General features: G+C 63.2%; 54 protein-coding genes, 3 tRNA genes and 1 riboswitch (1 of these 58 only partly in view). Of the genes, 21 read left to right on the top strand and 36 right to left on the bottom strand.

Annotated features, from left to right (window positions below):
• Both M3484_RS16795 and M3484_RS16790 read right to left on the bottom strand, forming a co-directional pair.
• Positions 1-855 carry the 5' portion of a quinone-dependent dihydroorotate dehydrogenase gene (locus tag M3484_RS16795; protein WP_249498371.1) on the bottom strand. Its footprint begins 207 nt before the window's first position, so 855 of the gene's 1062 nt are visible here — the first part of the coding sequence; it begins with the start codon at positions 853-855; the stop codon falls past the left edge of the window.
• A gap of 10 nt (positions 856-865) precedes the next feature.
• Positions 866-1204, bottom strand: coding sequence for a DUF952 domain-containing protein (locus tag M3484_RS16790; protein WP_092899072.1), 339 nt, complete (start codon positions 1202-1204; stop codon positions 866-868).
• Positions 1205-1372: 168 nt separating this feature from the next.
• On the opposite strand from M3484_RS16790, the gene M3484_RS16785 reads away from it, so the two are divergent.
• From M3484_RS16785 to M3484_RS16760, 6 genes are all read left to right on the top strand, one after another.
• Positions 1373-1446 (top strand) — tRNA-Gly (locus M3484_RS16785).
• 518 nt (positions 1447-1964) lie between these two features.
• On the top strand, positions 1965-2186 hold the full coding sequence (locus M3484_RS16780; RefSeq protein ID WP_249498370.1) for a hypothetical protein: 222 nt from the start codon (positions 1965-1967) through the stop codon (positions 2184-2186).
• Positions 2183-2749: a metallophosphoesterase gene (locus tag M3484_RS16775; RefSeq protein ID WP_249498369.1), complete on the top strand. Its 567-nt coding sequence runs from the start codon at positions 2183-2185 to the stop codon at positions 2747-2749. The genes M3484_RS16780 and M3484_RS16775 overlap by 4 nt, the downstream gene beginning before the upstream one ends.
• A 156-nt stretch (positions 2750-2905) precedes the next feature.
• Complete coding sequence (locus M3484_RS16770; RefSeq protein WP_249498366.1) at positions 2906-3532, top strand: hypothetical protein; 627 nt, start codon at positions 2906-2908, stop codon at positions 3530-3532.
• On the top strand, positions 3529-4209 hold the full coding sequence (locus M3484_RS16765; RefSeq protein WP_249498364.1) for a hypothetical protein: 681 nt from the start codon (positions 3529-3531) through the stop codon (positions 4207-4209). The genes M3484_RS16770 and M3484_RS16765 overlap by 4 nt, the downstream gene beginning before the upstream one ends.
• 335 nt (positions 4210-4544) lie before the next feature.
• Positions 4545-4621: transfer RNA gene (locus M3484_RS16760), tRNA-Arg, on the top strand.
• A 245-nt stretch (positions 4622-4866) separates the two neighbouring features.
• Here the strand turns inward: M3484_RS16760 and M3484_RS16755 are convergent.
• From M3484_RS16755 to fabA, 7 genes are all read right to left on the bottom strand, one after another.
• The gene (locus M3484_RS16755) at positions 4867-5394 is read right to left on the bottom strand and encodes an AAA family ATPase (RefSeq protein WP_249498363.1); all 528 of its coding nucleotides are present in this window, start codon (positions 5392-5394) and stop codon (positions 4867-4869) included.
• Entirely contained in the window at positions 5384-5713 is a 330-nt protein-coding gene (locus M3484_RS16750) for a hypothetical protein (protein WP_249498361.1), read from the bottom strand. The genes M3484_RS16755 and M3484_RS16750 overlap by 11 nt, the downstream gene beginning before the upstream one ends.
• Before the next feature lie 180 nt (positions 5714-5893).
• Positions 5894-6280, bottom strand: a complete 387-nt coding sequence (locus tag M3484_RS16745) for a hypothetical protein (RefSeq protein ID WP_249498359.1) — start codon at positions 6278-6280, stop codon at positions 5894-5896.
• Between the two features lie 6 nt (positions 6281-6286).
• Positions 6287-6604 (bottom strand): hypothetical protein, encoded by a 318-nt coding sequence (locus M3484_RS16740; RefSeq protein ID WP_249498357.1) that lies wholly within the window; start codon positions 6602-6604, stop codon positions 6287-6289.
• A 407-nt stretch (positions 6605-7011) separates the two neighbouring features.
• Positions 7012-7800: an enoyl-ACP reductase FabI gene (locus M3484_RS16735; RefSeq protein ID WP_092899000.1), complete on the bottom strand. Its 789-nt coding sequence runs from the start codon at positions 7798-7800 to the stop codon at positions 7012-7014.
• Positions 7801-7823: 23 nt separating this feature from the next.
• Positions 7824-9053: a beta-ketoacyl-ACP synthase I gene (fabB, locus tag M3484_RS16730; RefSeq protein WP_092898998.1), complete on the bottom strand. Its 1230-nt coding sequence runs from the start codon at positions 9051-9053 to the stop codon at positions 7824-7826.
• 24 nt (positions 9054-9077) lie between these two features.
• Positions 9078-9587: a bifunctional 3-hydroxydecanoyl-ACP dehydratase/trans-2-decenoyl-ACP isomerase gene (gene fabA, locus M3484_RS16725; RefSeq protein WP_092898996.1), complete on the bottom strand. Its 510-nt coding sequence runs from the start codon at positions 9585-9587 to the stop codon at positions 9078-9080.
• A gap of 280 nt (positions 9588-9867) precedes the next feature.
• Between fabA and irrA the strand changes: the two genes are divergently transcribed.
• Positions 9868-10323 (top strand): iron response transcriptional regulator IrrA, encoded by a 456-nt coding sequence (irrA, locus tag M3484_RS16720; protein WP_092901920.1) that lies wholly within the window; start codon positions 9868-9870, stop codon positions 10321-10323.
• A 42-nt stretch (positions 10324-10365) separates the two neighbouring features.
• Here irrA and M3484_RS16715 read toward each other — a convergent pair whose 3' ends face one another.
• Together M3484_RS16715 and M3484_RS16710 are read right to left on the bottom strand one after the other, a co-directional pair.
• The gene (locus M3484_RS16715; protein ID WP_249498355.1) at positions 10366-11139 is read right to left on the bottom strand and encodes a hydroxypyruvate isomerase family protein; all 774 of its coding nucleotides are present in this window, start codon (positions 11137-11139) and stop codon (positions 10366-10368) included.
• 9 nt (positions 11140-11148) lie between these two features.
• On the bottom strand, positions 11149-11751 hold the full coding sequence (locus M3484_RS16710) for a DUF1285 domain-containing protein (protein ID WP_249498347.1): 603 nt from the start codon (positions 11749-11751) through the stop codon (positions 11149-11151).
• A gap of 324 nt (positions 11752-12075) precedes the next feature.
• Between M3484_RS16710 and M3484_RS16705 the strand changes: the two genes are divergently transcribed.
• Genes M3484_RS16705 through M3484_RS16690 form a run of 4 tightly spaced genes read left to right on the top strand, consistent with a single transcriptional unit; the run spans position 12076 to position 18936 of the window.
• Positions 12076-13092 (top strand): AAA family ATPase, encoded by a 1017-nt coding sequence (locus tag M3484_RS16705; RefSeq protein ID WP_249498330.1) that lies wholly within the window; start codon positions 12076-12078, stop codon positions 13090-13092.
• The gene (locus M3484_RS16700) at positions 13089-13970 is read left to right on the top strand and encodes a DUF58 domain-containing protein (protein WP_249498328.1); all 882 of its coding nucleotides are present in this window, start codon (positions 13089-13091) and stop codon (positions 13968-13970) included. The genes M3484_RS16705 and M3484_RS16700 overlap by 4 nt, the downstream gene beginning before the upstream one ends.
• Entirely contained in the window at positions 13970-16813 is a 2844-nt protein-coding gene (locus M3484_RS16695; protein ID WP_249498326.1) for a DUF4159 domain-containing protein, read from the top strand. The genes M3484_RS16700 and M3484_RS16695 overlap by 1 nt, the downstream gene beginning before the upstream one ends.
• Positions 16810-18936: a hypothetical protein gene (locus M3484_RS16690; protein WP_249498324.1), complete on the top strand. Its 2127-nt coding sequence runs from the start codon at positions 16810-16812 to the stop codon at positions 18934-18936. Before M3484_RS16695 ends, M3484_RS16690 begins: the two co-directional genes overlap by 4 nt.
• 114 nt (positions 18937-19050) lie before the next feature.
• Here the strand turns inward: M3484_RS16690 and M3484_RS16685 are convergent, their stop codons facing one another.
• The 10 genes from M3484_RS16685 to M3484_RS16640 form a co-directional block, all read right to left on the bottom strand.
• A complete protein-coding gene (locus M3484_RS16685) occupies positions 19051-20289 on the bottom strand; it encodes an aromatic ring-hydroxylating oxygenase subunit alpha (RefSeq protein ID WP_249498322.1) in 1239 nt (412 codons plus the stop codon).
• A gap of 104 nt (positions 20290-20393) precedes the next feature.
• Positions 20394-20605, bottom strand: a riboswitch (cobalamin riboswitch).
• Positions 20606-21385: 780 nt separating this feature from the next.
• A complete protein-coding gene (locus tag M3484_RS16680) occupies positions 21386-21799 on the bottom strand; it encodes a CopD family protein (protein WP_092898980.1) in 414 nt (137 codons plus the stop codon).
• A 56-nt stretch (positions 21800-21855) separates the two neighbouring features.
• Positions 21856-22782 (bottom strand): 2-hydroxyacid dehydrogenase, encoded by a 927-nt coding sequence (locus tag M3484_RS16675; RefSeq protein ID WP_249498320.1) that lies wholly within the window; start codon positions 22780-22782, stop codon positions 21856-21858.
• A gap of 142 nt (positions 22783-22924) precedes the next feature.
• Complete coding sequence (rodA, locus tag M3484_RS16670; RefSeq protein WP_092898976.1) at positions 22925-24064, bottom strand: rod shape-determining protein RodA; 1140 nt, start codon at positions 24062-24064, stop codon at positions 22925-22927.
• Between the two features lie 4 nt (positions 24065-24068).
• A complete protein-coding gene (gene mrdA, locus M3484_RS16665) occupies positions 24069-26015 on the bottom strand; it encodes a penicillin-binding protein 2 (protein ID WP_249498318.1) in 1947 nt (648 codons plus the stop codon).
• A 12-nt stretch (positions 26016-26027) separates the two neighbouring features.
• A complete protein-coding gene (locus M3484_RS16660; RefSeq protein ID WP_249498315.1) occupies positions 26028-26555 on the bottom strand; it encodes a hypothetical protein in 528 nt (175 codons plus the stop codon).
• A gap of 8 nt (positions 26556-26563) precedes the next feature.
• Entirely contained in the window at positions 26564-27562 is a 999-nt protein-coding gene (mreC, locus tag M3484_RS16655; RefSeq protein ID WP_249498313.1) for a rod shape-determining protein MreC, read from the bottom strand.
• Positions 27563-27645: 83 nt separating this feature from the next.
• On the bottom strand, positions 27646-28683 hold the full coding sequence (locus M3484_RS16650) for a rod shape-determining protein (RefSeq protein WP_092898968.1): 1038 nt from the start codon (positions 28681-28683) through the stop codon (positions 27646-27648).
• Positions 28684-29115: 432 nt separating this feature from the next.
• The gene (locus M3484_RS16645) at positions 29116-30705 is read right to left on the bottom strand and encodes a 2-isopropylmalate synthase (protein ID WP_092898966.1); all 1590 of its coding nucleotides are present in this window, start codon (positions 30703-30705) and stop codon (positions 29116-29118) included.
• Positions 30706-31139: 434 nt separating this feature from the next.
• Positions 31140-32579, bottom strand: a complete 1440-nt coding sequence (locus M3484_RS16640) for a hypothetical protein (RefSeq protein WP_249498310.1) — start codon at positions 32577-32579, stop codon at positions 31140-31142.
• Positions 32580-32730: 151 nt separating this feature from the next.
• On the opposite strand from M3484_RS16640, the gene M3484_RS16635 reads away from it, so the two are divergent.
• The gene (locus M3484_RS16635; RefSeq protein WP_092901907.1) at positions 32731-34395 is read left to right on the top strand and encodes an NAD+ synthase; all 1665 of its coding nucleotides are present in this window, start codon (positions 32731-32733) and stop codon (positions 34393-34395) included.
• Positions 34392-34715: a YnfA family protein gene (locus M3484_RS16630; protein ID WP_249498308.1), complete on the top strand. Its 324-nt coding sequence runs from the start codon at positions 34392-34394 to the stop codon at positions 34713-34715. The genes M3484_RS16635 and M3484_RS16630 overlap by 4 nt, the downstream gene beginning before the upstream one ends.
• 167 nt (positions 34716-34882) lie before the next feature.
• On the opposite strand, the gene M3484_RS16625 is transcribed toward M3484_RS16630, so the two are convergent.
• The 7 genes from M3484_RS16625 to ade all read right to left on the bottom strand — a co-directional run bounded on the left by M3484_RS16625 (position 34883) and on the right by ade (position 42468).
• Positions 34883-36271 carry a glutamine synthetase family protein gene (locus tag M3484_RS16625; protein WP_092898960.1) on the bottom strand — a complete coding sequence of 463 codons (1389 nt, stop codon included), beginning with the start codon at positions 36269-36271 and terminating at the stop codon, positions 34883-34885.
• Between the two features lies 1 nt (position 36272).
• A complete protein-coding gene (locus M3484_RS16620; protein WP_249498306.1) occupies positions 36273-37685 on the bottom strand; it encodes an aspartate aminotransferase family protein in 1413 nt (470 codons plus the stop codon).
• Positions 37686-37755: 70 nt separating this feature from the next.
• On the bottom strand, positions 37756-38919 hold the full coding sequence (locus M3484_RS16615) for an alpha-hydroxy acid oxidase (protein WP_249498304.1): 1164 nt from the start codon (positions 38917-38919) through the stop codon (positions 37756-37758).
• A gap of 11 nt (positions 38920-38930) precedes the next feature.
• Positions 38931-39617, bottom strand: coding sequence for a CbiX/SirB N-terminal domain-containing protein (locus tag M3484_RS16610; protein WP_249498298.1), 687 nt, complete (start codon positions 39615-39617; stop codon positions 38931-38933).
• A 72-nt stretch (positions 39618-39689) separates the two neighbouring features.
• Positions 39690-40328 carry a GDSL-type esterase/lipase family protein gene (locus M3484_RS16605; RefSeq protein WP_249498291.1) on the bottom strand — a complete coding sequence of 213 codons (639 nt, stop codon included), beginning with the start codon at positions 40326-40328 and terminating at the stop codon, positions 39690-39692.
• Positions 40325-40759, bottom strand: coding sequence for an arsenate reductase (glutaredoxin) (gene arsC, locus M3484_RS16600; protein ID WP_249498284.1), 435 nt, complete (start codon positions 40757-40759; stop codon positions 40325-40327). The genes M3484_RS16605 and arsC overlap by 4 nt, the downstream gene beginning before the upstream one ends.
• The gene (gene ade / locus M3484_RS16595; RefSeq protein ID WP_249498282.1) at positions 40756-42468 is read right to left on the bottom strand and encodes an adenine deaminase; all 1713 of its coding nucleotides are present in this window, start codon (positions 42466-42468) and stop codon (positions 40756-40758) included. The genes arsC and ade overlap by 4 nt, the downstream gene beginning before the upstream one ends.
• Positions 42469-42592: 124 nt before the next feature.
• On the opposite strand from ade, the gene M3484_RS16590 reads away from it, so the two are divergent.
• Positions 42593-43525, top strand: coding sequence for a DMT family transporter (locus tag M3484_RS16590; RefSeq protein WP_249498280.1), 933 nt, complete (start codon positions 42593-42595; stop codon positions 43523-43525).
• Positions 43526-43857: 332 nt separating this feature from the next.
• On the opposite strand, the gene trpA is transcribed toward M3484_RS16590, so the two are convergent.
• Positions 43858-44649 carry a tryptophan synthase subunit alpha gene (gene trpA, locus M3484_RS16585; protein ID WP_092901902.1) on the bottom strand — a complete coding sequence of 264 codons (792 nt, stop codon included), beginning with the start codon at positions 44647-44649 and terminating at the stop codon, positions 43858-43860.
• A gap of 213 nt (positions 44650-44862) precedes the next feature.
• Between trpA and ychF the strand changes: the two genes are divergently transcribed.
• Positions 44863-45960: a redox-regulated ATPase YchF gene (ychF, locus tag M3484_RS16580; protein WP_249498278.1), complete on the top strand. Its 1098-nt coding sequence runs from the start codon at positions 44863-44865 to the stop codon at positions 45958-45960.
• A 21-nt stretch (positions 45961-45981) separates the two neighbouring features.
• Here ychF and M3484_RS16575 read toward each other — a convergent pair whose 3' ends face one another.
• Positions 45982-46845 (bottom strand): oxygenase MpaB family protein, encoded by an 864-nt coding sequence (locus M3484_RS16575; protein ID WP_249498470.1) that lies wholly within the window; start codon positions 46843-46845, stop codon positions 45982-45984.
• Between the two features lie 105 nt (positions 46846-46950).
• Between M3484_RS16575 and dut the strand changes: the two genes are divergently transcribed.
• Positions 46951-47439 carry a dUTP diphosphatase gene (gene dut, locus M3484_RS16570; protein ID WP_249498275.1) on the top strand — a complete coding sequence of 163 codons (489 nt, stop codon included), beginning with the start codon at positions 46951-46953 and terminating at the stop codon, positions 47437-47439.
• A 43-nt stretch (positions 47440-47482) separates the two neighbouring features.
• Positions 47483-48514 (top strand): HesA/MoeB/ThiF family protein, encoded by a 1032-nt coding sequence (locus tag M3484_RS16565; RefSeq protein WP_249498273.1) that lies wholly within the window; start codon positions 47483-47485, stop codon positions 48512-48514.
• A gap of 6 nt (positions 48515-48520) precedes the next feature.
• Here M3484_RS16565 and M3484_RS16560 read toward each other — a convergent pair whose 3' ends face one another.
• Positions 48521-49114 carry a 5-formyltetrahydrofolate cyclo-ligase gene (locus tag M3484_RS16560; protein WP_249498271.1) on the bottom strand — a complete coding sequence of 198 codons (594 nt, stop codon included), beginning with the start codon at positions 49112-49114 and terminating at the stop codon, positions 48521-48523.
• A 180-nt stretch (positions 49115-49294) separates the two neighbouring features.
• Here M3484_RS16560 and M3484_RS16555 point away from each other — a divergent pair, with 180 nt between their 5' ends.
• From M3484_RS16555 to M3484_RS16540, 4 genes are all read left to right on the top strand, one after another.
• On the top strand, positions 49295-50101 hold the full coding sequence (locus tag M3484_RS16555; RefSeq protein WP_249498269.1) for a transporter substrate-binding domain-containing protein: 807 nt from the start codon (positions 49295-49297) through the stop codon (positions 50099-50101).
• Between the two features lie 20 nt (positions 50102-50121).
• Complete coding sequence (locus M3484_RS16550; RefSeq protein WP_249498267.1) at positions 50122-50946, top strand: amino acid ABC transporter permease; 825 nt, start codon at positions 50122-50124, stop codon at positions 50944-50946.
• A gap of 107 nt (positions 50947-51053) precedes the next feature.
• Positions 51054-53063: a M3 family metallopeptidase gene (locus M3484_RS16545; protein ID WP_249498265.1), complete on the top strand. Its 2010-nt coding sequence runs from the start codon at positions 51054-51056 to the stop codon at positions 53061-53063.
• A gap of 92 nt (positions 53064-53155) precedes the next feature.
• Positions 53156-53232 (top strand) — tRNA-Arg (locus M3484_RS16540).
• Between the two features lie 36 nt (positions 53233-53268).
• Here the strand turns inward: M3484_RS16540 and M3484_RS16535 are convergent.
• From M3484_RS16535 to M3484_RS16515, 5 genes are read right to left on the bottom strand one after another with little or no spacing between them, the layout of a single operon-like run.
• Positions 53269-54324 carry a tyrosine-type recombinase/integrase gene (locus M3484_RS16535; protein WP_249498263.1) on the bottom strand — a complete coding sequence of 352 codons (1056 nt, stop codon included), beginning with the start codon at positions 54322-54324 and terminating at the stop codon, positions 53269-53271.
• Entirely contained in the window at positions 54321-54566 is a 246-nt protein-coding gene (locus M3484_RS16530) for a helix-turn-helix domain-containing protein (RefSeq protein ID WP_249498261.1), read from the bottom strand. The genes M3484_RS16535 and M3484_RS16530 overlap by 4 nt, the downstream gene beginning before the upstream one ends.
• A 46-nt stretch (positions 54567-54612) precedes the next feature.
• Entirely contained in the window at positions 54613-55017 is a 405-nt protein-coding gene (locus tag M3484_RS16525; RefSeq protein WP_249498254.1) for a BrxR family helix-turn-helix transcriptional regulator, read from the bottom strand.
• On the bottom strand, positions 55010-56023 hold the full coding sequence (locus tag M3484_RS16520; protein ID WP_249498246.1) for a phage Gp37/Gp68 family protein: 1014 nt from the start codon (positions 56021-56023) through the stop codon (positions 55010-55012). The genes M3484_RS16525 and M3484_RS16520 overlap by 8 nt, the downstream gene beginning before the upstream one ends.
• Complete coding sequence (locus M3484_RS16515; protein WP_249498244.1) at positions 56016-56450, bottom strand: DUF4326 domain-containing protein; 435 nt, start codon at positions 56448-56450, stop codon at positions 56016-56018. The genes M3484_RS16520 and M3484_RS16515 overlap by 8 nt, the downstream gene beginning before the upstream one ends.
• Between the last annotated feature and the right edge of the window lie 136 nt (positions 56451-56586).

Here is a 56586-nt window from a genome sequence, read left to right as displayed (position 1 = left end):
CAGCGGGATCCGGCCATCGGTCAGCTGCGACAGTTGCGCCAGAACCCGGGTGGAGCGCTCAAACAAAGGCGCGCCCGATAATCCGCCGGTCTCGGTCTTATGAGAGCTTGTCAGACCGTCGCGCGTCAGCGTGGTATTGGTCGCGATAATTCCCGAAAGACCCGACCTCACCGCCACTTCGGCAATCGCGGCGAGGTCTTCGCCGGTCAGATCGGGGGCGATTTTCAGAAAGACCGGGATCGGGCGGGGCAGGGCGGCGCGGGTCTCCATCACGCCCGCGAGCAGGGCACGCAGCGCTGCCGGCCCCTGCAGATCGCGCAACTTTTCGGTGTTGGGCGACGAGACATTGACGGTGGCGAAATCGACGAAAGGCCCACAAGTCGCCAGGACTTTCGCGAAATCCTGCGCGCGATCGGCGGAATCCTTATTGGCGCCAAGGTTCAGCCCCACCGGCACCGGCCCGGGGCGGCGCGCCTTCAGCCGGGCGGCAATCGCCTCCATCCCCTCATTGTTGAACCCGAAACGGTTGATCGCGGCACGGTCTTCGGTCAGGCGAAAGAGGCGCGGCTGCGGGTTGCCCATCTGCGGGCGCGGCGTCGCGGCGCCGACTTCGACAAAGCCGAACCCCGCCCGCGAGAGCGCCTGGATTGCCACTGCGTTCTTGTCATAGCCTGCCGCGAGGCCAATCGGATTGGGCAGCATAAGCCCCGCCAGATCGGTCGAGAGCCGCGCCGAGGTCACCAGCCCGGGCAATGGGGCCAGCCCGGCACGCAGCGCCGAAAGCGACAGCCCATGGGCGCGTTCGGGATCGAACCGGTGCAAAAGGCAAAGACCGGCGCGTTCGATCAGGCTCATGGTGTTTTCCTCAGATCAGGCCTTCGGGGAAGATATGGCCGGTCGCACCCAGGGGCAGCGATTTGTCCCAGACCACATCTGCCAGCCGCAAATTGCGGTAGAGATGTGGGAAGAGCGCGCCGCCCCGCGATTCCTCCCATTTCAGATCGGGGGCAAGGCGCTCGGCATTGCAGGCCACCAGCACAAGGTCGCTTTCCTCGCTGAAATGCTTTGCCGCTGTTTCCGCCGCCTGCGAGGGCGTCGAGAAATGGATATAGCCATCGGCGAGATCAACCGGTGCACCGGCGGTTTCGCCGGCGGCACGGAAAGCATCCCATTCGGGGCGGCGGAATATCTTGAGGATGAGCATGGCGCGCTTCCTGCACCCGAAGGGCGGCTGCGTCAAATGAAAACCGGCAAAAAAACCGGGGTTCAGGGTCGGGGACGTGCAGAAACCACCTTGCCCCGCTTGCACAAGCGCGCGAAGCCCGCTATCTGAAGAAAACTGTCGCCGCCCCGTAAGGGTGAGACAGCAGATGCGGGCGTTGTGTAATGGTAAGACCCCTGCCTTCCAAGCAGGAGACGCGGGTTCGATTCCCGCCGCCCGCTCCAGTTTCCATTGATCCAACAACACAAGATACGCACATGCATCAATGGCTTGTGCGGTATTTTGGCGGCAATTCCTGCCATCAGGATCGGCCAGACGTGATCTTTCGGTACCTTATTTTGTGCCGCATTGCAGCTTTGATATTGGACTTTTGCACTTTGTCAAATGCGGCCTCAGCATTATTTGCCGCGGCAAAACCTACGATATCAAGCGCCGGGTGTCACTGCTGACAACTTCTGTCTTGAAATGGGGGTATCTCTCAAAAGGCTGGTTGTTCTGGAGTTGGGGGCGGTCAAGGCGCTCGCCCACTGGGGCGCCCTCAGCGATAAAGATCTCGAAGAGCTCTTGTCCTGGACGGGTGTGCCGGCCGGCAACATCCGCATGAGGTTCCGCGACGAAGTCATGGTCTCAAGGGCGATACGCAATCTGATCGTGCGCGGATGCAGACAATGCCTCGCCGAGGATCGCCAATGCCTTACCGGACTTTAAGGCGGAGATCTCATCCATCCTGCAGCGCGCCAAGGTGAAAAACCTGAAGGTTCCGACCCATCACCTGCGGCTGAGCGCTTCACCTCAGCAGGTCCTTGAGATCCGGGATCTCGCGGGAGCCATGGGACTGACGCTGTCTGATCTGGGGCGTGCAGCCATACTTGTGTTCCGGGTGGCAGAGAAAGTCCTCTCCGCCGGGAAGCTCAAAAAGTTCAGAGCGGATGTCCTCGCGCAGCGCTTTGAAAGGGTTGGATGATGGCTGTCTGGTATACGGCCGACTTGCACTTCGGTCATGACAACATCCTGTCCCATTCCGCTCGCCCATTCCGGGATGTGCAGCACATGGATGCCAGCCTGCTGGAGACCCTTTGGAGCAAGGTCTTGCCCGAGGATCAGCTCTGGATCATCGGCGATTTCGCCTTTGGGCCCAAGGCAAAGGATGAGGCCTGGCTGTGGCAGATCTTCGCTCAACTGCCGGGAGCGGAGAAGCATCTCATCATAGGCAATCATGATGGCCCGCTGACAAGGGATCTGCCCTGGGCCAGTGTCTCGCATATCGCTGAAGTTTATGATCCAGCATCTGATCTGCCGGTGACCCTCTGCCATTATCCGATGATGACATGGGAGGGCGCGCGCAAAGGCGCGGTGCATCTCTTCGGTCACGTGCATGGCAACTGGAAGGGCAGTGCCAACAGCATCAATGCGGGGGTCGATGTTTGGAATTACCAGCCGATCACACTTCGTGATGCGCTTGGCCGCATGAAAACACTCCCACCGCATAAGCACTGGCAGGATATTGAGCCCCGGACCAGGCGCTGAAGCCGAAGGGCCGGGAGGAACACCTGAGAGAGGAGCCGACATGAGCAAAGCGCCGGAAAGCATGAAACATCCCGAGACGAGCGTCACACTCTACCGGGCGGTCAGGCCCATAGCTGTCTTCTATGGCGAGACTTCAGAAGCCGCAGATCTGCCCGCTTGGTTTACGATCTCTGGCTCATTGAACGGCTGGATCATGGCACAGATGCATATGGTTTGGCCGGCCATTCGGCTTACGCCGTATCAACCTTTGCTCGGTTGCTAGGGGGCTGCCTTCTGCGTTTGAGCGATCAGGACCCTACGCCGCCAGATCATCAGAAGATGCTGGCAGCGGGATTTGATGTGATCCGACAAGGAGATGACGCTATTTCTGCAGCCTTGGACGGCATTGCCAAAAGGGCGGATACAGAAGGCGGCGAGCCAAAGAAAACCTTTGGGGCGATGCATGCCCGGCTTGGCGATGACCTTGCCCAAGAACCCGCCTTCGCGCATTTTCACCATCTTTACCGGGAATGCCTGCTGAGAAACTGGCCCTTTGCAGCGGGCGACATGGTGGCCGGCATCCCGTTAGAACGTCGTCGCCTGCACTCCCTGCGCTCGACCTGGCTGGAACTGGGGATCGGCCAGTCGATCGCAGAGCATTTCCTGACAGAGGCAGGCGTCTTCGCACCCGACGACAAACGTCCCTACAGCCGCAAACTCTTTGAGGCTGAACGCTACTGCCGCTTCTGGCGGATGTGGCGGCCTTGGTCGGGCCACAAGCAATGCAGCAGGAACTTGGAATGACCCGGGCCGAGTTCGACGCTTTGGTCACCGCAGGCCTGCTGAAGCCGGCAACGACAGGCCGGAAGCTCAATGAGCCATGGCGCTTGAGTGACGGGCGTGAATTCCTCGAAGAGCTCCAAGCCTTGGTGACAGGCTCACTCGCCAACGAGTCGGGTTGGGAATCTATCTCACTTTCCTTCAAGCGCACCTGGGCGCCACTGCAGGACATCATTGAAGCGATCCGACAGAAGAAGTTGACACTTGCAACGAGCTGCACAAGCCAAGGTTATCATGCGCTCCGCCTGAATAAGGACGAGGTCAACGCGTGGTTTGCGGCCCACCATGATCCGCAAAAAGATCTACCGGGCGTGATGTCTGCCGCTGCCTTTGGCCGTTCCGTCGGGATCCGAGACAAAACAGGCGTGCAGGCCTTGATGGCAGACGGGCACACGCCGGGCATTCTATGCCAAAATCAGCGCACCAAACGGATGGAATGGCGGGTCGATGCGCAGCAGATGGCGGCGTTCCACCAAAAGTTTGCGACCGTGACGACGCTGCGGCCGGGAAACACACTCAGCCAGTATGACGTGCTGAAGATGCTGCACCGCTCCGGCGCTTTGCCGTTTACCGCAGATGGCAAAAACTACGGAAATCTGTGGTTGCGGGCTGACATTGAGATACCGGCCGGAATCGACTGAATTTTAATTCAGATCAAGGTCTTATCAGATTGTAGAAATTTCTTGACTTTTGAGAGGCGCCACGTTCATTCGCCCAATTGGTCCAATTTGCAGTTCAATTGGTCCATTCACATTTACATTGAAAAATGGCGACCCCGGGAGGAATCGAACCCTTATCTGAACTTGATACAACTAAAAATTTACTATCATACTGTTTTAAATAATTTATTTAATGATATTTGAGATGCAAGTTCATGTGATCTGGCGAGCACATCGAAGAAGATAACAAAATCAGCTGCGTCCGGACTCGGTCAAACCGTTGCGAACCGCCTCAGGAACAAGTATCAAGTCTTGTCGGCCCCGTAGCTCAACTGGATAGAGCACGGACCTTCTAAGTCTGGGGTTGGGGGTTCAATTCCTCCCGGGGTCGCCATTTTATTTATAAATATCAATATCTTACGTCAGGGCTGTTGCATTATCCGCACCAAGCGAAGAGCAGCGCTGTGGTTCAGGTTGAGCTTCAAAAGTGTAACGTTCCGCGATCGAATTGCCTTCGCCTGCTGATCCGAGACCCAAAGATCCGCCCACATACTTACCCACAGCCATATCCACATTTTCGTTCGGCGCACCACAGGCGTCTGCTCCCAGCACCTTCTCTACAATGACCTAACTTGAAGGCTACTCTGCGCTCCTAGTTCGTTTGCGGGAGTCGGGAGGAGCACTGAAGTTCCCGATAAGCTCCTCTGGCCTAACGCCGTCGATGGCCGAATTAAAGAACCTAGACGGTGATACGCCGAGGGCATGGGCCAATGCGATCACTTCGATCACATCGAGCCTTCTCTGCCCGCGCTCTATGTAGCCAGGCGCGCCATCAGCAATCGCAATGGCCGAATAGAGCATAACCGCCGTCTTGCCGCTGCCTGTCGGGGCGGTCAGCGTGTAAACCATCTCTCTCCGAATGACGCCGTCGATTATGTACTCGGGCGCCACAAAATCGGCGACAAAGTCTGCAGCAGACTGGATCCGCCATTTCGGCACCTCTGGTAGTCCACCTGAATACTCCGCGTATGCACTGTCTGGCAGCGACGGCGGAAAGCGGTCTTCGTGATACGAATGCTGCCGCCCGTTTTCCCGGCGCTGGTTTTCTTGCCGGTATTCACCCACGGCGTCACGCCATGCATCTGTGTTGAACTGCTCACCGGCCACGAGTATCCCTCCCGCTCACATAAACGAGGAATGCCGCCTGATCCTTTGGGGGCATCGCGTTGTAGCAGGCGAGGGCATAGGCCTTGATCTCAAACAGCGAAGCCATCGCCGCCCAGTTGCGGGCCTCGTCCATGGCGTTCATCAGTGGCGGCACCGGGCGACCGGCGCGCATCTTCGCCAGAGCGTCGGACATGATCAGATCAGCATCGCCCGGATCGCACCGGCCGATTGCCTCACGCGGATCCGCGGCGAGCAGCACCCGCCGCCGGTCTTCGTCTGTCGTGTCAGGCATCTGTGGCGTTGATTTATCGAGGGGCATCAGCCACCCCGCGCGTGGTGCAGGCGATGGTGACGGCGGCACAGCCATGTGACGACGCCTGGCTTGGTATAGTCTGGATGGTGGGCCTCAGCCTTTTCGGCGCCGCACTCTTCACACGGACCCTTTGAAATGTGCCCAAGTCGAATTGCCGCCTGGACATAAAGGTGAGCCAAATAACACTCAGGATGCTACTTGCGCCACGCTTGCTGTCTGGTGATACTCATGTGCCATCACCTCACTCGCCAATTGTCGTAGCTGGGTGGCGGGCGGGCATGGTTTCAGACGAAATAGACCCATGATGAGCCACCAAGTCCGCATAACAGTTTGATACATTCGCATCCTTGGCTTCCAGCGCGACTTCACATGCCCATGGCTTGCGATGCCATCCTCCGGTTTTATCCGCGCAAGCGTCGCCTCATCCACCGATCTCGGGTTGAAGCTCGCGCGGGTGCCGACCGCCGGCTCCTTGACATAGTCGTCCTCCATTGCCTGGGGCAGGGCGTAGCTGTAGGCCACGTTCCGCAAAGACTGCGATTTCGCGCCGACCGTTTTCGCTGTGGCGGCCACCTCAAGTCACAGGATCGGCTTCAGCTCGGAAATAGCCTTGTAGCCGGCCGAGCTGCGATAGCGGTGGGCCTCGTCCATCAAGAGGACCAGATCATCCAGTTCGGACAGAGAGGCGAAGTAGCTTTCGCCGACATATTCCTGCAGGCGCTTGATCCGGGGCTGCGGTTGAGCTGATCTTCGAGGCATTGAAAATGGTGATGACCGCGCCTCCCGGCCAAAGAAACCGGTGCCGCGCACCGCGCGGCCTTCCTCGTAGTTCTCGGCGTTGACGATCGCCGCGGGGTTCCGGTGCGGATCAATCTCTGGGATCAGAACGCTGGGCATGCCTCCACCTGCGACCGCATATTGCGTAAAAGTGCGGAGGCGTGCGACGCCGGGGCCACGCCCCAGGCAGGATATCTCGCTGGCGCTGGCGAAAATAGGCCCGCTGGCGCTGGTAGATCAGGATTTGGGCCGGGCTTGGTGCCGCCGGACAGCTGGCCTTCGCGATGGCACGCGCGCTTGCGATGCGGCCGGGTGTTTTGCTGATCGACCCTCGGGGCTTGACCCTGCGGCGGCATTGGCGCTGGATCTGCTGGCGGGGTCGGATGATCGGCCAGCCTGGTTGCGGCGGCGCCACGGCAACGCTCGATGACCTGGGCCACCGATGGGCGACGGGCTGGTTCAGCCCGCCTGACATGCTTTGATGAGCCGGAACGAGGGGGCAGTTTACCCCCGCATTCCGGTGCCGTTCAGAGGTTTTCGGATTGCGGGAAACCGAGGATATGGAAGCCGCCATCGACATGGATCGTCTCGCCCGTCGTGGCGCGGCCGTAATCCGAGCACAGCCATACCGCGGTGCCGCCGATGGTTTCCAGCGTGGCATTCGCCCGTAAGGGCGCGTTTTCTTCGGTGTGGCGGAAGGTCGCCCGTGCGCCGCCGATCGCCGATCCGGCCAGCGTTTTCATCGGCCCGGGTGAGATCGCATTCACCCGCACGCCCTGCGGTCCGAGGTCATTTGCCAGATAGCGCGTCGCTGATTCGAGCGCGGCCTTGGCCACCCCCATCACATTGTAATTCGGCGCGATTCTGGTCGAGCCCTGGAAGGTCAGGGTGACAAGACTGCCACCGTCCGGCATCAGTTCGGCAGCGCGGCGGGCCACGTCGATAAAGCTGAAACACGAGATATTCATCGAATTGAGAAAATTCGCGCGGCTTGTATTGGTAAAGCGCCCGGTCAGCTCAGTCTTGTCGGAATAGGCGATGGCATGGACCACGAAATCCAGGCTGCCCCAGCGGTCTTTCAGCGTCGCGAAACAGGTGTCCAGCGAGGCCTCGTTGGTCACATCGACATCAACAAGGATATCCGACCCGACCGAAGCGGCAAGCGGCTGCAACCTCTTGCCAAATGCCTCGCCCTGATAGGAGAAAGCCAGCTCTGCCCCTTCGGCCGCCAGCGCCGAGGCAATGCCCCAGGCAATGGAACGGTCATTCGCAACCCCCATGACGAGGCCGCGTTTACCCTGCATCAGTCCGGCCATTGCCCGGTTCCCCCGCTTTATTCTTACCCGAGATATTTACTCATAACCAAAGTGGCATTGGTGCCGCCGAACCCGAAACTGTTCGACAATACACCGTCAATTTCGACATTCTCGCGAAGGCTGGTCACGATCTCGCCCGGCAGCAGCTCCGGGTCGGGGGTTTCGACATTGGCCGAAGCCGCGATGAACCCCTTGTTCATCATGATCAGCGAATAGATTGCCTCATGCACCCCGGTCGCGCCGAGCGAGTGGCCGGTCAGAGATTTGGTCGAGGCCACCGGCGGGGTTTTCCCCTCGCCAAAGACCCGGCGGATCGCCTTGATCTCGGTGATGTCACCGACGCCGGTCGAGGTGCCGTGGCTGTTGAGATAGTCGATCCGGCGGCCCTGGGGCAGTGTGGACAGCGCCAGTTTCATCGACCGCTCGCCGCCTTCACCCGAGGGCGCGACCATGTCATAGCCGTCCGAGGTGGCGCCGTAGCCGGTGACTTCGCCATAGATCTTTGCGCCACGCGCCAGCGCATGGTTCAGCTCTTCCAGCACAACAAGACCGCCGCCGCCTGCGATCACGAATCCATCGCGGTTCGCGTCATAGGTGCGCGAGGCGCGTTCCGGCGTGTCATTGTATTTCGACGACATCGCGCCCATCGCGTCGAAGAGGCAGGAAAGCGTCCAGTCGAGTTCCTCGCCGCCGCCGGCGAAGACGATATCCTGCTTGCCCATCTGGATCAGTTCGGCGCCATTGCCGATGCAATGTGCCGAGGTCGAGCAGGCCGAGGTGATCGAATAGTTCACGCCCTTGATTTTAAAGGGCGTCGCAAGGCAGGCCGAGGTCGTCGAGGACATGCCCTTGGTCACGCCGAACGGGCCGATCCGCTTGGGCGAGCCGGTTTCCGCGACGATGTTATGCGCCTTGAAGAACGATTTGGTCGAAGGGCCGCCCGATCCGACGATGATGCCGGTGCGTTCATTCGAGATATCGCTTTCCTCAAGGCCCGAATCTTTGATCGCCTGTTGCATGGCGATGAAATTATAGGCCGCACCATCACCCATGAAGCGCAGGTCGCGCTTGTCGATATGGTCCTCGAAGGTGATGTTCGGCTGGCCATGCACGCGCGAGCGGAAGCCGCGCTCGGCATAGTCAGAGGCGAAAACGATGCCGGATTTCCCGGCGCGCAGGCTGGCTTCGACCTCGGCCACATCATTGCCGATGGGAGAGACGATGCCGAGACCGGTGATGACGACGCGACGCATAGGGGTACAGTCCTTGCCTTGAGGTCAGGAGGCCGAGAGGGCCACCTTCATATCTTTCACGAGGTAGATGGTCTCGCCATCTGCTTCCACGCGCCCGTCTGCCACACCCATGGTCAGGCGGCGGGTCTGCACGGCCTTGGTGAAATCGACGAAATAGCGCAGCATCTTACGCTCGGGGCGCACCATGCCGGTGAGTTTGACCTCGCCCACGCCAAGCGCATAGCCGCGGCCTTCCCAGCCCCGCCAGCCGAGGTTAAAGCCAGTCAGCTGCCAGAGCCCGTCAAGGCCAAGACAGCCCGGCATGATCGGATTGCCGGGGAAATGGCAGGCGAAGAACCACAGGTCCGGCGTGATGTCGAATTCGGCAACGACATGGCCCTTGCCATGTTCGCCACCATCTTCCGAGATCTCGGTGATGCGGTCCATCATCAGCATCGGCGGCTCGGGCAGCTGGGCGTTGCCGGGGCCAAACAGCTCACCCCTTGCGCAGGCGAGCAGGTCATCCCGGTCGAATTTGTTCGGATAACGCCCCATAATCTCCCCGTTCTGTCTTTAGTTTCACAACTTTCCTCTAACAGAGGCGACAAACATAGGGCAAGGGTGCAGCGCTTGCGAGGGGCCGCAGGGCATTTTGGCGGTTTTCAATTGAATCCCCGGGCCGCAACACCTTATAATCCTTCCAGCAACGCCCGTATGACAGCCGGCGGTGTCGCGTCCGGCCGGTGCTGCCTCCCTGCATTTTACAGGAGCGAACGGCCCGGAGACGGAACGCGATGCCGTGATGCTGCGGCAAAAGGGCAGGAGCAGGATGGATATGGCACAGGCGAGCGAAGCTCACGATGTAAGGGCTCAGGCAGAGATCAGGGCTCAGGAAAGGGCCTCTGACTGGCTGCAACGCGGGGGCCTGCGCCCGACGCGGCAACGCCTTGCCCTGGCCAGCCTGCTGGTCGGCGATGGCGAGGACCGCCATGTCACGGCCGAAAGCCTCTTCGAGATGGCTGGCTGCGCGCAGGAGAAAGTCAGTCTTGCGACCGTCTACAACACCCTGCGTGCGTTTTGCGATGCCGGCCTCGTGAATGAGATCGTGGTCGATGGCGCCCGCAGCTATTTCGACACGCGGATCGACGATCACCCGCATTTCTACTGGGAAGACAGCGCAATCCTGACCGATGCGCCGAAGGAAGAGCTCGAGCTTGCCCGTATCCCCGAACCGCCCGCCGGCACCGAAATCAGCCGTGTCGACGTGGTGATCCGCCTGCGTCGCAAGTAACGGCATCTGCGCGCCCCGGGCGGCTGCGGAAGTGGGCGCCGGTCAGCCGCCGATCAGCGCGCCACGCGACTTCAGCGCATTCAGCCAGAACAAGCCCTGGGCCGTGCCGCGTGCCGGCCGGTATTCCGCGCTGATCCAGACATTTTCCAGCTCTGCCACCGCATCGCAGAGATCAGGCAGCGAAAAGCCGCCGCCGCCCGGCTCATTGCGGGCGGGAAAGCCCGCGATCTGCACATGGCGGATCCGGTCGCGATGATTGGCCCAGACGCTGGCCGCATCGCCATGCAGCTTTGCCGCATGCCAGATGTCGAATTGCAGCCCGATTTTCGGATTGGCGATATCATCGATGATCCGCGCCGCCTGGTCGAAATCATTGAGAAAGTAGCCTGGCATGTCGTCGGGGTTCAGGGGCTCCATCACGAGCGTCAGATCCGGCGCCTGTTCGGCGGCCCAGGAGAGATTGGCGGTAAACACCGCCTCGGCCTGCGGCCCGCGCGCGACACCGGCCATAACATGCACCGCAGGCACATTCAGCCGCGTTGCGTAATCGGCAGCATGGAGGAACCCGTCGCGAAAGGTCTGCTCATCGCCGGGCCTTGCGGCAAAGCCGCGATCTCCCGAGGCCCAGTCGCCAGGGGGGGTGTTGATCAGCACGAGTGGGATGTCGCCAAGCGCGCGCTCCCATTCAGCGACGGGGTGATCATAGGGGAACAGCACCTCGACCCCGTCAAAGCCGGTGCGCCGCGCCCAGTCGGGACGGTCCAGCATGGGAACCTCGGTGAAGAGATAAGTCAGATTGGCGGCAAATCGGGACATGTAGCGGTATCAGGCCAGTTCTGAGGATCTGATGACGGGAAAGAACTCCCCCGAAGACCAGAGGCCAAACCAGCTATCCCCGTCATAAGTCTCATGGCAACCGAAATCCACCATCCGGAGAAAGCTTTTCCGGTCAATCCGCGCCCAGAGCGCCGCCTCACCCTCACCCCGGATCAGGATATAGGGAGAGGGTTCGCCGGAAACGGAATCGCGTCTGACCTCCAGCGGATGGGTGCAGGAGGCCCGGGCCAGGTCCCCGGTCTTCGTGGTAAAGCACAGCACCTGGTCGCGCCCGGCGCCTTCCGCCTCGATATCAACGGCGAAAAGCGGCGCATCTTCGACGGTGATCCCGACCTTCTCGACCGGCGTGACAAGGTAATATCTGCCGTCCTCGCGCTTCAGTATCGACGAGAACAATCGCACCAGAGCCTCGCGCCCGATGGGGGTGCCCAGATAGAACCATGTGCCATCCCGCGCGATCCGCATGTCGAGATCGCCGCAAAAGGGCGGGTTCCACAGATGAACCGGCGGCAATCCGCCCTTCTTTGTGGCCGCTGTGGCCGCAGCCGCCAGGCCATCGGCCGAGGGCTGGTTGTTATTCTGATCCTGCATGGTCCTCACCGGGTTGCCCCTACAATGTCGGATGCCCGGGCCCGGATCGCAAGACCATGCCGCAAATGGCTGATTCAGGATGCCTCCGGCGGGGATATTTAAGGACAGATGAAATCACCTTCTCCTTTTCATCTGTCCTTAAATATCCCGGGGGAGCGCGCAGCGCGTGGGGGCAGCGCCCCCGGCGACAGCCGTCACAGGCGAAACATCGCGCGTCTGTCACGATCATTTGTGTCAAGTCGCCTTTTGGCATTTGTGGTCCGGCGGCGATTTCGGTCTAATGTCTCCGCTGAGACCGACGAGCAACACAGATGGAGCCTCTGAATGACCGCAGCCCCCGCAGGAGATGTCGCGCTGGTGACCGAGATCGAGGCTCTGGGTGCAAAGCTCGGCGAGGCACGTGCTTCGATCGAGCACCGCTTTATCGGACAGGAAAAGGTGGTGGAGCTGGTCCTTTCGGCCATGCTCTGCGGCGGTCATGCCTTGCTGGTCGGGCTGCCGGGGCTCGGGAAGACCCGCCTGGTCGACACGCTCGGCACCGTCATGGGGCTGAACGCCAACCGCATCCAGTTCACGCCCGATCTGATGCCGGCGGATATTCTCGGCTCCGAAGTGCTCGAGACCGCGACCGATGGCAGCCGCGCCTTCCGCTTCCTCGAAGGGCCGGTCTTCTGCCAGCTTCTGCTTGCTGATGAGATCAACCGGGCCAGCCCGCGAACGCAATCCGCGCTCTTGCAGGCGATGCAGGAGAAAGAGGTCACCATCGCCGGTCAGCACCGCCCGCTCGGCCGGCCGTTCCATGTGCTCGCGACCCAGAACCCGATTGAACAGGAGGGGACCTATCCGCTCCCCGAGGCGCAGCTGGACCGCTTCCTTGTCCAGGTCGATGTCGATTACCCGACCCGGGCTGTCGAGCGTGAGATCCTTCTGGCCACCACCGGTGCGAGCGAGGCCGATGCCACACAGGTTTTCGACACCGATCAGCTGATCCGGGCGCAATCGGTCATTCGCCGCATGCCGGTCGGGGATAAGGTGGTTGAGGCGATCCTTGATCTCGTGCGTGGCTGCCGTCCCGGGGAGCCCGAGGGGCGCGATCTGAAGGACAGCCTTGCCTGGGGGCCGGGGCCGCGTGCGGCGCAGGCCCTGATGCTGACCGTGCGGGCGCGGGCGCTTCTGAATGGCCGGCTCGCGCCGTCGATTGACGATGTGGCGGCTCTGGCCCAGGCCACGCTGACGCATCGGATGGCTTTGTCCTTCGCTGCCCGCGCGCGGGGCGAGACCCTGCCTGCGGTGATCTCGCGCACCACCACCCGTATCCTCGGGCTTGAGGCGGCTGCGTGAGCCCGACGCTGCAGAACGAGGCCCTTCAGAGCCGGGCGGAGGCGCTGGGCCAGTCGCTGCCGCCGCTGCTGGCTGAGGCCGAGATGCTGGCCGCCACCCTGATGCTGGGCGAGCATGGCCGCAGGCGCGCCGGATCCGGCGATGAGTTCTGGCAATATCGTGCCGCGTATCAGGGCGACCCGGCGCGGGCCATCGACTGGCGGCGCTCGGCGCGGTCTGACGGGCATTTCATCCGCGAACGTGAATGGCAGGCGGCGCAATCGGTGACGCTCTGGGTCGATCCGGCCAAAAGCATGGCCTTTTCCGGGGGCAGGGAGCGCCCCCCAAAGGGCGATCGCGCGCGTCTGCTGGCGCTGGCGCTGGCTGTGCTATTGCTGCGCGGCGGCGAACGGGTCGGGCTGGCGGGGCTGGCGCAGCCGCGTTCGGGTCGCAGCCAGATTGTGCGGCTCGCGGCGCGGCTGGCTGACGGACCCGAAGCCGGGGACTACGGCGCGCCTGAAACGGCAGGCATGGTCGGCCATGGTCGCGCGGTGTTCGTCTCGGATTTCCTCGGGCCCATCGAGCCGGTCGAGGCGGCGCTTTCCCGCGCGGCAGATCGCGGGGTGCGCGGCGCGCTGTGCCAGATCCTCGACCCGGCAGAAGAGGAATTCCCCTTTGATGGCCGCGTGATATTCGAATCGATGTCGGGATCCATGCGTCATGAAACGCAGCAGGCCGGCGAATTGCGCAGCCGCTATCTTGCCCGCCTGGCCGAGCGCAAGGACCGGTTGAGCGAGCTTGCCCGCGCGGTTGGCTGGCAGTTTTCCACATTCCATACCGGAGCCCCGGCGCAATCCGCGCTTTTGTGGCTCTATCGCGCGCTGGAGGGCGGGCGCTGATGTTCATGATTGGTCCGGTCGGGTTTCTGACGCCCTGGATTCTCTGGGGGCTCGCAGCGCTTCCGGTGTTGTGGTTTTTGCTGCGTGCGGTGCCGCCGGCTCCGATCCGTCGCCGGTTTCCGGGGGTCGCGCTGCTTCTGGGGTTGCAGGATGAGGATGCCGAGACCGATCGCACGCCCTGGTGGCTGCTTCTTCTCAGGATGCTGGCAATGGCGGCGGCAATCGTCGGCTTTGCCGGGCCGGTCCTGAACCCTGAACAAAAACAAAGCGGTACGGCGCCATTGCTGGTGGTGTTCGATGGCGGCTGGGCCGAGGCGCGCGACTGGGCGCGCCGGATCGAACGCGCAGGGCTTGTGCTGGACGAGGCCGGTCGCGACGGCCGCACGGTCGCGGTGATCCGCCTGACCGATGCGCCGCAGGAGGTGACCTTCCGCACTGCTGACGACTGGAAGGGCCGGCTTGCGGTGATGGAACCCTCGCCCTGGCTGCCGCAGGATCCGGACTCCTGGATCAGCCATTTCCCGGCCGGAAATTTCGACACATTGTGGCTTTCGGACGGGCTGGATCACGAAGGGCGCGCCATGCTGGCGGGATTGTTCGCCGATAAGGGGCAGCTGACGGTGCTGACCGGCGATGGCCCGGTGCTGGCGCTGCATCCGGCGGGCTTTGCCGAAGGGGCGGTGCTGCTTTCCGCCTCGCGGCTTGATGCGGGCGGCGCGGCCGAGATCGAGGTTACCGGGCGCGGCCCGGACCCTTCGGGGGTAGAGCGCGAACTGGCGCGGGCCACGATCAGCTTTGCCGCCGGTGAGCCCCGGGCCGAGGTGAAACTTGACCTGCCGCCCGAACTCAGAAACCGCGTCACGCGCTTCGAGATCGCGGGCCTCAGGTCTGCCGGTGCGGTGAGCCTGACCGATGACAGTCTCAAGCGGCGCAAGGTGGCGCTGATTACCGCTGGCCCCCAGGCCGAAGGGCTTCAGCTTTTGTCGCCTTTGCATTACCTGCGCCAGGCGCTTGCGCCGGTGGCTGATCTGATCGAGGCGCCTGTGACGACGGCGCTGCCCGCCAACCCCGATGCCGTGATCCTTGCCGATGTGGCGCGACTGACGGCAGGTGAGGAGGCGGCGCTGGTGGAATGGGTCGAAAAGGGCGGGTTGTTGTTGCGCTTTGCCGGCCCGCGCCTTGCGGCATCAGATGTGAGCCGTTTTGAGGAAGACCCGCTGATGCCGGTGCGGTTGCGCGAAGGGGGCCGCTCGCTTGGCGGCGCGATGAGCTGGGGCGATGCGAAAGAACTGGCGCCTTTCCCCGAGGACAGCCCCTTCTTCGGCCTCGCATTGCCCGGCGATGTCCAGGTGGCCGAGCAGGTTCTGGCCCAGCCCGATCCCGAACTGGCCGAACGCACCATCGCCGCACTGGATGATGGCACGCCGCTGGTCACGCGCAAATTCCTGGGCGACGGCCAGGTCGTGCTGGTGCATGTCACCGCCAATGCGGAATGGTCGACTTTGCCGCTGTCCGGGCTTTTCGTGCAGATGCTTGAGCGGCTGGCGATCTCGACCCGCCCGTCTTTGCCGGGCGCGCGCGAACTCGCCGGGCAGATCTGGGTGCCCGAGGTGATGCTGAACGCCTGGGGCGAGGAACGTGACGCGGGCGAGGTTGCAGGTGTGGCCGGCGATGATCTGGCGGTTGCGATGGTGGCAGGGCCTGGCCCTGCCCATCCGCCGGGGCTTTACGCCGGTGCCGACCGCCGTGTCGCCCTGAATGTCGTCAGCCCGGAGACGAGGCTGGTGGCGGCAGACTGGCCGGCTTCGGCGCGGGTCGAAGGTCTTGCGACCCCGCCCGAACAATCGCTCAAGGGCTGGCTTTTGTCGGCCGGGCTGGTGGTGCTGTTGGCCGATATCCTTGCCTCGCTCTGGCTGGGGGGGCGACTTGGCGGCTTGCGGCGCGGGGTTGCAGTTCTCGCGGTGGCGCTTTTGGCCGGGCTGAGCGCGCCACAGGCTCAGGCCCAGGACAGCGGCGAGACGCCTCCCGCACCGCCCGAGGCCGCGCAGTCTGCCGACAGCGCGCTGCCTGATATGCCGCAGCCCGGCGATGACTTCGCGATCCGCTCCACGTCGGGCGTCTCTCTGGCCTATGTGAAGACCGGCGATTCTCAGATCGATGAGACCTCGGAATTCGGCCTTGTCGGGCTTGGCGACCGGCTCTGGGAGCGCACCTCGATCGAGCCGGAATATCCGACCGGGATTGATCTTGAGGCTGATGAGCTTGCGTTCTTCCCCTTCCTTTACTGGCCGGTCACCGCAAATGCGCCGACGCCGTCGGACGCGGCCTATGCGAAACTGAACCAGTTTCTGCGCACCGGTGGCATGATCCTTTTCGACACGCGCGACGCCAATATCGCGGCTTTTGGTGGCGGCACACCGGAGGGCCAGGCGCTGCAACGGATCGCGGCCGGTCTGGATATCCCGGCGCTGGAGCCGGTGCCGGAAGACCATGTTCTGACCCGCACCTTCTATCTTTTGCAAAGCTTTCCCGGTCGCTGGGCCGAGGGCACGATCTGGGTCGAGGCGGCCCCCGCTGACGCCGGTCAGGAAGAGGGCGTGCCGTTTCGCAACCTCAATGACGGGGTGACGCCGGTGGTGATCGGCGGCAATGACTGGGCGGCGGCCTGGGCCACCGATGAAAACGGCGTGCCGCTTTTGCCGGTGGGCCGGGGGGCGGCGGGCGAACAACAGCGCGAGCTGGCCTGGCGGTTCGGCGTCAATCTGATCATGCATGTGCTGACCGGCAATTATAAATCCGACCAGGTCCATGTGCCTGCGCTCCTTGAAAGGCTGGGCCAATGAACGGCGCGATGACGGCGCATCTGGTATTCGATCCGCTGGTGCCCTGGCCGCTTCTGTGGGCGCTTGGGGGGGTGACGCTTCTGATGCTGGCGCTGGCGCTCTGGCGCGGGCTTCCGGGCTGGTTCCTGCGCGGGCTTGGGCTGGCTGCGCTTCTGGCGGCGCTGGCCGGGCCGGGGCTGCAAAGCGAGGACCGGCAGAACCTTTCCGATATCGTGATCGTTCTGGTCGATGACAGCGCGAGCCAGAGCCTTGGGGCGCGGGCCGACCAGACGCGGCGCGCGCTGACGCGGGTGGAAGCCCAGGTCGCGGCACTGGACAATACCGAGCTGCGGGTGAAACACATCACCGATGGCGCCGACAATACCGGGACCCTGGCGATGACCGCTATGTCGGCCGCCCTGGCCGAGGAACCCCGCGCCCGGGTGGCGGCGGTGATCCTGATCTCGGACGGGCGCGTGCATGACCTTGAGATGCGCCCCGATCTGCCCGCACCGTTCCATCTGCTGCTGACCGGCGAAGCGGCTGACTGGGACCGCCGCCTTGTGGTGCAGAATGCGCCGGCCTTCGCGATCATCGGCGAGGAATTCAAGCTGAAGCTCAGGGTCGAGGATCAGGGCCTTGTGCCGCCGGATGTGCCGCAATTCGCCGATCTGACCATCGCGGTCGATGCCGATGCGCCGCAGACCTATTCGGTGCCGGTGGGCGAAGATCTGGAACTGCCGGTGGTGCTGCCACATGGCGGGCTGAATGTGCTGCAATTCGCCATCGACCCGACCCCGGGCGAGCTGACCGAGCGCAACAATACCGCTGTGGTGCAGATCAATGGCGTGCGCGACCGGCTGCGCGTATTGCTTGTTTCGGGCGAGCCACATGCCGGGGAACGCGTCTGGCGCAATTTGCTGAAATCGGATGCGAGCGTCGATCTCGTGCATTTCACCATTCTGCGCCCGCCAGAGAAACAGGATGGCGTTCCGGTGGATGAGCTTTCGCTGATCGCCTTTCCGACGCGCGAGCTGTTTATTGAAAAGATTGATGAATTTGACCTGATCATCTTTGACCGCTACCGGATGCGCGGCATTCTACCGATGTCCTACATTGACAATGTCGTCCGTTATATCCGCGAGGGCGGCACGGTGCTGGTGGCCTCGGGGCCGGAATTCGGTGCGGTCGACAGCCTTTACCGCTCGCCCCTGGCCGAAGTGCTGCCGGTGGCGCCGACTGCTCAGGTTATCGAAGGCGGGTTCCGCCCGAAAATCACCGAACTCGGGCAGCGTCATCCGGTGACCGAAGGGCTCGACCGTTTTGCGCCTGAGGGAGAAAATGGCGAGCCGGGCTGGGGCCGCTGGTTCCGGGTGATGGAGGTCGAGAAACTTTCCGGCCAGACCGTGATGGAGGGACCGGATGGCGCGCCTTTGCTGGTGCTCGACAGGGTGGGTGAGGGGCGGATCGCGGTCCTGACCTCGGATCATGCCTGGCTCTGGGGCCGCGGTTATGAGGGCGGCGGGCCGCAGCTGGAACTGTTGCGTCGGCTGGCTCATTGGATGCTGAAAGAGCCGGATCTTGAAGAAGAGGCGCTGACGGCGACCGCCAAAGGCAATGAACTGACCATCACGCGGCGCACGGTGTCCGAGGATCCGCCAGGGCCGCTGATTGTCACCGCGCAGGACAGCGCAGAGGAGGGAGAGGCCGCGAATCCGGTGATCCTCGATATGATCCGGGTGGCACCGGGCAAGTATCAGGTGGTCTGGCAGGCGCCCGAGGCCGGGCTTTACCGGCTGGAACAGGGCGATCTGACACGGGTGATCGGCGTCGGCCCGGCCAGCCCGCGCGAATTCGTCGAGACCATTGCCTCGGGCGATGCGGTGGTTGCACCGAAGGTCTCCGGCGCGGCGGCCTATGGATCGGTGACCCGGCTGGAACCCGGACTGCCGGACCTGCGTCAGGTGGCCGAGGGACGGCCGGTGACGGGGCGCGGCTGGATCGGTATCACCCCGCGCGAGGCCTGGATGACCAATGAGGTGCGGCTGGCGGTCTTGCTGCCGGGCTGGGCCTGGCTTGTGCTGACCGCCGGGCTGGCCATCGCTGCCTGGCTGATTGAGGGCCGCCGTGGCGCGAAACGCTGAGGGGGGCGGGCTGCCAAATACCCTTTCCCCCTGTTTTTTGCCGGGGAGGTGGCGTCCCGTTTCCGGAAAACGGAACGAGGCCCAAGCAGAACCGGGGCCTCGTTTTGTCTGGTGTCAGGCGCGGCTGATCTCGTCGAGATACCAGGTGATATAGCGCAGTTCGTTATATTCCATCGGTGCGATGGGACCAGGCTCGAAATAATGCGATTTCACGCCGCGCGCAGTGTGTTCGATGATCTTCTTGTCTTCCTCGGTGGTGACTTTCCACAGCCAGGTGAGGCGGTCCAGGTCATAATCAACGCCTTCCTCTGCGCCGTCTTTCACCAGCCAGATCAGCTCCATCTCGCAGCTGTCATGTGTTTTGGGGATGAAGCGGTAGATCATGCCGTGATCGGGATAGCAGACGAGGAAAGTTGTGCCGCCGAGATGGATCGAGGTCACGCCGCCATCATAATCGGTGAAACGCCCCATCAAAGGTGCGAGGGGGGAGCCATCCTCGGACCCGGTCGAGGCGCCCTCGTAAAGCGCATAGCGGAAGACATCGACCGCCTCGCCACCCCGGGATGAATTCTGCCAGTGATTGCCCGACAGTACGGAGAGCCCGAGTGCACAGCTCTTTTCCTCCATCGCGGCATTGAGACCGGCGATCACTTCGGGCGGCTGTTCCAGCGCATGGGTCTGTGAATATTCCGGATGCGCCGGGCCGCAGTGATAGCATTCGACATAATTCTCGACCGCGAGCTTCCAGTTCGCGGCAATCGGGTAGGTCTCGCGATGGGCGACCTTTGCCGCGCCCCAGCCATATTGGCCGATACTGGCGTGCAGGGATTGCTCCACTTGCGTGAAATCCAGCGGGTCTTTCGCGAAGGAGATGAAGACCAGCCCCTCGACCACCTTCACATGTACTTTTTTCAGCGCATGGGCGGCGCGGTCGAAATCCTTCGGCATCAGCCGGGCCGCGCGCAACGCGCCGTCCAGCGTATAGGTCCAGGCGTGATAGGGGCAGACGAACATCTTCGCATTGCCCTTGTCTTTGGTGCAGACCTCGGCTCCGCGATGGCGGCAGGAATTCAGGAGCCCATGCACCTCGCCCTGCATATCGCGTGTCAGGATGACCTGTTCATCGCCAAGGCGGAACAGCTCGAAATCGCCGGGATTCGGGATTACGCTTTCGTGGGCCAGACAGTGCCAGTGGCGGCGGAACACCCGCTCCATGTCGCGGGCAAAGACATCCGGATCCATGTAGAAATCCCGCACGAGGCCATGGCCCGGGCGGTGATCCGCGATCAGCCGCGAAATGGCGTCGGGCCTTTGGTCCGGGGTGGAAAAACTATCGTCGTGAAGCGCGCCCAATCTGGCCTCCTGCTGGTTTGTTTGCTGCCCCGGGTGACCGGAGACGCCGGGCTCCGGTCCGGTGCGGACCTGCCAAAGCGCTCCTGACTGCCCGCCGCAGCCACGCTGATTTCCGCCTCAGGGCTGGTTTCCGGACATCAGGCCTGTCCCCTTTCGCGAACAGAAATGGCACCTTCCCGGCTGCTCCTCCAGCCAGTGGGTCCCGTCATGCAGCGAAGCGCCGCACCCGTTGCGGGGGCAGCGCCGGCATCGGCCCGGCTTCCCAATTCTCCTTCATACCTCCCGATATGGTGGCACCCTGATCTGAGGCGATCAGAGCAGGCGCTATGTGAAAAACTGTCCTGTCTGCGGCAAATTATGTCGAAATTGATCGGGGGCCCGGAATGTGATGCGTTTCAGGCTGCGGCCCGCGCTCCGTCGCCCGGCTGAGGGCGGGACTGTGCGCGAAACTAGGGCAAAAAGTGCTTCCGCTCATGGCTGATCACAACCAGGGCAAAGCGGGTCCTGGCGCGCTGCCCGGCGATCAGTGCTGTGACGAGGCCTCTGCCTTTCTCTTCGGGCACCGAGGCGGGCGGACCCGGCTGCAGGCGGTCGGGTGGCGTCGCGCGCGCCCGGGCAGCACCAGCGCGACGTTTTGCGCCGCCGTCAGACCGGGAAACAGCCGAACGTTTGTAAAGGCAAAGCAGACGCGAAGGGCAGGACTGCGGCCCGGACAGGGGAGCGCGACATGGACCGCCGCCCCCGCCTGGGCGGCCAGCGCATGGACGAGGCGCCTGGGCCGTTGGCCCGTCACTGCGTGGTGACGCCGAGATCAAAGGCAGGATCGGGCAGGGCGCCACCAGGGGCATCGGGGGCAAGGGTATCCGCGCAGCCAGAGGCCGCCGGTGGTGCGATATTGTCCATTCATCCTCTGACCCGTCAAACCCGACAGTTGAGCCGGAAAGCAGCGACGGTTCCCTGCCTTGCGGGGCCGGTCTTTCCTATGAACGGGTTTGCCGGGTCTCAGGGGGCCACTTCCGCCTGTTGCGGATCCGCTGGCTGTCCTGTTCCCTGCCATTTCCCCTGGCCGGCGTGACATGGGCCAATGGGCCCTGGGTCAGAAGGGCTTTACCACCACGGCCCAGAGGATGGCGATTACGGCAAAGACGCTGATTTCGTTGAAGATCCGCAGGAACAGGTCGCTCTCGCGGAATTCGCCGCGCCGTGCCCGCCAGACCATGCGGCCGGTCCAGATGTAATGGATCACCAGAAGCGCGACGAGGCTCAGCTTCAGATGCAGCCAGGGGTCAAACCCCCACCAGCCGAAAGCCAGCCAGAGCCCGGTCGCAATGGCGATCACCATCAGCCCGGCCGAAAATCGGTAGAGCCGCAGGGTCAGATCCCCGAGCGGTCCGAAAGCGCCAAGGCTGGCCCATTCGCGCTTCCAGTAGATCAATGCGCGCGGCACCGCGAAGATCGAGGTCATCCAGCCCATCACGGCCAGAATGTGAATGATTTTGATCCAGTCCATCGGCTCAGGTGGCAGATTTCCCCCTCTTTGTTCAAGGGAGAAACTGTCGCAGGGCCTCAGTAGCCCCGGGTTCGGTCCACCAGATGGAGGAGGGGCTCGCCCGTTTTCGCGCGGCGGATGTTTTCGGCAATCACCTGTGAGGCGGTCACCGCGCGCGTATCGGCGGCGACATGAGGGGTGATGGTGACCTTTGGATGCGCCCAGAACGGGTGGTCCTGCGGCAGGGGTTCGATCCGGAAGACATCCAGCGTGGCATGCGAGATCTGGCCGCCATCAAGCGCCGCGATCAGCGCGGCATCGTCAATCAGCGGGCCACGGCCGGGATTGATCACCACGGCGCCCGGGGCCGTCATCGCAAGCGTGTCTGCATTGAGGATATTCTGCGTGTCCGGCGTGTTGGGCAGCAGGGTGATGACGATCTGCGCATCGCGCAACGCCTCCTGCAAGCCGGCCTCACCATGAAAGGTTGCGAGGCCCGGGATGGATTTCGGGCTGCGGCTCCAGCCTTTGACCGGGAAATTCAGTGCCTGAAGCGCGCGGGCACATGCAAGGCCCAGTTCGCCCAGGCCAAGGAAGGTGACCGGGCGCTGGCGGGCAATGGGCGGGCAGGCGTGATCCCAGATATGGCCAGGATTGACGATATGTCGGTCCATGCCGAGATGATGACGCAACACATGGCCGGTGACATATTCCACCATGCTCTCGGTCAGGCCCGGATCGACCATCCGGGTCAGCGGCTGTGTGAGACTTTGATTGCCCACGATGCGCTCGACCCCGGCCCAGAGCGACATGACCGCTTTCGCGCGGGTGAAGGGCGCGAAATCCTGCAAAGGCGAGGTGGGCGCATAAAGGATATAGTCGATCGCTGCAGGGTCGGGCGCCTCGGTGACGATATCGGCGCTGATACCGGCCGCCTCAAGTGCTGCGGGCAGGAAGGGTTCATATTCATCCCAGCCGGGAGCGGAAAAGAAGATCTGTGTCATGGGCGCGAGCCTGCGTCGCGCTGCGGGATTTGTCCAGAGGGGGTGCCCCTTCGGGTCGCTTTGCGCGTTCCGCGCGGCGCGTATTCAAGTCAGGGAAAAGCCCGTTTCTCCCTGATCCGGATACCTGAGGTCTGGCTGCCCTTCAGCGCGGCCGGTGGACATGGGCGCTTTGCATCAACCCAAAGCCCACAAGGATCACCAGCATGGCCGAGCCGCCATAGGACATCAGCGGCAGCGGCACGCCGACCACCGGCGCCATGCCCATCACCATCGACAGATTCACCGCGATATAGAAGAAGAAGTTGGCGGCGACCCCGATGATCAGCAAGGACGAGAACCGGTCGCGGTTTTGCAGCGCCGAGATCATGCAGAACCCGATGATCAGCGCATAAAGCACCAGGAGCGAGAAGGCCCCGACAAAGCCGAATTCTTCGGCCAGCGGCGCGAAGATGAAGTCGGTCTGTTTTTCGGGCAGGTAGTTCAGCCGCGACTGGGTTCCCTGCATGAACCCTTTGCCCGACCAGCCACCGGAGCCCAGCGAGATCTTGGCCTGCATGATATTATAGCCGGCCCCCAGCGGATCGGCGGAAGGGTCGAGGAAAGTGTCGATCCGGCGGAACTGATAATCATGCAGGAGTTGCCAGTCGGTGCCGCGGCTCTGGAAGATCGCGGCCACCGCGCCGACGACCATCGCGATCACGGCGGCGAAATACCAGTAGCTGACACCTGCCGCGAACATCACCGCCGCCCCCGCCATCAGAAGCATCAGCGAGGTGCCAAGGTTTGGCTGCATCAGCACCAGCACCGTCGGCGCGCAGGTCAGCAGCACCGGGAACAGCACCCAGAGCGGCCGGGACACTTTGCGGATATCAAGCCAGTCATAATAGGCCGCCAGCATCAGAACGAGGCTGAACTTCATCATCTCGGAGGGCTGGAGCCGCAACGGCCCGATATCGATCCAGCGTTGCGCACCCATCCCGATCACGCCGTAAAGATCGACGATGATCAAAAGCACGAAAGAGGTCAGATAGGCGATCCCCGCCATCGAGCGCCAGAACCAGACCGGCACCATGGCCACCATGAACATCAATACCATGCCCACGGCGAACACCTGGGCCTGGCGCCGGGCCCAGAGATTGAAATCCCCGCCCGCCACCGACCAGAGCATGAGGATACCCACCGCCGAGACCGCCGAGACCAGCACGATCACCTGCCAGTTCAGGTAAAGCACCTTGCGGATGCCGGTCGGAGCCTGTTTCAGGCGGTTCTCGAAAAATGCCATTGGCTCAGGCCTGATCGGAAGTGGTGAGGGCGCCGGTCTCGGGGTCGCGCAGCGGCAGGTCTTTCAGCATCGATTCGATCCGGCCGCGCTGGTCGGAAGGGTAGGCGGCGAGGGGAGGGCGGCCTCCTGCAAGGGCCGCAAGGATCACATCGCGCGCAACCGGCGCCGCGACGGTCGAGCCACCGCCGCCATGCTCGATGATCACCGCCACCGCATAGCGCGGATTGTCATAGGGCGCATAGCCCACGTAAAGCGCATGGTCGCGCCGCCGCCAGGGCAGTTGTTCGTTGCGGATCACACCCTGGCTGCGCTCGGCCGCGCTGATGTTCCGGACCTGGCTGGTGCCGGTTTTGCCGGCAAGGATCATGGTCGGATCGACGATCCGGGCCGAGCGTGCGGTGCCCGCCTGGCTGTTGACCACATCCCACATCCCCTGGCGCATCGCCGCAAGGTGGCGTTCTTCAATCCCGAGCGAGGCCGGTTCAGGCGCGGCAATCTCCTTCCCGTCGATCATTCGCACGAGTCGCGGCTCTACCGCGCGGCCCGAGGCGATCCGCGCCGTCATCACCGCCAGTTGCAAAGGCGAGGCCAGCACATAGCCCTGACCGATCGAAGCGTTGATCGTGTCGCCGATCCGCCAGTCCTGGCCGTAGCTTTCCTGTTTCCAGGCGCGGTCGGGCATGGTGCCCGGCACAATCGCCGACATCGGCAGATCATGGCGGTTGCCAAGCCCGAGACGGCGACCCATTTCGGCCATCTTATCGATGCCGACCTTTTGCGCGATGTCGTAGTAATAGACGTCGCAGCTTTTCTGCAGGCTCTGGGTCAGAGACAGGGTGCCATGGCCGCCCCGGCTCCAGCAGTGGAAACGGCGGCCGCCGAATTCCAGATAACCCGGGCAGCGCACCTTATGGCCCAGCTCAATCGCACCTGAATCAAGCGCCGCCAGCGCGGTGACCATCTTGAAGGTCGATCCGGGTGGATAGGCGCCCGAGACCGCCTTATTCGCCAATGGCCGGTGGTCGTTTTCGGTCAGGCTGGCATAATCGGTATGGCTGATGCCGCGCACAAAAAGGTTCGGGTTGAACGAGGGCGCCGAGGCACAGCACAAGAGATCACCGTTCCGGACATCCATCACCACCACGGCGGCGCTTTCACTGCCGAGGCGGGCCTGGGCGAAATTCTGCAGATCGGCGTCGATGGTCAGGCGGATATCGCCGCCGGCGACACCTTCCTCGCGGCCAAGTTCGCGCATCACCCGGCCAAAGGCGTTCTTTTCCACCTGGCGGGTGCCGGCACGACCGCGCAGAACTTTCTCCATCCAGCGCTCGGTCCCGATCTTGCCGATCTGGAACTTCGGCAGTCTGAGGATCGGGTCGGGATCCTCCTGCTCGTCGAGATCCTTTTGCGACACCGCGCCGACATAGCCGACGACATGGGCGAAATCATAGCCGCGCGGATAGATCCGCGACAGGCCGACCTCGGGGATCACCCCCGGCAGCGCCGGCGCATTGATCGCAACCTTCGAGAAATCATCCCAGTCGAGCCGGTCTTTAACCACGACCTTCACATGCGCCGCGTTCTTCTTCACATCGGCCAGCGTCTGGTCCAGCTCTTCTGAGGTCATGGGGATCAGCCCGGCAAGGCGGTGCATCACCCGATCCACATCGCCCGCATCCTCGCGGGTGATCACCACGCGGTAATTCTGTTCATTCCCGGCGATCAGCTTGCCATTGCGGTCCTGGATCAGGCCGCGGCCCGGTGGGATCAGTTCGATCGAGATGCGGTTTTCTTCGGCCAGAAGCTTGAATTCCTCGGCCTGGTCGACCTGGAGATAGCGCATCCGCACGCCAAGCGCCGCCACCATCGCCGTCATGCCGCCGCCCAGCAAAAGGCCCCGCCGCGTGATGCTGCGGGCGCTGTCTTCCGCGTCTTTTTGCGTGCGTCTCATCAGGTCACCCGTTCACAAGCGTCTGCCGAAATCATCCACCTCACCGGTGGCGGGTTTTCTCAGATCAAAAGCCAGGCGCGACAGGCCCACCACCAGCGGATAGGCGAGGATCGACCACAGCACCTGGACCACGGCGAATCCGAAAGGCGGCAGATCAACAAGGGTCAGCGTAAGCGCCAGCCGCTGCGCCAGCAACATCGCGATCATCAGCCCCGAGGCCAGCAGCCATTCGACGGCGAAATTCATCTCACGCGTCAGCGCATGGCGGCCGCGCAGGAATTCGGACGCGAGCACGACCAGCGCCGTCCACAGCCCCGGCGGGCGCAGCAGCAACAGATCCTCGATCAGCAGGACCGGCGCGATCAGCCAGACCGGCAGGAAATCGGGACGGCGCATCATCCAGGCAATGATCAGGCATAACAGCAGATCCGGCCCGGGAAACCGGCCCACTGCTGTGCTGAGCGGCAAAAGCCGCACAAAGAGAAACAGCCCCGCCAGCGCCAGGAAAAGCAGCCGGTATCCCCAGGGATCCATCTGCATCCGGCCGATCATTCGGCAGCCCCCCGGACAGCTGCATCGCCGCCCTCGGCATAGCCGGATCCGGTTTCGCCGATTTCACCTGTGCCCGTGGCGGGCTGGGCGGCGGCCTCGCGTTCGCCATCAACCGTGGCCACGGGGACAGAGGGCAGCGGCGGCGCTATCAGCTGGCCCGGATCAAGGATCGGCTCCAGTTCATGGCTGCGAAGCACGCGCAGGAATTCAAGACGCTGGTAATCGGCGGCGAGCACCACCCGCAGCCGGCGGTCCGAGCCCATCGCCACCTGGCCGACCAGCAGGCCGGCGGGAAAGACACCACCATCCCCGGAGGTCACGACCCGGTCGCCCGGACGAACCTCATCGGTGGTCTCGATGAAATCGAGAAGCGGCAGGGGGCTGTTATCGCCCGACAAAAGCGCCTTTTGTCCCGAAGGCTGAATGGTCACCGGAATGCGGCTTGAGGTGTCGGTGATCAGGATCACCCGGCTCGTGCGGGCGCCAACGCCCGAGATGCGGCCAACCAGGCCGATGCCATCCATCGTGGCCCAGCCGTCGCGGATGCCATCGCGCTCGCCGACATTCAGCAACACCGACTGGCGAAACGGGCTGCCACTGTCTGCCAGCACCACACCGGTCACATGGGTGAGTTTCGGGTCGAGCCGCACATGGTTCAGATCCAGAAGCCGCGCATTCTTCTGCTCCAGCTGAAGGGCGGCCTCTTTCCACGCCTTCATCTGCTGCAATTCGCGCTTAAGCTCCTGGTTTTGTTCATAGATGCGGGTATAGGACTGAAAGTCCTCGATCATGGTCATGGCGCGTGTCACCGGCACCAGTGCCCATTCCATATTGGGGATCACCGCATCGACCAGCGCCGCGCGGAAGCGCTCTACCCTCGGGCTGTCGATCCGCCAGAGGATAAAGATCCCCAGAAGTGCCGCCACCAGCAGCCCGACCAGCAGCCGCCGCACGGGGCGGGAAAACTCTTCTGATCCGCTACGGCTTCTCGACACGCGCGCGCCCCGGTGGTGCTTGAAATGGGTTTGCCAGTGGAAACGGGGCCTGGATGACCCCGGGCTGATTCAACTGGGCCGGCTCAGATATCGTATTCGATCACATGCCGGAGTTGCTTTTCATATTCCAGCGCTTTGCCGGTGCCGAGAGCAACACAATTCAGCGATTCATTCGCGACCGAGATCGACAGACCGGTCTGTTCGCGCAGCGCCAGATCCAGATCTCCCAGAAGCGCGCCGCCGCCGGTCAGCATGACGCCACGGTCAACGATATCAGCGGCCAGGTCCGGCGGCGTTGCCTCCAGCGCCTGCATCACCGCGTCACAGATCTGCTGCACCGGTTCGGCCAGCGCCTCGGCGACCTGAGCCTGGCTGATCTCGGTTTCCTTCGGCACGCCGTTCAGGAGGTCACGGCCCCGGATCTGCATGACCGCGCCGCGCCCGTCATCGGGCATCCGGGCCGTGCCGATCGACGTCTTGATACGCTCGGCCGTCGAATCGCCGATCAGCAGATTCTGGTGGCGGCGCAGGTAAGAGACGATGGCATCATCCATGCGATCACCGCCGACACGGACCGAACGCGCATAGACGATATCGCCCAGCGAAAGCACCGCGACCTCGGTGGTGCCGCCGCCGATATCGACCACCATATTGCCGGTGGGTTCGGTGATCGGCATGCCGGCGCCGATGGCCGCGGCAATCGGCTCCGACAAGAGCCCCGCGCGTTTCGCACCTGCCGAGATCACCGACTGGCGGATGGCGCGCTTTTCCACGGGGGTCGCGCCATGCGGCACACAGACGATGATTTTCAGCCGGGTCCAGGTGCCACGACGAATGACTTTGCGGATGAAATGCTTGATCATCTCTTCGGCGGCTTCGAAATCGGCGATAACGCCGTCGCGCATCGGGCGGATCGCCTCGATGGAGCCTGGCGTCCGGCCCAGCATCAGTTTCGCATCTTCGCCGACCGCGAGGACCTGCTTTTTGCCGTCCTTGGTGTGATAGGCCACTACTGATGGCTCGTTCAGGACGATGCCCTTGCCACGGATATAGACAAGCGTGTTCGCCGTGCCGAGGTCGATCGCCATGTCCGACGAGAAGATTCCGGGGATAAGCGCCATGCGGGCAGCGTCCTTCGTGTCCTGTGGATCGCGTCCCGCGCCGGGCAGATGGCGGGAAAACGACCTGTTGCACCCGCGACTCAGAGAACTCCGGCGGGCGCCTACATATAAAGAGACACAGAGTTTTGTGAAAGCCCGTGGGGACGGTTCCGGCACACATCTGCGTGCATAAAACCGGCTTGCAGTTTTGCGATATTCTATGCGTCAAAACGGGCAAATTCTGCCAGTAAATTTTACATTTTACGACATTCGGCCAGAGACGCACCCCGACTCCGGCTAAAGGGCCGGGCGCGCAGTTACGGCAGCCATCGGCAATGGTGCCCGGAAGCCGCTTTCGGGAATCGGGCAGCGGGCATACGGATGAGGCAGGGGAAGAGGGCCGGGCAAGGCGGGATGTGCCACCTTGTCCTGCCCCTGTCCGGTCCGGAACCGTTACGGCGCGTCGCTGTAGGAGACCGATTTCAGATCGTCATTCGGCGCCGATTTGGTGCGGCGCACGATCAGACGGTTCAGCGCATTGATATAGGCCTTCACGCTGGCGACGATGGTGTCGGTATCGGCCGACATGCCGGTGACGATGCGACCGTCTTCTTCCAGCCTGACCGAAACCGTGGCCTGGGCATCGGTGCCCGCCGTCACCGCCGCCACCTGATAGACCTGCAGCCGCGCCTTATGCGGGAAGAGCTGTTTCACACAGTTAAAGGCCGCATCGACCGGGCCATCGCCGGTCGCATCAACATGGTGATCCACCCCATCGACCGAGAGCACCATATCCGCCTCTTGCGGCCCGTCGGTACCGCAGACCACCCGCAGCTTCTTCAGAACCAGCGTATCATGCGCGTCCAGGGTCTGCTCATCGGCGACCAGGGCCAGGATATCCTCGTCAAAGACCTCTTTCTTGCGGTCGGCCAGCGCCTTGAACCGCACAAAGACATCATTCAGCTGGTTGTCGGCCAGATCATAGCCCAGCTCCGCGAGTTTCGAGCGCAAAGCGGCGCGGCCCGAATGCTTGCCCATGACGATGTTCTTGGCATTCAGCCCGATATCCTCGGGGCGCATGATCTCGAAGGTCTCGACGTTTTTCAGCACGCCGTCCTGGTGGATGCCGCTTTCATGCAGGAAGGCGTTTTTGCCGACGATGGCCTTGTTCGGCTGCACCACAAAGCCCGAAACTGTGGCGACGCGGCGCGACAGATGCATGATCTTCGTGGTGTCGATCGCGGTCCGGTAGGGCAGGATGTCGTTCCTGACCCGGAGCGCCATCACAACCTCTTCCAGCGCAGTATTGCCGGCACGCTCGCCCAGGCCATTGATCGTGCATTCGATCTGGCGCGCGCCGGCCTCGACTGCGGCGAGAGAGTTCGCGGTCGCCATGCCCAGATCATTATGGCAATGGGTCGCGAAAATGATCTCATCGGCGCCGGGCACACGTTCCAGCAGCATCCGGATGATCTTGGCCGATTCCATCGGATAGGTATAGCCGACGGTGTCGGGAATATTGATCGTGGTGGCCCCGGCTTTGATCGCGATTTCGACCACGCGGCAGAGATAATCCGCCTCGGTCCGGGTCGCATCCATCGGTGACCACTGGATATTGTCACACAGATTGCGCGCATGGGTCACGGTCTGGTGAATGCGCTCGGCCATCTGGTCCATATCCAGATTGGGAATGGCGCGGTGCAGCGGTGAGGTGCCGATAAAGGTGTGAATGCGCGGCGATTTCGCGTGTTTCACCGCTTCCCAGGCGCGGTCGATATCTTTGAAATTGGCGCGGGCGAGGCCACAGATGGTCGAGGTCTTCGCGTTTTTCGCGATCTCGGAAACCGCGGCGAAATCGCCCTCCGAGGCGATCGGGAAACCCGCCTCGATGATATCGACGCCCATCTCGTCGAGCAGGGTCGCAATCTCCAGCTTTTCGGCATGGGTCATGGTGGCGCCGGGCGATTGCTCGCCATCCCGCAACGTGGTGTCGAAAATCATGACGCGGGGTTGTTGGGCGGATGTGTCAGCAGTCTGTGCCATGGGGGTAGTCCTTGGTCTTGTCGTCTCAGCCATGGCCCGAAATACAGGATCGGGCCGGTTCTCAGGCCGGGCGCTTGGTCACATCCGAGCGGTCGCGCCCGGAGGCCCGCTCAGACGAGGCTGAGAAGAAGGAGACCGGGGGCTTTTCCATGCGGCAGGAGCGGGCAGGAGCCCGGCTGCGGCAGGAGTATCTGATGCGATCCCGTGTTCATGGTTCGGGACTATACGCAAGATACGCGTCCTGAAAAGGGCCAGAGCGCATTTTTCTGACCCGCGCCTCAATTTTTCGTCGGGTTTCTGGCTGATTGCGGAAGCCTCCGGCGGGGATATTTAAGGACAGATGAAATACCTTAGCTGATTTCATCTGTCTCTAAATATCCCGGGGGTGAGCCGCGCAGCGGCGAGGGGGCAGCGCCCCCTCTGCCCGGCCCAGTTCAGGGCGCGGCGGCAGGTGCAGGATCTGTCAGGATGCCATCCTGCCAGATGCCTTCCGCGATCTGGCCGGTTTTATAGGTCATCTTACCCTGTCCATGCCGCTTATCGGCTTTGAAGGCACCCTCATAGACATCGCCCGTGGCATAGGTGGCGACACCCTCGCCTTCGCTCTGGTTGTTCACCCAGTCACCGGTATAGCGGTAGCCCTCGGTTGTTGTGAGCTCGCCCTTGCCATCGCGCTTATCGGCTTTGAAGTCACCCTTGTAGACGGTGCCATTGGCAAAGGTTGCGATGCCATTTCCATCGCGCAGGCCCGCTTTCCACGATCCTTCATAGCGGTAGCCATCGGGGCGGGTCATCACGCCCTGGCCATCGGGGCGGGCTTTGACGAAATTGCCTTCATAGACCTGGCCATTGGCGTAAGCCGCGCGGCCCTTGCCCGCGATCACCCCATTCACCCAGTCGCCCTGATAGGTGGACTTGTCGGGATAGGTGATCGCGCCTTCACCATGCGACTGATCCGCCTTCATTGCGCCGACATAGACCGAGCCATCGGGATAGGTGACCGAGCCGGTCCCCTCCATCTTGCCGGCGACCCAGGATCCCTCATAGCGGAAGCCGTCAGGCGTCGAGAATTTGCCCTGGCCATCGCGCTTGTCAGCTTTGAAATCGCCCTCATAGACATCGCCTGCCTTATGGCTGGCTATGCCTTTTCCTTCGCGTTTGCCGTTGACGAAAGCGCCCTCATAGATATCGCCATTGGGCTGGGTCAGCTTGCCTTCGCCATTGATCTGGCCCTGCGCCCAGCCACCGGCATAGACCAGCCCGTTCGGCATGGTCAGCGTGCCAAGGCCCGAGCGCTCATCCGCCCGCATCGCGCCCTCGTAAACGGTGCCGTCGGAATAGGTGAGCTTGCCGCTCCCCTCCTTGACGCCATTCACCCAGTCGCCCTCATAGCGGTAGCCGCCCTCATTTTGCAAAATACCCTTGCCGTTTCGCTGCCCGTTCAGGAAGGCCCCGGTATAGGTCGCGTTATTGGGATATGTGGCCGTGCCCTCGCCGGTCATCTTGCCTTCGATCCAGTCACCGTCATAGGTGCCGCCATCGGCAAAGGTGATCTTGCCGCGTCCCTGAGGCTGGCCTTTCTCAAAGGCGCCCTCATAGACCGATCCGTTCGGATAGCGTGCCCGGCCCTGGCCCCTGATCTCGCCATCGACCCAGTCGCCGGAATATTCATATCCGTTGGGGAGGCGGTAGGTTCCCTTGCCATGCTGACGGCCGTTTCTGAAGGTGCCTTCATAAACCGATCCGTTGTCATATTGCTTGGTAATGACCTCGCCATCAGACTGGGCGAGGGCAGGGCCGGAGGACAGGGCCAGACAGGTGGCGAGCGGCGCGGCAAGTGTGGCGGCGTAAAGGGATGCCGTGAATTTGCGCATTGCAGGTTGTCTCCGGTGTCGTTTGCGCCCGCAGCCTAAGCAGGGGAAGCCGCCCATGTCCAGACATCAGGCCGCGCATCTGCGTGAGGCTTTCCTGCCCGCCCCGATCTGCTAGAAGCGGTGGGGCGAGAGGCGCGATAAGGACATGATGATGACCGATACATTCCGGTTCCTCCTGGTGCAGGCCAATCCGGTCTTGGGCGATATCGCCGGCAATGCCGCAAAGGCCCGCGCTTTCTGGGAGGAGGGCAAGGCCGCCGGCGCCGATCTGGTTGCGCTGACCGAAATGTTCATCACTGGCTATCAGACCCAGGATCTGATCCTGAAGCCAGCCTTTCACCAGGACGCCATCCGCGCCATCGAGGCGCTGGCAGGCGACTGCGCCGACGGCCCCGCGCTTGGGATAGGCGGGCCGGTTCTGGCGAATGGTCAGCTTTTCAACGGCTATTACATCCTTGAAGGCGGTAAAATCTCTGCCCGGGTGCTCAAGCACCATCTGCCGAATGACGCGGTTTTCGATGAGAAGCGGCTGTTTTCCGCCGCCGATGTCACCGGCCCCTATGTGGTGAAAGGCGTCCGTATCGGTACGCCGATCTGCGAAGATGCCTGGCACCCCGATGTCGCCGAGACGCTGGCCGAGACCGGGGCCGAGATCCTTCTGATCCCGAATGGCTCGCCCTATCATCGCGGCAAGCCCAATCTGCGGCTCAATCTCATGGTCGAGCGCGTGGTCGAGACCGGGCTGCCACTGATCTATCTGAATATGGTCGGCGGCCAGGATGATCAGGTGTTTGACGGCTCGTCGATGGTTCTCAACCGGGGCGGGCGGCTCGCGGTGCAGATGCCGCAATTCGACGAGGTCAGCACGCTGGTGACCTTCCGCCGTGGCGCGGAAGGCTGGGAGGCCGATCCGGGCGAGATCGCCAGCATTCCCCCGATCGGTGAGGCCGATTACCGCGCCTGCGTCATGGGTCTTGGCGATTACATGCGCAAATCCGGCTTTTCCAAAGCGGTGCTGGGCCTGTCGGGTGGTATCGATTCCGCAATTGTCGCGGCGATTGCCGCCGATGCGCTCGGACCTGCAAACGTGCATTGCGTGATGCTGCCTTCGGAATATACCAGCGCGCATTCGCTGGAAGACGCGGCTGAGGTCGCGCGGCTTTTGGGGGCGAAACTCGACACCGTGTCCATCGTGGGCGCGCGCGGGGCGGTGGGAGAGGCATTGGCGCATGTCTTTGCAGGCACCGGGCCGGACGTGACCGAGGAAAACATCCAGTCCCGCCTGCGCGGGCTGATGCTGATGGGAATATCGAACAAATTCGGCGCGATGCTGCTGACCACAGGGAATAAATCCGAAGTCGCGGTCGGCTATTGCACCATCTATGGCGATATGAATGGCGGCTATAACCCGATCAAGGACATGTATAAGACGCGGGTCTTCCTGACGGCGCGGTGGAGGAACGAGAACCACCGGCCCTGGATGAAAGGCCCGTCCGGCCCGGTCATGCCGGAACGTGTGATCACGAAACCGCCATCCGCCGAGCTGCGCCCCGATCAGCGCGATGATGACAGCCTGCCGCCCTATGAGGTGCTGGACGCAATTCTTGAAGGGCTGATCGAGAATGACCTTTCGGTCGCAGATCTGGTCGCGAAAGGCTTCGCACGCGAGACGGTGAAGCGGGTCGAACACCTCGTCTGCATCTCTGAGTGGAAGCGGTTCCAGGCAGCGCCCGGCGTGCGGCTGACCCAGAAAGCCTTCTGGCTCGACCGCCGCTATCCGATGGTGAACCGCTGGCGCGACAGCTCCGGCGCATGACGGGCGCGCTTTATATCGGAGCCGCAATCGCTGAAATCGCCGGCTGCTTTGCCTTCTGGGCCTGGTGGAAACAGGGCGCGGCAGCGCTCTGGCTGATCCCCGGCACGCTGGCGCTGATTGGTTTCGCCTGGTTTCTGGCCCTGACACCGCCCGAACATGCGGGCCGCTCTTACGCAGCCTATGGCGGCATCTATATCTGTGCCTCGCTCGCCTGGCTCTGGTTCGCCGAGGGCGAGGCGCCACGCGCGACCGACATGATTGGAGCCGCCCTTGCTTTGGCCGGCGCCGCAGTCATCCTCTGGGGCGCGCGGCCGGTCTGAGGACCAACTCCCCTGTTCCGCCACTGCGTCTCTGGCTGATGGCGGAAGCCTCCGGCGGGGATATTTAAGGACAGATGAAAACCTCGGCTGATTTCATCTGTCTCTAAATATCCCGGGGGAGTCCTGGAACGGGACGGGGGCAGCGCCCCCTTGCCCGGCTGCGGCCGTCACACCGTATGCAGATAGAGATCGAAATCGACTTCGGAGACCGTCCGCATCACCCGGCCATATTCCGCCGCCTTGATCGCGGTAAAGGTGCGGTGCATGTCTTCCCCGAGTGCCTCTTTCAGGAAGTCCGACTGCTTCGCCGCATCAATCGCTGATTTCCAGTCAGAGGGGATCGCGCTGGTGCCGGCCTCCTCATAGCCATTTCCGGTGGTTTCCGGGCCTGGGTCGATCTGGTTTTTCATCCCGTGCCGGATCCCCGCCAGCACGGTGGCGCCCACCAGATAGGGGCTCGCGTCAACGCCCGAGGGGCGATGCTCGATCCGGCGCGCACGGATGTCACCTGCCGGGATCCGGAGCGCGACCGAACGGTTGTTCACTCCCCAGGTCGGCGAGACCGGCGCGTAGGATTGCGAGGCAAAGCGGCGCCAGGAATTGGCATGCGGCGCGAAGACCAGCATCGATTCCGCCATCGTTTCTTTCAGCCCGCCAAGCGCGTGGCGGATGGCCTCATTCCACTGGCCCTCGACCTCTTCGCGGAAGATGTTCTTGCCCGAGGCGTCCTGCATCGAGACGTGGAAATGCATCCCCGACCCGGCGTAATTCTCGTTCGGTTTGGCCATGAAGCAGGCGGTCACGCCATGGGCGCGGGCCTGGGCGCGCACGATCCGCTTCAGCCGCACCACGTCATCGGCCGCCTGCATGACATTCTCGCGGTAATGCAGCGTCAGCTCATATTGGCCGGGCGCATATTCCGAGATCATCGTCTCGGCATTGATCCCTGCCGCCTTCGCGCCTGCGTAAATATCGGAAAACAGAGGCAGCATACCATGGAGGTGGTCGACGGAATAGACCTCGGTCTTCCGCGATGCGCGACCGTCCAGCACATCGCGGGCGGGCTGCATCTTGCCATATTGGTCGCGCGTGTTCTCGAGCAGGAAGAATTCCAGCTCGAAGGCTCCGGCGGGGTAAAGACCCTCTGCGGCAAGCGCCCCGACCTGGGCTGCCAGCGCATGGCGCGGGTCGGAGGTCATCGGCGCGCCGTCCAGCGTATACATCGACATGAAGACCTCACCGCGGGGCGGGGTGGTCCCGTGCAGGGCCACCAGCGTGCCGGGGATCGGCCAGGCGCGCAGATCGCCATCGCCCTGATCCCAGATCAGCCCGGTCTCATGCACATCCTCGCCGCAGATATCGAGGCCGAGGATCGAGATCGGCAGATGGCGGCCGGATTTGTACAGACCCTCCAGCTCGTGTCGCCGGATGATCTTGCCCCGCCCGATGCCGTTGGCGTCATGCAGGATGATGTCAAAGGCCTCGATTTCGGGATGGGCGGCGAGGAAGGTTTCGGCCTCGGCCAGGGTGGAGCCGGAGGGGCTGGTCTCGGTCATCTCAATTTTCTTTCACGCCGGTTTTCTGGGGGGCAGGGAAAAGCTCGGCCAGAACGGCGGCGAAATGCGCGATCAGGCGATCAATCTGCCCTTTCGTTGTCACCGGGCTCACGAGCATCATATTGTGGAAGGGGGCGATCAGGCTGCCCCGGTTCAGAAGGCCCAGATGTACCGCTGCCTCGACGGCATGGTGATGGGCGAGACCGGCCTCGGTGCCGTTTTTCAGGGGCTCGGGCGCGCAGATGAATTCGACCCGGGCGCCGACACGCGCGACATGCCAGGGGGCCTGCGCCTTGCGGATCGCCTTGGTCAGCCCTTTCGCCAGCCGCGCCGCACCTTTTTCCATCCTGGCATAGGCTTTGGCCGTCATCACCTCCGAAAGGGTCGCCACCAGACAGGCGAATTGCATCGGATTGGCCGAAAGCGTTGTTCCCATGCCGGAATGGCCGGGCGCGCGGGCGGCATTGGCGGTGGCGTAGCGTTTCGCGACCTGGTCGCTCATGCCCCAGACCGCCGTCGGCATCCCCCCCGCCACGCATTTGCCGACAATGAACATATCGGGCGACAGCCCGTGCACGCCGGTATAGCCGCCCAGACCCGAAGAGAGCGTATGCGTCTCGTCGATCATCAGAAGCGCGTCATATTGCGAGGCCAGCCGGCGCAGCCCGGCGTGAAAGCCCGGCGCGGGCAGCACCATGCAGGAATTGGTCATCACCGGCTCGGTCAGGATGGCCGCGACATCACCTTGCGCCAGCGCCGCCTCGACGGCTGCCAGATCGTTGAATTCGACCGCTACCGCACCAGGCGTCAGATCGGCGATCTGGCCCAGAAGCCCCTGGCGGTTTTGCGTGACCCCATTGACCAGCTCGACCATGACGTCATCAACGGTGCCATGGTAACAACCGTTGAACACAAGGATCTTCGGCCGCCCGGTCACGGCCCGCGCCACTTTGATGGCAAACCGATTGGCATCGGTTGCGGTTGTCGCAATCTGCCACTGCATCTCGCCAAAGCGGTCCGAGAGCAGGCGCCCCGCCTCGGCCACGGCATCCGAGGGCAGCATATAGGTCAGCCCGCGCGTGGCCTGGGCGCGGATCGCACGCGCCACCGGGGCAGGGGAGTGCCCAAACATCGAGCCGGTATCGCCCAGACAGAAATCATCGATCTGATGCCCGTCAATATCGATGATCTGCGCGCCGCTGGCTTTCGCGATCACCGCGAGATGCGGCATCGGCCAGTCGGTCATCCAATGCATCGGCACGCCGGAAAGATAATGCTTTGCCGCAGCCCCCATCCGCGCCTTCGACTTCGGATGCGCCTTTGCGTAAGCCTTCGCCTCACGGGTGGCAAAGCGTTTCAAAATCCCGGCATCGACCCCGGCAATCTGTCCCGCATCGGCTTTGGTTTTCGGCATATCGGCGCTCTCCTGATCCGGTTCCGTTATCACGCAGAACTTGATCAAAAAGCAAGAGGGCCGCGCGGGCTCAGCCCCAGGCGCCTTCGAAATCCTCGGGCACCAGCAGGTTATGACGGCCCAGATCCGCCACATCCCGCTCGCCACAAAGCGCCATGGTGATATCCAGCTCGTCCCGGATCACCTCAAGCGCTTTTGTCACGCCCGCTTCGCCCATCGCGCCCAGCCCGTAAAGCCAGGGCCGCCCGATCATGCCGCCGGTCGCCCCCAATGCCAGCGCTTTCAGCAGGTCCTGGCCCGAGCGGATGCCAGAATCGATCCAGACCTCGCAGCGATCCCCGACCGCCCGCACAATCGAAGGCAGCATCCGGATCGAAGACAGCGCGCCGTCCAGCTGCCGCCCGCCATGGTTCGAGACCACGATCGCATCCGCCCCCACATCCACCGCCATCCGGGCATCCTCGGCGTCGAGAATGCCCTTGAGGATGAATTTCCCCTGCCACCGGTCACGGATCCGCTGCACCATCGACCAGTCGAGGCGCGGCTCGAACTGTTCCCAGGTCCAGGCGTTGAGGCTGGCGAGATCGTCGACGCCTTTCACATGGCCCATGATGTTACGGAAGGTGCGGCGCTTTGTGCGTGCCATCGCCAGGCACCAGGCCGGGCGGGTCATCATATTGAGAATATTGGGCAAAGTCAGCCGGGGCGGGGCGGTCAGCCCGTTTTTCAGATCTTTGTGGCGCTGCCCGATGACCTGCAGATCCAGCGTGACCACCAGGGCGGGGCACCCGGCCACCCTGGCCCGTTCGATGATGCCATCCACGAAATCCTCATCGCGCATGACGTAAAGCTGGAACCAGAACGGCCCCACACCCGCCTCGCTGAGGTCTTCGATGGAACAGATCGACATGGTCGACAGCGTGAATGGCACCCCGAAGCGCTGCGCCGCGCGCGCACCCAGAATCTCGCCATCCGCCCATTGCATCCCGGCCGATCCGGTGGGGGAAATCGCCAGCGGCATCGCCACCTGCTGCCCGATCATCTCGCCGCCCAGCCGGCGGTCGGACAGATCGCGCGCCACCCGTTGCCTGAGCCGGATCTGCGCGAAATCGGCGGAATTGTCATGGAAGGTCTGCTCGGTATAACTGCCGCTTTCGCAATACTCCCAGAACATGCGCGGCACCCGGGCCTGATGCAGGCGTCTGAGATCCTCGATACAGGTGATGACCGGCATGGCGGGTTCCTTCATCGCAATATGGTCTGGCCTGACGTGGCCGGTTCTGCCGCCTCAATCGCGGCGCGGGCGATCAGGGCCGGGATTTCCGCATGCAGACCAAGCGCCGGCAAAATCTGTCCGGGAAAGCCCGCCTGCGCCAGTGCCCCGGGCAGATCATGCACGACATGGCCGCCCGCCATCGCGAAAAACGGCAGGCAGATGGCCTCGGCGCTCCAGCCCGTGACATCGCGCAGAAAGGGCGCCTCTTCGATAAAGCCGCATTCCACCCGCCGCGCGCCGCTTATCCCCGCGATCCGTGCTGCCACCTGGCGCGCCACCTCCGCCGGTGCGGGGGAACGCCCCGAGCCATGCGCCGCCACCAGCACCTCCGCCGCGCCGCTTTCCGCCGCGATCCGGACGGCGAGATCCTGCACGTCCGGCATCATTCCCATCGGCGCCATCTGCTGCCAGCCGGTCACTCCGGCGGCCTCAAGGCGCGCGGGCACCGCGACTTTCGTGAACCAGCCCGCCGCCATGAAAAGCGGAAAGACCAGCCCCGGAACCTCCCCCGCCAGCCGCTCCAATGCGCCCGGCTCTGCAAGCGTTGCCGCCGAAACCAGCCAGCCCGGCAAATGCGCCGCTACACGCGCCGCCAGCGCCCCGACCTCTGCCGCTGCCGGCAAAGGATCAGAGGGCTGACCATGCGCAAGGATCATCAGAGAGCGGGCGCTGCCCCTTTTCCCTTGATTCAAATCCTCAATTTTGGCGCCAGCCACAGGCAGACCCTCTCAGAAATGCGCCCGGATCACATCCGCGAACAGCTTCGCCATCACGGGCGCCGCCTCGGCCTCGTAATGGATCCCATCCACGGCAGAAACCTCGATCTTGCCCGCCAGATCAACGAATGGCAGCCCGTTTCGGGCCGCGACAGCCCCGATTTCGCGGCCCAGATGCTGCGATTTCGCCTCGCCCCCGGCAAAGATCTGCGCCAGCGCGCCGGTCTCGCGAATGGGCGGTGGCGCGACCAGCACCACGCCCGGCGCACCGCCCATCGGCCCGGCGCCGCTCGCGCGGATCACCCGCACCAGCCGCTCCAGCGACAGCGCGATATCGCCGGCATTGACCGAAAACCGCTGTTTCAGATCATTGGTCCCGAGCATCAGCAGCACGACATCAATTGGCCTGTGGCTTTCGAGGATCGACGGCAGCACCGTCAGCCCGTTGCGATGCGCGCCTTCAATCGGGTCGTCATGCAGCGTGGTGCGCCCCGGATGGCCCTCGGGGATCACCTCCCAGCCGTCCAGATCCGCGGCGAGCAGGCTCGTCCAGCGGTGGCGATGCGCGAAACGCCCCATCGCGCCCGGCTCCGGCATCGGCATGGTGCCATGGGTGTTCGAATCGCCGTAAAGCAGCAGGGTCTTTGTCATTCGCTCACCTCTGTATTTGCAGGATCGAATATCACCCTGCCATCCGCCGCAACCACCGGCGCCGCAGGCAGGCGCGGCAGAATCGCGGCCACTGCAACCGACGGGCGGCAGAGCCTGGTGCCCTTTGATGTGACCACGAAGGGGCGGTTCACAAGGATCGGATCTGCGATCATCGCGGCGATTACAGCGTCTTCGCTGACATCCGCTGCGGTCAGGCCCAGATCGGACGCGGGCGTGCCCTTGTCGCGCAAGGCCTCGCGCGCGGTGATCCCGGCGGCCGTAAAAAGCCTGCGCAACTGTGGCTCTGTCCAGCCGGTTTTCAGGTATTCAACGACTTCCGGCTCTTCTCCCGCTGCGCGCAGGATTGCGAGCACATTGCGCGAGGTGCCGCAGGCGGGGTTGTGATAAATCGTGCTGACGGGGCTTTTCACGGGATCACCTCGAACCGGTCGACATCGATCATACCGTGATCGGTGATTTTCAGATGCGGGATCACCGGCAGCGCGAGGAAAGCAAGCTGCAAAAACGGCTCTTCCAGCACCACGCCGAGGCTTTTCGCCGCCGCGCGCAGCCGCACCAGCGCGTCGCGCACCACCTCGAAAGGCTCAAGGCTCATCAGCCCCGCGACCGGCAGCGCCAGCTCGGCCAGAACCTGGCCGCCCTCGACCACCACGAACCCGCCCTCGATCTCAGACAGCCGGTTCGCCGCCAGGGCCATATCGGCGTAATCGGCGCCGACCACCGCGATATTGTGATGGTCATGACAGACGGTCGAGGCAATCGCACCGCGTTGCAATCCAAAGCCTTTGACAAAGCCGGTGGCGCGGTTGCCGTTCCTGCCATGGCGTTCGATCACCGCGATGCGGATCAGGTCGCGGCTGAGATCGGGGCGCTTGTCGCCATCTTCCGGGGAGATATCGTATTTCAGGAATTCGGTGATGATCTTGCCGGGCAGAATGCCGATCACCGGGGTCTCGACCCGGTTTCCCGAACAGCGGAAATCGGCGGGTGAGACGCGTGGCGCCTTGACCGAATGGCGCGCGACCGGGGGCGTGGTCACCCTTGCGGCAAAGGCCGCCTCTGACAGTTCCACCCCGCCGGCGAAAACCCGCGCGACCCGGCAGGTCTCGAGCCCGTCGATCACCGCGATATCGGCGCGTTTGCCGGGCGCGATCAGTCCGCGATCCTTCAGCCCGAAGGCTTCCGCTGCCGAGAGGCTCGCTGCGCGGTAGACCGCAAGCGGCGGGCAGCCAAGGCTGATCGCGGTACGGATCAGGTAATCCAGATGACCATGTTCAGCGATATCCAGCGGGTTGCGGTCATCGGTGCAGAGACACAGATAAGGCGAATGCCGCTCGGTCAGGATCTCTGCCAGCGCATGAAGATCCTTTGATACCGAACCCTCACGGATCAGCACCCGCATCCCCTTGCGCAGCTTCTCCAGCGCCTCTTCCGCCGTGGTCGCCTCATGTTCAGTGCGGATGCCGGCGGCGATATAGCCGTTCAGGTCATTGCCGCGCAACAATGGCGCATGGCCGTCGATATGGCGACCCTGGAAGGCATTCAGCTTGGCCATGCAGCCAGGGTCTTTCATCAGCACGCCGGGGAAATTCATGAATTCCGCCAGCCCGATCACGCGCGGATGATCCATCAGCGGGATCAGGTCTTCGGCCTCAAGCTTTGCGCCTGCCGTCTCCATATGGGTCGAGGGCACGCAGGAGGAAAGCTGCACGCGAATATCCATCAGGGTTTGCGCTGACGCATCAAGGAAATAGCGGATGCCTTCGATGCCGCAGACATTGGCGATCTCATGCGGGTCGCAGATCGCGGTTGTCACCCCATGCGGGCCGACACAGCGGTCAAACTCAGACGGCGTGACCAGCGAGCTTTCGATATGGAGATGGGTGTCGATAAACCCCGGCACGAGGATCTGGCCGGCAAGGTCGATCTCGCGCCTGCCATGATAGGTGCCGAACGTGCCCACGATGGTATCGCCGCAGATCGCCACATCGCTTTCCACCAGATCGCCGGTGATCAGGTCAAAGAACCGTGCGCCCTTCAGCACCAGATCGGCCGGCACAAGCCCGCGCCCCTGGTCGATCCTGTCTTCTGTCCGATGACCGGCCTTAACTTCTGACATGACGACACCTCCGGCGCGCAGGAAAGCCGATCCCGGGCCCAAGGTCCAGAGCGCCCGGGCGGCCTTCGGACTTGCCTCCCGCGTCATGCCATGGTCAGAACATGGTATAGCGAGAGGAAAGCCCATGCGCCCGTTGCGCGGTATCGCCTTTAAACTGGGATCGGTCCTGATTTTCATTCTGATGTCGGCGCTGGTGAAAACCACTTCCGACAGGGTGCCAGGCGGCGAGGCGGTCTTCTTCCGGTCCTTCTTCGCGATCCCGGTGATCGTCGCCTGGCTGGCGATGCGGGGCGAATTGCGGACCGGGTTCTACACTGCCAATCCGATGGGCCATGTCTGGCGCGGCTTTGCCGGCACGATGGCGATGGGGCTGGGCTTTGCCGGTCTCGCCTATCTGCCGTTTCCCGAAGTGACCGCCATCGGCTATGCGGCGCCCCTGCTGACCGTGGTCTTTGCCGCGATGTTTCTGGGTGAGAATGTGCGGCTGTTCCGGATCTCGATGGTGCTGATGGGGCTTGTGGGTGTCCTGATCGTCATCTGGCCGCGTCTGACCATCCTGCAAGGCGGCGTGCCCGGTGAGGGCAGCCATGCCGAGGCTTTCGGCGCGGTCATCGTGCTGACCGGCGCGGTTTTTGCCGCCCTGGCCCAGGTTTTCATCCGCAAGCTGGTCGCGACCGAAAAGACCGCGACCATCGTCTTCTGGTTCTCGGTTACCGCAACCTGCCTGTCCCTGTTTACCATCCCCTTCGGCTGGGTCTGGCCGACCCCGCGCGAGGCCATCACCCTGATCGCCGCCGGCCTGATGGGAGGGGTCGGGCAGATCCTTCTGACCTCGGCTTACCGCGAGGCCGATGCCTCGCTGGTCGCCCCTTTCGACTATGCCTCGATGATCTTCGCGCTGGCGATCGGCTGGTTCGTATTCCAGGAAATGCCGACCTCGACCATGCTGACCGGGGCGGTGCTGATCATCGTGGCCGGGATCATGATTATTTGGCGCGAGCGTCGCCTGGGACTGGAGCGCGCCCGCCAGCGCAAGGCGATGACGCCACAGGGCTGAGCCGGGGCGCCGGCAGGGCGGAATTTCGCAAGACAAAAGGGCAGTTGCGGACAGATCCTGAAGGCCCGTTTTTGCCGGTAACAGTCGCGCGATCTCTGCGCCTGTGTCTTACCTTCTCTTTACCAGCCAGACCCGGAGTTGCTGGCGCTCGTCTTCTGGCCGGAGGGGCAGGGCGCGACCAGGGCGATGGCGTTTTTGCTGATGCCTGCTCTGCTTGTGGGGCTGACTGCGCTTGCGGGGCTTATCCCGGGCCTTCTGATCGACGGCCTGCGCCCTGGCCAGCCCCGGCCCGACGGGGCCGGAGATGCGATTGTCTGCCCCCCTGACCGCCCTCAGGCGGAATGGGCGCCTGCGGCCAGCGCCGCGACCTGGGCGAGGATATCCGCTACCGGGCGTTTCTCGCCCACGCTTTTCACAATCGCCGAGCCGACAACGCTGCCATCGGCGATCGCCGCCATGGATTTCGCCATCTCGGGCGTATTGATGCCAAAGCCCACCACCACCGGCAGATCGGTCGACGCCTTGATCCGCGCGATATCCGGCGCGATGTCGCTGGCCTGCGGCACGGCCGATCCGGTGATCCCGGTAATCGAGACGTAATAGACAAAGCCCGAGGTGTTTTGCAGCACTTTCGGCAGCCGTTTCGCATCGGTGGTCGGTGTGGCGAGGCGGATGAAATTGATCCCGGCCGCCTGGGCGGGCAGGCAGAGTTCCTCATCCTCTTCCGGCGGCAGATCGACCACGATCAGCCCGTCGATCCCGGCCGCCTTCGCCTCGGCGACAAAACGGTCGACGCCATGCGAATAGATCGGGTTGTAATAGCCCATCATCACGACGGGCGTGGTCGTGTCGCCCTCGCGGAAGGCGCGCACCATATCCAGCACTTTCGTCAGGGTCATCCCGGCTTCCAGCGCGCGCTGGCCGGCGGCCTGGATGGTCGGCCCGTCGGCCATCGGATCGGTAAAGGGCATGCCAAGTTCGATGATGTCGACCCCGGCGCCCGGCAGGCCGCGCAAGAGCGCAAGCGAGGTCGCCTCATCGGGATCGCCTGCCATGATATAGGAGACGAATGCCTTTTTGCCCTCAGCGCGCAGCCTGGCGAATGTGTCGTCGATCCTGGTCATCTGCAGCTCTCCCGAAACCGGGCCCGAAGCCCGGGCTTTTGGCCATGATTTGCCGAAAGCCCGGCAGAAAGGCAATGCTTCACCGCAGGTTTTCAGGCGTCCTGCGCGCGCAGATGCCCGGGCCGGGGGCTCTCGCGGCGATTTCACCCGCATCTTCCTTGATCCCGCGCCCGCTCTCGTCTAACTGGCCCCATCAGCTATGGAGGGCCGGAAATGGGCTTTAAGATGGGTATTGTCGGCCTGCCGAATGTGGGGAAGTCGACCCTCTTCAACGCGCTGACCAGAACCGCTGCGGCCCAGGCCGCGAATTTCCCCTTCTGCACCATCGAGCCGAATGTCGGCGAGGTCGCGGTGCCGGATGCGCGGATCGACAAACTGGCAGCGATTGCCGGCTCGAAACAGATCATCCCGGCGCGGATGACCTTTGTCGATATCGCGGGCCTCGTGCGCGGCGCGTCGAAAGGCGAAGGCCTTGGCAACCAGTTCCTCGCCAATATCCGCGAATGCGACGCCATTGCCCATGTGCTGCGCTGCTTTGAAGATGGCGACATCACCCATGTCGAAGGCCGCATTGACCCGGTCGCCGATGCCGAGACAATCGAGACCGAGCTGATGCTCGCCGATCTTGAAAGCCTCGAGCGCCGCCGCGCGAATCTCGCCCGCAAGATCAAATCCGGCGACAAAGAGGCGGCCGATCAGGATCGCCTGCTGGCCCAGGCTCAGGCCGCGCTGGAGGCGGGGCAGCCCGCGCGCACGGTAAAAGTGCATGAGGATGACCAGAAACAGTGGAAGCTCCTGCAGCTTCTGACCGCGAAACCGGTGCTTTACGTCTGCAATGTCGAAGAGGCTTCGGCAGGCGCCGGCAACAGCGAGTCGGCCCGTGTGGCAGAGATGGCAAAGGCGCAGGGTGCGGGCACGGTGGTGATCTCGGCCCGGATTGAGGAAGAGCTGGCGCAGCTTCCCGAAGAGGATGCGGGTATCTTCCTTGCCGAGATGGGCCTGGAAGAGGCCGGTCTCGACCGGCTGATCCGCGCGGGTTATGCGCTTCTGGGTCTGCAGACCTATTTCACCGTCGGCCCGAAAGAGGCCCGCGCCTGGACGATCACCAAAGGCATGCTGGCACCCCAGGCCGCCGGTGTGATCCATGGAGATTTCGAGAAGGGCTTCATCCGGGCGGAAACGGTCGGCTACGATGACTATATCGCCGGCAAGGGCGAGGCGGGTGCGAAAGAGGCGGGCAAGTTCCGCGTCGAGGGCAAGACCTATGAGGTGAAGGACGGCGACGTGCTCCACTTCCTCTTCAACGCCTGATCCTGTGCCGGAGCGGCGGGCTCAGCCTGCCGCTGCTGCTCTGATCCGCGAACGGCGGGCGACGCCGCCCTGCATAGCCCAGCGGCCCACCGGGGCCGCCATGCCAATGAGCTGCGGCGCCGCCGGAAACCGCGGCCGTGCCGCGGCCGGGTAAAGCGCCTGAATGGAAGCGGGCAGGATCCCGAAGCCCGACCGTGTCACCATTTTGCGAAACAGCCCCAGCACGGCAGGTCTGACCGGCGCGGTTGAGATCACCTGCAAAACCTCGGCCACGCGGTCGTCAAAGCGCAGCTGAGGCACCATGCCGGTCAGATAGTCCTGCACCGAGGCCGCCGTCACCGGCACATCGCGCGCGCCCAGCATCCGCGCCACCAGCGCCATTTCCCCGAAATAGCGATCCTGGTCGGCCACGGGCATATCCGGCTCGGTAAAGCGCAGATGTGCGGCGAGGAAGCCCGACACTTCCGCCACATGCACCCAGGTCAGCAGATCCGGATCCGAGGCGCGATAGGGGCGGCCCGAGGCATCCTGGCCCGCGACCCGTTCATGGATGCGGCGGACGCGCGCGATCAGCGCCTCGGCCTCGGCGCGCGCGGCATAGGTGGTGCCGGCGATGAACTGAGACGTGCGCGCCAGCCGTCCCAGAACATCATCGCGGAAATTCGAATGGTCCCAGACACCGGCAATCGCGAGGGGGTGCAGCATTTGCAGCATCAGCGCCGAGACGCCGCCCACCACCATCGGCACGAAATCGGCATGGACCCGCCAGCAGACCGCTTCCGGCCCGAAGAGCCCGGGATCCCCCAAAGGTGCGTCAAACCGGATCTGACCGCTGCCGGTCATCCGTAAGATATTGCCGGCGATCAGTTTTCGCAGGGGTTCCAGCGCCATCATGCTTCCGGTCGGGGTTGCTTCCCCCGCAACCTGGCCCGCCCCGGGGTCGCAGGCAAGCCCGCTTTCCCGATGTTGTATGCCCCTGGAGCGATTGCTATGAGGGAACATCCCCCGCAAAGGAGCCCGGAAGTGGAAGTCAGGATTCTCGATCCCCGCCTGAATGACTGGGGCCTGCCCCGCTATCAGAGCGCAGGTGCCGCTGCGGTCGATCTGATGGCCTGTATCGACGCGCCGGTCCTGATCGCGCCCCAGGCGCCGGCGGTGCTGGTCAAATCGGGGATCGCGCTGAATTTCGGTGATATGTCGCTGGCGGCTCTGGTGCTGCCACGTTCGGGGCTGGGGCATAAGAAGGGCCTTGTCATGGGCAATGGCACCGGGCTGATCGACCCCGATTATACCGGCGAGATCATGGTCTCGGTCTGGAACCGCAATCCGGCGGGTTCGGACCCGATTGAGATCACCCCCGGCGAGCGCATCGCGCAGATGATCTTCGTGCCCGTTCTGCGCCCTGATTTCCGGGTGGTCGAGGCATTTTCAAACGAGACCGCGCGCGGTGCCGGCGGGTTTGGCTCCACCGGAGGCTGAGGCCCCCGAGGCTTAGGCGCAGTTCAGGCCCTGGAGGCAGCAGATGTTCGACAACCCGACGGTGTTCTTGCTTCTGGCCATTCTGCTCGGGACCGGGCTCGGGCGGGGCGCGACCATCGGGATTGCGCTGTTCTGGGCCGCGCTCCAGGCCGGGATCGGCTGGTACGGGGTCGAGCGCGTCAATATCCAGCTTGGCTGGGACAGCCGCTATTTCCTCGTGCTGGGATCGGTGGTGGTGCTGGTGCAGTGCTATCGCCACCTCCTGCGGTATTTGCGCAACGAGGCGGGCAAGACCGCCCCGCAGGAGCCGCCTCGCGAAGAAGGGCCGTTCACGCCCACCGAGGTCAGCCGCTATGCCCGCCACATCTTTCTGCGGGAGATCGGCGGCCAGGGGCAGCAGCGCCTGAAAGCCGCGAAAGTTCTGGTTGTGGGGGCAGGCGGGCTTGGCGCGCCGGTGCTCCTGTACCTTGCCGGGGCCGGGGTGGGTGAGATCGCGGTGATCGATGATGATGTCGTCGAGCTCAGCAATCTGCAACGCCAGATCATCCATTCTGACGCGCGGATCGGAATGCCCAAAGTGTTTTCCGCCGAAGCCGCGATGAAGGCGCTGAACCCGTTTATCGAGGTGCGGCCCTATCACCGCCGGCTTGATGCCGCCGTGGCCGAGGCGCTGATCGCCGATTACGACCTGGTGCTGGACGGGACCGATAATTTCGACACGCGCTACCTTGTGAACCAGACCTGCGCGCGGCTGGGAAAACCGCTGATCACCGGCGCGATGACGCAATGGGAGGGGCAGCTTTCGCTCTGGGATCCGGCGCAGGGCGGCCCGTGTTTTGAATGCGTCTTTCCCGAACGGCCGGCGCCCGGGATGGTTGCCTCCTGTGCCGAGGCGGGGGTGGTGGCGCCGCTGCCGGGTGTGATCGGCGCGATGATGGCGCTGGAGGCGGTGAAACACATCACCGGCGCGGGTGAGGGGCTGAAGGGGCGGCTGATGATCCATGATGCGCTTTATGCCGAGACCCGGATGATCCGGGTGAAAAAGCGCAAGGGCTGTGCCGGCTGCGGCGCCTGAGACGGCTCAGACCTGAAGGCCCTTTTCGGTGATGATGGCGTCAAGGCCGATATCATGCGGCTGCGGGAAGATGGTCGCCAGTTCCGCGCTGTGAAAACCCACGCCGATCGTGAAGGGGCGCGGGGTCAGTGCCGCGAGCGTGCGGTCGAAATAGCCCCCGCCATAGCCGAGCCGGTAGCCCTTCCGGTCCCAGCCGACCAGTGGCGCGAGGCTGATATCGGGCCGGACATGTCCGGGCGCAGCGGGGACGAGGATGTTCCAGTGCCCGCGCTCCATCGCGGCGCCTTGTGTCCAGCGCCGGAAGGCCAGCGGCGCGGCGCGGGTCTCGACCACCGGCAGCGCGAGGTGCAAACCATGGGCCTCAAGCGACAGCATCCAGGGCCGCAGGTCCGGCTCAGCCCTGATCGGCCAATAGCCCGAGAGGATCATACCAGGCCTGAGCAGGCCACGCTCCTCCAGCAGGCGGTCGAGATGGACCGCCAGCGCCGCCGCCACCTCCCGGCGCTCCGCCGCAGACATCAGGTCGCGGGCCGCAAGCCGTTCTGCGCGCTTTTGCCGCCGCCAGGCGGGCAGGTCATCTTCGGGCCGGATCTCTGTCATCGCATTCCCCCCACAGCCAGGTAACCTGGTGCCAGGTCCAGCATGCCGGATCCTGACCGGATCTGCGCGCCATTTGCGCGGCTTTTGCACGCCTTTGCGCCATTTTTCGCCGCCGGCCCGGGCTTGTCAGCACGCAGCCCCGTCGTCATAGTCCCGCAAACCAGCTGCAGGAGATGAGTCATGACCCCCTCCCAGACATTCAGAATGGCAAGCGCTGCTTTTTTTCTGACCGGGATGGCGCTGGCGCCGATGGCCATGGCCGAGACGCTGCCGGATCTTGCCGGCCGCGAGATCGTGGTTGCGACCGAGAACACCTATCCGCCGCTGCAGTATATCGGGCCCGAGGGCAAACCTGTCGGCTGGGAATATGATGCGGTCACCGAGATCGCCAGACGGCTGAACCTGACGGTGAAATATGAGAATACGAGCTGGGACGCGATGATCCCGGCGATTTCGGCGGGCCAGTATGATGTCGCGATGAACGGTATCACCATCAAGGAGGAACGGCTGGAAGCGGTTGATTTCTCTCAGCCCTATATGCTGTCACAGATGCTGATGGTGGTCCGGGGCGATGAAAGCCGCTTTACCGATGCGGCATCATTTGCAGCGGACAGTGATTTGCTGATGGCAGCGCAGCCCGGCACGACGCCCTTTTATGTGGGCGTCTATGACGTGCTGGACGGTGACGAGAAAAACCCGCGTATCGTGAAATTCGAGACCTTCGGCGCGGGCCTTCAGGCGCTGCAGGCCGGCGATGTCGATCTGGTTCTCTCGGACAGCACCGCCGCGCATGGCTATGTCGATACCTCGGGCGGTGCGCTGAAGATCATCGGTGCGCCACTGGGGGCAGAGGAATTCGGGTTCATCTTTCCGAAAGGCTCGGATCTGGTTCAGCCCTTCGATGCGGCGATCAGCGCGATGGAAGCGGATGGCAGCCTTGAGGCGCTGAACCGCAAATGGTTCTTTGACACCAGGGATGGCGGCTGAGAGCGGCCGGACCAGGCCCGGTGAGCGGGCGTCGCAGGCAGGAAGCCGGGCCGGATTTTCCCTGGTGGCTGCTGGCGCTTGGCGGGCTTTTGTTGTGGCTTTTCGCGGAAGTCCTATCGGATGAGCATTACCGCGCCGCGCTGGTGATGCTGTCCGAAGGCATCCGGATCACCGTTCTGGTCTCGCTGACCGCTTTTGCGGGTGCCTGTCTTCTGGGCCTCGTGCTGGCGATGATGGCCCTGTCGCAGCGGATCTGGCTCAGGCAGATCGCAAGGTTCTATGTGGAGCTGATGCGCGGCATTCCGATGATGGTGCTGCTTTTATATGTGGCCTTCGCGCTGGCGCCTTTGCTGATCCTGGGTGTGAACCGCGTGGGTGGCCTCTTCGGAGCCGACCCCCTGACCACCCGTGACTTTCCGCTTTTGTGGCGTGCGGTCCTGGCGCTGGTGCTGGCCTACAGCGCCTTTCTGGCCGAGATTTTCCGCGCCGGTATCGGGGCCGTCAATCAGGGCCAGGTCGAGGCCGCCGACGCACTTGGCCTGAGCCGCTGGCAACGCTTTCGTCTGGTGGTCTTCCCCCAGGCCTTCCGGCTGATCCTGCCACCTTTGGGCAATGATTTCATTGCGATGGTCAAGGACAGCTCGCTGGTGGCAGTGCTGGGGGTGACCGATATCGCGCAATTGGCCAAGGTCGCCTCCTCGACCAATTTCCGCTATATGGAAACCTATAATGTGGCGGCGATGCTGTATCTGGTGATGACGCTGGGCCTGTCGCTGGTGCTGCGCTGGATCGAGCGTCGGCTGGCAGTGCGGCCTGAGCAGGGGGGCTCTGCCAGCCGCAGGTGAAAAGGGGTATCCGCCGGAAAGAGGGCTCCGCCCCCGGCCCCCCTTGCGGGGCGCCTGTCCCGGGATATTTAAAGACAGAGAATGGATCTGAAGAAAGAGGTGTCGCGATGAATGTTCTCCTTGAGAAATGGGACACCCCTTTCGGGCTGCCGCCCTTTGAACAGATCCGGGATGAGGATTTCGCGCCGGCTTTCGATGCGGCACTGGCGGCGGCGCGGGACCGTATTGGCGCGATCAGCGCCGGCGAGGCGCAGGATTTTGCCGGCGTGATCGAGGCGCTGGAACTGGCAGAGTGTGAGCTCGATCAGGTGGCGGGGGTGTTCTACAATCTCGCCGGTGCGGATTCCAACGAGGCGCGCGAGGCCTTGCAGCGCGATCTGGCGCCGAAGCTGAGCGCATTTTCTTCGGAAGTGACCAATAACAAGGGCCTGTTTGCGAAGATCGAAGCGCTTTGGCAGGCGCGCGCGGATCTGGGACTGACCGCAGAGCAACTGCGGGTGCTGGACCTCTACCGGCAGATGTTTGTCAGATCGGGCGCGGGGCTTGATGGCGCGGCGGCGGAACGTCTGACCGCCGTGAAGTCGCGGCTGGCGAGCCTTGGCACCAGCTTCAGCCAGAATCTGCTGGCCGATGAGCGCAGCTGGTTCATGGAGCTGGCCGAAGATGACCTCGAAGGCCTGCCGGGTTTTGTTGTCGAAGCCGCGCGCGCGGCGGGGGCGGAGCGCGGGCTTGGCCCGGTGGTGACGCTTTCCCGTTCGCTGATCGTGCCGTTTTTGCAATTCTCGCCCCGGCGCGCCCTGCGGCAAAAGGCATGGGAGGCCTGGGGGCTACGCGGCGCCAATGGCGGGGCGACCGACAACCGAGGCATTGCCGCCGAGACGCTGGCCCTGCGCGAAGAACGGGCAAAGCTGCTCGGCTATCCGGATTTCGCGCATTTCAAGCTGGAACCGGAAATGGCGAAAACGCCCGAGGCAGTCAGGGATTTGTTGATGCGGGTCTGGGCGCCTGCGCGCAAAAAGGCGCTGGCGGATGGCCAGGTGCTGGAGGCGATGCTGCATGCGGATGGCATTGACGGGCCGCTGGAACCCTGGGACTGGCGCTATTACTCCGAGAAGCGGCGCCTTGCGGAACATGATTTCGATGAGGCGGTGATCAAGCCCTATCTCTCGCTTGATGCGATGCTGGCGGCGATGTTCGGCTGTGCCACCCGGCTTTTCGGTCTGGAATTCCGCGAGATCTCCGGGCCGTTCTACCACCCGGATGTGCGCGGCTGGGAGGTGACCCGTGACGGCCGCCATATCGCGGTTTTCCTTGGCGATTACTTCGCGCGGGGTTCAAAACGGTCGGGGGCCTGGTGTTCGGCGATCCGGTCGCAGCGCAGGCTTGGCGGTGATCAGCGCCCCGTCGTGGTCAATGTCTGCAACTTTGCCAAGGGAGATCCGTGCCTCTTGTCTTATGACGATGCGCGGACCCTGTTCCATGAATTCGGCCATGCGCTGCACCAGATGCTTTCGGATGTGACCTATGGCTTCATCTCGGGGACCAGCGTGGCGCGCGATTTCGTCGAACTGCCGAGCCAGCTTTACGAGCATTGGCTGGAAGTGCCGGAAGTGCTGGAGGAATATGCCCGCCATTACCAGACCGGCGAAGCGATGCCCGCAGATCTGCGCGACCGGCTGTTAGGGGCCTCGACCTGGGATCAGGGCTTTGCCACGGTCGAGTTCCTCGCCTCGGCTCTGGTCGATCTGGAATTCCATTCTGGCCCCGCGCCCCAGGATCCGATGCAGAAACAGGCCGAGGTGCTTGCCGCAATCGGCTTGCCCCATGCGATCCCGATGCGCCATGCCACGCCGCAATTCGCGCATGTGTTTTCCGGCGATGGGTATTCCTCAGGCTATTACAGCTATATGTGGTCGGAAGTGATGGATGCCGATGCCTTTGCCGCCTTTGAAGAGACCGGCAATGCCTTTGATCCGGAAATGGCGGCAAAGCTTGAACGCTACATCCTCTCGGCCGGCGGCTCAGAAGACCCGGAACAGCTTTATCTGAAGTTCCGCGGCGCCATGCCGGGGGTGGAGGCGCTTTTGAAGGGCAGGGGGCTCCTCGAGCCGATCTGACCCCTCAAAGGCACATTGCCGCAGAAAACCCGCGTCCCGGTCAGCCCGGGAGGTTGCCATGACGTGGGATTTTGTGCATTGAAGGCGCGGACGGTCCCGTGGCTCAACTGGATAGAGCAGCCCCCTCCTAAGGGGCAGGTTACAGGTTCAAGTCCTGTCGGGATCACCATATAGCTTGCAGAGCGTTGTTTTGGTTGAATTAAAATCACCGTTTACTGGTATTTTTTAATTCGTTTACAGCGTTCTGTTCTTGTTCCGCCCCGATTACCACGGCTTTGCGACTTGCTGCCCGGGTATAGGCTTCTGCTTCCGCCAGGCTCGCATGACCACCCCAAGCCATGATCGCATGGGCTGATCCGCCTGATTCCGCGATTGCTGAAAGGCGATACTTTCTGAGGCCGTGAGGCGTCTTGCCAGTTACTCCAGCAGCCACGGCTGCCGCTGTGATGAAGTTCGACAGCCCTTTTACGGTTCTGGATTTGCCCAACGACGTTTCGAGCAGGGTGAAGCCGGCAGTTGCCATTACGATGGCGCGCACCTCTTCCCGTTCCGTTTCCCACGCTCTCGCCCAGGCGGGCAGAGGCGAGGTCCAAGGCACATGTGCAAGCCCGCCGGTTTTTTGTTGGCGGAACGACAGCAGCCCATCGCTGGCAATATGTGATCGGCACATGGTTGCAGCATCGCTCACCCGTGCGCCGGTCCATGCCAGAAGTTCGAAGGCGGCGCGCTGACGCGTGCCGGGGCGCCAGTGTTCGCGAAACCTGTCCACGTCATGCTGTGACCATGCGGCGTGGCCCGGGCTTTTCGTCTGCGCCTTCTTGATCCCGAGGCTTGGATCGGTCTCGATGACATTGTCGACTTTTGCTTGCGCAAAGATAAGGCGCCAGCATTTAAGGCTGGCATTCGCAGGGTTGGGGTCGAGCGTTGCGAGGTCGGCCGCAATGTGTTTCTCGCGCAGTCCTTTGACGGGAAGGGAGCCATGGGCACCCTCGATACGTTCCAGATGAAATCTCAGGCTGACCTTGTAGGTCGTGGACAGACCTTTCCAGCGTTTCGATGCGCGAACGTTCCGCACCATCATTGCGACTGAACCCTTGTCCAGCTTTGGCGCATAGTCCGGCACTGTCGCCTCGGCCCTGGCCCAGGCGGCTATAAATTCCGGGTGGGTTTCGGGGAGATCCGGCAGGCGTGTACCAGTCGGCCGGTGGTAACATAGCACCTTGTCCCCGCGGCGGATCCTTTGCACCCGAGGCAGTTTCACCGCTTCAATCCGAAATGCTGATCGCAAAGATCTACCTCGTCGGCATTTGCCTTGTCGCCTTCATAGGGCAGTTCAGACGCATATCGGTCAAGGTCGAGGCGATCAAATAGCTTGCGGCCGCCCATAATGCGGCGAGGGATCTCCAGCGCGCGAAGGGTGGTCTCGCTGACGCCCAGATATGTTGCGGCCTCTTGCGACCCCAGCAAGCGGGGCTGGTAGCTGATTGGTGCGTGCTTCCCCATTATGCCGCTTCCTCCCCCATCATCAGATGGGCGCACTTGGCCCGCGTCATTTCGGGATCTCCGGATTGCAGTCCGGGCACTGCTCAAGGATCACGTGGCTATCCAGAAACCGCGTGTCCTCGCAGCGCGCGCAACTCGGCGCCGGCTTCGCGGGCTGGCCTGTGCCGGCGATCAGATCCATCACCATCCGCACGGCATGGATCACGCTCATGCGAAGGGCAGTCGGATATGCGGGAAGCGATCCCGGTGCAGCGCGATATGTGCGCGCCTGGCGGTCGTGGATAAGGCGGCCGGGATTGATGGCGCGGTATGAGCGGAAATCGATAGCAGCCTGAGACTGGCTGATGCCGAAGGCAGTGATTAGATCCTGCCTGCCGATGGTGCCGGTGCCGATCAGGCGGGCATCGATCCAGATCATCCGGGTCAGGACGGCGTGGGTGAGGTCACCCATTGGCGACCCCCGGCATCTGATCCCATGTTTCCCCATCAAGGTGGCGGCCCGCCCGCTTCTTGCCGATCCGCCACAGGTCCGGCTCTTCGTCGCGCTCCATTTCCAAGGATTCGCGAAGGGTGACCTCACCGATTATCCAGTCGTCATCAAAATAGGTGGCGACTTTCTCTGTCCCGGTCTGCTCTCCGCTGTCACATTCGCCCGGCGCCCATTCTCCCCATTGCTTGAAATGGAAGGCCACTCCCGCCGCGATGCACTGATCTCGCAGCGAGATCACCCAATCCTGGTGCATGGGCCGCGCATGTGGGCCGCTCTCGCCGCCGACGATCACGAGGTCAAGGCCGTCGCGCCCCTTTTCCAGCGCCGATGCCGACTGACGCCCCCTTTGGCAGTTGTGTAGCGGAACGTGTCCAATCTCGCACCACGCACAATCGCCCCAGCATTCAGCGCTGAGTGCGCTGTCGCCGTGCCACGCGCTCTCAAGATCGACCGGGCCTAGCAGCGGCTCCATCGACAGGAAACGCACCACGGCAGGCACCGCCATCAGCTTTGGGATATCCCGGTCAGCTTCGGCCTGATTTACAACCGTGCATCCTAGCCAGACATTCGGATATCCGCGCCCCCAATCGGGCGGCAGCATCTTCGCGATGTTCCCGGGCCGCTTTGTGAGCAGCATCCAATCCAGATTCGGCGTTGCTCTGATCAGCGCCCAGAGGTCGGTGCGCACCCCTTCCGGCCAGGCGTTATCGAAAACGTCCGCCAGCGAGGCGCAGAAGACCCGCTGGCGCTCGCCCGCGGCCGCTGCATCCCGATCCCATTTCAAGGGCTGGCGCCAGTATGCCGCCGTAGTGCGCTTCCTTGCTTCGCCCGGCCCCCATTTGACCTGGCCGGATCGCTTGGCCCATCCCTCTGCATAGCAGTTATCACAGCCCGGCCCGACCTTCTGGCAGCCAGTCACCGGGTTGAAGGTGTGGTGGGTCCATCCGATGCTGCTGTTCTCACCCATTTGCGATCTCCATCAGCGTTTCGGCATGACAGGGCGATCCCGGCTTGCACCAGCAGGCGAAGCTATGACCGCGCATCGCGGGTAGGCGGTTCAGCACTGCCGCGCGCAGTTCGTCGAGGGCGTCGATACAGCGCGTCACATCGGTCCCGCTCAGCCCGGCAGGCAGATACGGAGTGCCGGTGCGCAGCCAGTCAGCGTGAAGCGTAACGGCGCGCTCTGGCGTGAGGATCTCGCTCATAGGGATCAGCGGATACCAATCCATCTTGCCCTGCAGCGATCCGTTCGGGATGCGCAGGCCACTGGGCTCGCCCGGCACCCATGGGTTGCCGAAGATGGTGGACCGGTCACAGCGCACGGCGTTGGCCGGCAGGCGCGAGCCTTTGGTGCGGGAGAGCTGCACGCGGGAGGATAGGGCATGGTCTCGCATCACTCGATCCCCGCAGTGATCCGGTGGCGTGGGCGCTCAACCATGGATGTGATGACCTGGCGGGCGTCCGCCTCCGGAATGCCGAGGTCAGCAGCCAGCCGTACCAGCTTCATGACCTCACCGGGAAAGAAGAAGT

Origin of the sequence: Pseudomonas sp. GX19020 (assembly GCF_023371075.1) — a bacterium.
Lineage (GTDB): Bacteria > Pseudomonadota > Alphaproteobacteria > Rhodobacterales > Rhodobacteraceae > Pseudogemmobacter.
This window is presented reverse-complemented; position numbering and strand designations above follow the sequence as displayed.

Excerpts from the sequence above, each read along its gene's own strand:
- M3484_RS16660 (WP_249498315.1), bottom strand. The coding sequence starts at position 26,555 with ATGCAGATGGATCCCTGGGGATACCGGCTGCTTTTCCTGGCGCTGGCG.
- M3484_RS16590 (WP_249498280.1), top strand. The coding sequence starts at position 42,593 with ATGCGCCCGTTGCGCGGTATCGCCTTTAAACTGGGATCGGTCCTGATT.
- M3484_RS16680 (WP_092898980.1), bottom strand. The coding sequence starts at position 21,799 with ATGGACTGGATCAAAATCATTCACATTCTGGCCGTGATGGGCTGGATG.
- ade (WP_249498282.1), bottom strand. The coding sequence starts at position 42,468 with ATGTCAGAAGTTAAGGCCGGTCATCGGACAGAAGACAGGATCGACCAG.
- trpA (WP_092901902.1), bottom strand. The coding sequence starts at position 44,649 with ATGACCAGGATCGACGACACATTCGCCAGGCTGCGCGCTGAGGGCAAA.
- M3484_RS16775 (WP_249498369.1), top strand. The coding sequence starts at position 2,183 with ATGATGGCTGTCTGGTATACGGCCGACTTGCACTTCGGTCATGACAAC.
- M3484_RS16555 (WP_249498269.1), top strand. The coding sequence starts at position 49,295 with ATGACCCCCTCCCAGACATTCAGAATGGCAAGCGCTGCTTTTTTTCTG.
- M3484_RS16610 (WP_249498298.1), bottom strand. The coding sequence starts at position 39,617 with ATGATCCTTGCGCATGGTCAGCCCTCTGATCCTTTGCCGGCAGCGGCA.
- M3484_RS16630 (WP_249498308.1), top strand. The coding sequence starts at position 34,392 with ATGACGGGCGCGCTTTATATCGGAGCCGCAATCGCTGAAATCGCCGGC.
- M3484_RS16695 (WP_249498326.1), top strand. The coding sequence starts at position 13,970 with ATGTTCATGATTGGTCCGGTCGGGTTTCTGACGCCCTGGATTCTCTGG.
- irrA (WP_092901920.1), top strand. The coding sequence starts at position 9,868 with ATGGCACAGGCGAGCGAAGCTCACGATGTAAGGGCTCAGGCAGAGATC.
- M3484_RS16545 (WP_249498265.1), top strand. The coding sequence starts at position 51,054 with ATGAATGTTCTCCTTGAGAAATGGGACACCCCTTTCGGGCTGCCGCCC.
- M3484_RS16750 (WP_249498361.1), bottom strand. The coding sequence starts at position 5,713 with ATGCCCCTCGATAAATCAACGCCACAGATGCCTGACACGACAGACGAA.
- M3484_RS16645 (WP_092898966.1), bottom strand. The coding sequence starts at position 30,705 with ATGGCACAGACTGCTGACACATCCGCCCAACAACCCCGCGTCATGATT.
- M3484_RS16735 (WP_092899000.1), bottom strand. The coding sequence starts at position 7,800 with ATGGCCGGACTGATGCAGGGTAAACGCGGCCTCGTCATGGGGGTTGCG.
- rodA (WP_092898976.1), bottom strand. The coding sequence starts at position 24,064 with ATGGCATTTTTCGAGAACCGCCTGAAACAGGCTCCGACCGGCATCCGC.
- mrdA (WP_249498318.1), bottom strand. The coding sequence starts at position 26,015 with ATGAGACGCACGCAAAAAGACGCGGAAGACAGCGCCCGCAGCATCACG.
- M3484_RS16650 (WP_092898968.1), bottom strand. The coding sequence starts at position 28,683 with ATGGCGCTTATCCCCGGAATCTTCTCGTCGGACATGGCGATCGACCTC.
- M3484_RS16625 (WP_092898960.1), bottom strand. The coding sequence starts at position 36,271 with ATGACCGAGACCAGCCCCTCCGGCTCCACCCTGGCCGAGGCCGAAACC.
- fabA (WP_092898996.1), bottom strand. The coding sequence starts at position 9,587 with ATGGGGCGTTATCCGAACAAATTCGACCGGGATGACCTGCTCGCCTGC.
- M3484_RS16790 (WP_092899072.1), bottom strand. The coding sequence starts at position 1,204 with ATGCTCATCCTCAAGATATTCCGCCGCCCCGAATGGGATGCTTTCCGT.
- M3484_RS16615 (WP_249498304.1), bottom strand. The coding sequence starts at position 38,919 with ATGCCGGTCATCACCTGTATCGAGGATCTCAGACGCCTGCATCAGGCC.
- M3484_RS16710 (WP_249498347.1), bottom strand. The coding sequence starts at position 11,751 with ATGCAGGATCAGAATAACAACCAGCCCTCGGCCGATGGCCTGGCGGCT.
- M3484_RS16515 (WP_249498244.1), bottom strand. The coding sequence starts at position 56,450 with ATGCGAGACCATGCCCTATCCTCCCGCGTGCAGCTCTCCCGCACCAAA.
- M3484_RS16605 (WP_249498291.1), bottom strand. The coding sequence starts at position 40,328 with ATGACAAAGACCCTGCTGCTTTACGGCGATTCGAACACCCATGGCACC.
- M3484_RS16715 (WP_249498355.1), bottom strand. The coding sequence starts at position 11,139 with ATGTCCCGATTTGCCGCCAATCTGACTTATCTCTTCACCGAGGTTCCC.
- M3484_RS16525 (WP_249498254.1), bottom strand. The coding sequence starts at position 55,017 with ATGGGTGACCTCACCCACGCCGTCCTGACCCGGATGATCTGGATCGAT.
- M3484_RS16740 (WP_249498357.1), bottom strand. The coding sequence starts at position 6,604 with ATGCCCAGCGTTCTGATCCCAGAGATTGATCCGCACCGGAACCCCGCG.
- M3484_RS16565 (WP_249498273.1), top strand. The coding sequence starts at position 47,483 with ATGTTCGACAACCCGACGGTGTTCTTGCTTCTGGCCATTCTGCTCGGG.
- M3484_RS16765 (WP_249498364.1), top strand. The coding sequence starts at position 3,529 with ATGACCCGGGCCGAGTTCGACGCTTTGGTCACCGCAGGCCTGCTGAAG.
- M3484_RS16635 (WP_092901907.1), top strand. The coding sequence starts at position 32,731 with ATGACCGATACATTCCGGTTCCTCCTGGTGCAGGCCAATCCGGTCTTG.
- M3484_RS16690 (WP_249498324.1), top strand. The coding sequence starts at position 16,810 with ATGAACGGCGCGATGACGGCGCATCTGGTATTCGATCCGCTGGTGCCC.
- M3484_RS16560 (WP_249498271.1), bottom strand. The coding sequence starts at position 49,114 with ATGACAGAGATCCGGCCCGAAGATGACCTGCCCGCCTGGCGGCGGCAA.
- dut (WP_249498275.1), top strand. The coding sequence starts at position 46,951 with ATGAGGGAACATCCCCCGCAAAGGAGCCCGGAAGTGGAAGTCAGGATT.
- M3484_RS16520 (WP_249498246.1), bottom strand. The coding sequence starts at position 56,023 with ATGGGTGAGAACAGCAGCATCGGATGGACCCACCACACCTTCAACCCG.
- M3484_RS16640 (WP_249498310.1), bottom strand. The coding sequence starts at position 32,579 with ATGCGCAAATTCACGGCATCCCTTTACGCCGCCACACTTGCCGCGCCG.
- M3484_RS16620 (WP_249498306.1), bottom strand. The coding sequence starts at position 37,685 with ATGCCGAAAACCAAAGCCGATGCGGGACAGATTGCCGGGGTCGATGCC.
- M3484_RS16675 (WP_249498320.1), bottom strand. The coding sequence starts at position 22,782 with ATGACACAGATCTTCTTTTCCGCTCCCGGCTGGGATGAATATGAACCC.
- M3484_RS16705 (WP_249498330.1), top strand. The coding sequence starts at position 12,076 with ATGACCGCAGCCCCCGCAGGAGATGTCGCGCTGGTGACCGAGATCGAG.
- M3484_RS16530 (WP_249498261.1), bottom strand. The coding sequence starts at position 54,566 with ATGGGGAAGCACGCACCAATCAGCTACCAGCCCCGCTTGCTGGGGTCG.
- ychF (WP_249498278.1), top strand. The coding sequence starts at position 44,863 with ATGGGCTTTAAGATGGGTATTGTCGGCCTGCCGAATGTGGGGAAGTCG.
- fabB (WP_092898998.1), bottom strand. The coding sequence starts at position 9,053 with ATGCGTCGCGTCGTCATCACCGGTCTCGGCATCGTCTCTCCCATCGGC.